We start from the raw sequence: 54,759 nt of genomic DNA, 5'->3' as shown, positions 1-54,759 counted from the left end.
GCCGATGACGATGGCCGCCAGCACCTGTACGTACAGGATTTTGTAGAACGGTTTTTTCATGTCTTCCTCGAGTGTCACAGACCGGCCGTGCGCTCAGCTGCTCGCCCGGTCCGACCCGCCCTGGTGTGGTCTCTCTCCTGCCTCGATACGCTGATGTGTCCGGCATCTCCCGCAGCAGGTCGCTCTTAATTGCAAGGGCTATGCCAACCTCAATTTCAGACACTGACGGCCCGCCAGCCCTTGTACCAGCTTGGTGTGACTACGATGGCACCCGCCCCAACCGTCGTCAATCCCGGAATCCGCGCACAGCGGGTGTCCGGACATCCGGATAACGTGTTGCAACGCAGCATCGCGCGGTTGCCTCGCGCCCGCCTGCTGGGGGAGAGGAGACATCGGGGCCGTATAATGCCGGCTCGTTACGCAAATCCACATGTGTGCGCGACGCCAGGAAGCTATTCACGTCCTGCCGTGCGCGCTGTCACGCAGCCCTCCCAGCCTTCTCGGTCCGCCCATGAGCAGCCACTATCAGCACCACGTTTTCTTCTGCCTGAACGAACGCGAGGACGGCTCGCGCTGCTGCGCCGACTTTGGCGCCAAGGCGATGCAGGAATACGCCAAGAAGCGCTGCAAGGAACTCGGCATCAACGGCGAAGGCCGCGTGCGCATCAACAAGGCGGGCTGCCTGGACCGCTGCGAACTCGGTCCGGTCATGGTGGTCTACCCCGAGGCCGTCTGGTACACCTTTGTCGACAAGGAAGACATCGACGAGATCATCCAGAGCCATCTGATCGAAGGCAAACCGGTCGAACGGCTGATGGTCGACCGCCCTGCCAGCGCGTGAGCCCGCGCTTTACTGCATCTGCTTTCCCCTTCTCCATGAACGTTCATACCGAAGAACGCCTAATTCCCGGCCCGGTCGGACAGATCGACCTGTCGATCGACCGGCCAGACACCGCGCCGCGCGGCTTGGCCCTCATCGGCCATCCTCATCCGCTGTTCGGCGGCACCAAGGACAACAAAGTCGCGCAGACGCTGGCACGCACCTTCGTCGGCCTCGGCTATGTGACGGTGCGCCTGAACTTCCGCGGCGTAGGCAAGACCGAGGGCACGCATGACAACGGCATCGGCGAGCAGGACGACATGCTGGCCGTGCTCGACTGGATGCGTACACAGACCGAATGGTCCGCCGATGTGGCCACACTGCCGCTGGCACTGGGCGGCTTCTCCTTCGGCAGCTTTGTCGTGTCTCAGGTGGCACGCCGCCTGGCCGAGGCCGGCACGCCTGCCGAACGCCTGGCGCTGGTCGGCACCGCCACCTCGCGCTGGGATGTCGCCCCGGTGCCGGCCGACACCATCATCATCCACGGCGAACAGGATGACACCGTGCCGCTGATCGACGTGCTCAACTGGGCGCGGCCGCAGGAGCTGCCCGTGATCGTCATCCCGGGCGCCGATCATTTCTTCCACCGCAAGCTGCATCTGATCCGGCAGCTCATTACAGGCGCCTGGGCGCCAAAACCGTAACACCCACCCGTTGATTTTCCGGACGCCGCGCCTCCCCCCCTTTTTTCTGGCAGGCGGCGCCATTGAATTCCAAGCAGACCGCAGGACCCGACATGCAGACCCGCTTCGCCCATTTCACGCCCTTCGCCTTCCATTCCGCCGCCGCAACCGCCGTGGCGGCCGCCGTGCTGGTCACTGCGCTACCCGCTATGGCGCAGCCGGTGCCCGCACCGCAGGTCGCGGCCCGCTCATGGATGCTGACCGACGTGACCAGCGGCCAGGTGCTCGGCGGCACCAACATGGACGAACGCATCGAGCCCGCCTCGCTCACCAAGCTGATGACGGCCTATCTGGTCTTCGAAGCCGTGCGCGACGGCAAGCTCAAGTACGACCAGATGATCACGCCCACCGAGACCGTGCGCTCCGTCAAGACCGACGAATCGCGCATGTTCCTGGAAGCCGGCAAACCGGCCTCGGTGCGGGAGATGACGCAAGGCCTGATCATCCAGTCTGGCAACGATGCAGCCCTCGTGCTGGCAGAGGCCGTAGGCGGCACCGAGACGAACTTCGTGATGCTGATGAACCGCGAAGCCGAGCGTCTGGGCATGAAGAACACGCATTTCGCGAACGCCGCGGGCCTGCCTGATCCGAACCACTACTCCACGGCACGTGATCTTTCGATCCTGACCGCGGCGCTGATCAAGGATTTCCCGCAGGACTACAAGTTCTACTCGCAGAAGGAATTCACCTATAACAACATCAAGCAGTCCAACCGCAACCGCCTGCTGTGGCTCGACCCGACCGTCGACGGCGGCAAGACGGGCCACACCAAGTCGGCCGGCTACTGCCTCGTCACCTCTGCCAACCGTCCGCTGCCGGACGTGCCCGGCGCGAACCGTCGCTTGCTGTCGGTCATCATCGGCACCAAGAGCGACGCTATCCGCACACAGGAGAGCCTGAAAGTTCTGAACTACGGCTATCAGTTCTTCGATACCGTACGCCTGTACAAGGCCAAGGAAGCGCTGCAGACGCCCGACGTGTACAAGGGCCAGGCCAAGAGCGTGAAGCTGGGCGTGCCGGAGGACAAGTGGATCACCGTGCCCAAGGGCGCAGGTGCGCGCCTGAAGCCTGTGCTCGAGCGCAAGGACCCGCTGATCGCCCCGATCGCACAAGGCCAGCAGCTGGGCACTGTGAAGGTGATGGACGGTTCGACCGTGGTGTCGGAATTCCCGGTGGTGGCGCTCGAAGCGGTGCCGGAAGCCGGCTTCGTCGGCCGCACGATCGACGCGGTCAAGCTGTGGTTTAAAAAGAAGTAGTCGTCCCCACTTACTTCGACATGACCTCCTCTCACACGCCCCCGCCGGGCCATATTCCGCCCGAACAGTCGCTCATCGAGTACCCGAGCGATTTCCCCATCAAGGTGATGGGGCCGATGCATGACGACTTTGCCGCGACCATTGTCGAGGTCGTCCGCCTGCACGATCCGGAGTTCCACGAAGGGCGCCTGGAAAAGCGTCCGTCCTCCAGTGGCAACTACCTGGGCCTGACGGTGATCGTGCGTGCGACGAGCCGCGAACAGCTCGACGCGCTTTACCAGGCGCTGACGAGCCATCCGATGGTAAAAATCGTGCTGTAACGCACCTCCGCAGCACTCAGCAGAACGCAAAACGCCCCGGTCATGCCGGGGCGTTTTGCTTTGTCGAGGATTTTTTCCGATGCCCGGGCTCAGCCCTTGGACACGTGCCCCAGGCACACCGCGTTGTCGTTCATCAGCCCCGCCAGCTTGAGCTTGAACGCCGCAATCTCCGGCAGCAGCCACGTGCGGAACGCCTGCATCTTGGGCGTCTGCAGCGCGCTGTGTGGACAGACGAAGTAGTAGTTCCACGGACAGGGGATCGTCGTCTCGAACAGGCGCACCACGCGGCCGGCCAGCAATTCGTTGAACGCCAGCGTCGGGCGGATCAGCGCAATGCCCTGCCCCGCTGCCGCGGCCTGCAACAGCAATGACGAATCCTGGAACATCAGCCCCCCGCGCGGCTCCACAAACCCCTCAAGGCCGGCCGCATCGAACCACGGTTTCCATGCCTCGCCCTCGCTGCGCAGCAGGGTCATGCTTGCCATCTCGGCCAGCGTGCGCGGCAGGCGTCCGCCGTTGAACGACGGGCTGCAGATCGGGAAGAACACATCGTCGAGCAGCTTTTCCACGTACAGGCCCGGATAGTTGCCCGAACCCATGCGCAGCGCCACGTCCACCTCTTCGCGCGCAAAATCGACCAGCGCGGGGCTGGAGAACAGTTCCACTTCCAACTCGGGATGGCGCTCGATGAAGGTGCCGATATGCGGCGTCAGCCAGCGCGCCGCAAACGACGGCATCGTGCTGATGGCCAGGCGGTTGTCGCGGTTACCGGCGCGCAGTTGGTGCGTAGCCTGGGCGATCTGGTCGAGCGCCTCGCGCACGCGATCGGCATAGGCGCGGCCCGCGTGCGTGAGCATGACGCGCTTGCCCCGCCGCTCGAACAACGGCACGCCCAGCTCGTCTTCCAGAGTGCGCATCTGATGGCTGACGGCGCCGTGCGTAACGAACAGCTCCGTCGCTGCACGCGAAAAACTCTCATAGCGGGCTGCCGCCTCGAACACCCTCAGCGCGCCAAGTGACGGCAAGCGCATCGGTTCGCGGATTTCGGTCATCTTTCCCTCCCGATTTTCGTAGCGCCGGGTGATTTTTATGTGAGCTGCACTATCAAGAAACGCAATATATATCGTTTGGTACTAGGCAACCAAGCGCCTAGACTTCCTTCAACGGCAAGGCCCCATCCCGATGCCGTGAAGGAGCCGATCATGAAAGCTGTACTAACAAAAATTGTATTCACTCTGCAGCCCGGCGAAGTGGTGGCATTGCGCATGCCGGCCAACCAGAATCTGCGCGTCGAAGAAGCCTGCGGTCGCGACGTATGGGTCACGCACGAGAACAAAGCCGGCGACGAATGGCTGCGCGCGGGCGGCAGCGTTGCCGTGAAGCGCGGCGAAGAAATCGTCGTCTCGGTAGACCCGAAAGCCCTTGGCCCAGTGGCATTGGCAGTAGAAGCCACCGACGGCCATATGCCGCGCAAGCCGTGGCACGTCACGAACGGCTGGCGCCACACGCTCGCGGCGCTCGGCTGGAACGAGCACGCCGACACGCCCATCGTGGCGGCCTGAGCGCGAAATCTGTTTCAAGCCTCCTTTTGCGGCATCTGCCGCAAAAGCCGATGCCGGCGCCGATGCCTCCCATCGCGCCGGCATTTTTTTGCCCGACCCTGCGACCGAAGCGGGCAAAGGCGCACGGCGACATCGACGGCCCTGCGCTACACTCGCGGACATGATTCCGATTGACATCGTCGAACGCGGCCTGCAGGACTACGCCGCTTGCTTCGACGAAATGCAGACATTTACCGCGCGGCGCGGGCCCGATACTCCTGACACGATCTGGCTGGTCGAACACCCGCCGGTGTTCACGCTCGGCCTGGCCGGTGATCCCGCGCATCTGTTGGCCCCCGGCAACATTCCGCTGGTGAAAGTCGACCGTGGCGGTCAGATCACTTATCACGGCCCCGGCCAAGTTGTCGCTTACCTTTTGCTGGATTTGCGCCGACGCGGGCTGTTCGTGAAGGCGCTGGTCGATGCCATCGAGGCGGCCGTCATCCAGACGCTCGCCACGTATAATGTCGCCTCCGAACGCAAGGCTGGCGCCCCCGGCATCTACCTGTCGAGCGGGCCGCATGCCGGCGCCAAGATCGCCGCGCTGGGGCTGAAGATCCGCAACGGCTGCAGCTACCACGGCGTGAGCCTGAACCTGGCGATGGACCTGTCGCCCTTCACGCAGATCAACCCGTGTGGCTATGCCGGCCTGGAAACCGTCGATATGGTGACCGCCGGCGCCCGTGATGCGTCCGGACGCGCCGTCGATGCGAACGACTGGCAAACCGTTTCCCGCGACCTGGCCAATGCGCTGGTCGCTCAATTGCAGCAACGCGCGCAAGCGCACCCCGCCGAGGCCGCTACCGCATAGCGCCCGGATATGCACGAGCCGCAAGCCCGTGCGGAGAACACGATGACCGATTCCGCCGCCGGCGCCACTGAAGTCGCCACCCCTGCCACCCCGTCGAACAAACCGTACGACGCGACGGCCAAGCAGAAGTCGCTCGACAAAACCGCACGCATCCCCATCAAGATCGTGCCGGCCGAGAAGCTCAAGAAGCCGGATTGGATTCGCGTGCGCGCCGCCACCGGCAACTCGCGCTTCTACGAAATCAAAGACATCCTGCGCGCCAACAACCTCGTGACGGTGTGCGAAGAGGCCAGTTGCCCGAATATCGGCGAGTGTTTCGGCAAGGGCACGGCCACGTTCATGATCATGGGCGACAAGTGCACGCGCCGCTGCCCCTTCTGCGATGTCGGGCACGGCCGCCCGGACCCGCTCGACGTGAACGAGCCGGAAAACCTGGCCAAGACGATCGCTGAACTCAAGCTCAACTACGTCGTCATCACCAGCGTCGACCGCGACGACCTGCGTGACGGCGGCGCCCAGCATTACGTCGATTGCATCTCGCGCACGCGCGCCCTGTCGCCGGCCACGCGCATCGAAGTGCTGGTGCCGGACTTCCGCGGCCGCTTGGAGAAGGCGCTGGACATCCTGCAGGAATGCCCGCCCGACGTGATGAACCACAACCTCGAAACGGTGCCGCGCCTGTACAAGCAGGCGCGCCCGGGTGCGGATTACGCGCACTCGCTGAAACTGCTGAAGGACTTCAAGGCCCGCAACCCGAACGTGCCGACCAAGTCCGGCCTGATGGTCGGCCTGGGCGAGACGGATGAGGAAATCCTGGAAGTCATGCGCGACATGCGCGAGCACGACATCGACATGCTGACCATCGGCCAGTATCTGGCGCCGTCGGGCCACCATCTGCCGGTGCTGCGCTATGTGCACCCGGACACCTTCAAGATGTTCGAAGAGAAGGCGTACGAGATGGGCTTCACGCACGCGGCCGTGGGCGCCATGGTGCGCAGTTCGTACCACGCGGATCAGCAGGCACACGAAGCCGGAGTGGTCTGATTACCGCCGGAACGCTGCAGAAACAAAAAGGGCCTTGGGGTAGAACCCAAGGCCCTTTTGCTTTGGTACGGCTCGATCAGGCTTGCGAAGCGGCGGCCTTCGGATACGAGGCATCGCCGTTCCACGACAGATAGCCGTAGGTATCAGCTTGACGGTCCGCACCCTGGGTATAGACGTCGTACTTGGCGGCAGCACCCTGCGTGTAGGGGTCAGCCTTGGCAACGGCGCCTTGCGTGTACGGATCGGCGCTGCTTTGGACCGCTGCAGCTGCCGGCTGGGCCGATAGCAGAGCGGCGGAAGCGGACACTGTGGCCACCAGGGCCACCAGGGTGTGACGGGAGAAAGCGATTGCGAGGCGGGTGTTCATGATGGGCTCCTGATCTGTCTGGATATTCGGTTGCGCTCAGTTCGTTGCGCTTGTGATCAGAATAGATCGTTGCCCTTGATGGATAAATACAAGATTGAAGAAAATACTGTTCTCCATAAATCAACAATCGTTTGGCACACTTGCCGGGAAGAAGAGGCACTTGAGCCGAGATGGTGTCGGAGAGCGCGGAAAACCTGGAGGTCATCCGCGGCGGTGTCCCTCCTGAGGCCACGGAGACGCCACCGAGTTCGGCCGTCAACGTATGGCCGATACCGGCCTGCTTGACCCCGAACCGAGGGAGACCACGCAATGACGCACTATTGGGGCTATCCGTTTGCCGATGTCTTGGCGATCGTGGTGATCGTCGGGCTGAGCGCGCTGGCGCTGTATCAGGCACGCACGTACACGAAGCAACTCTGACGCTGAGCGTCGCAAGAAAAAAAAGTGGCCCGCTGGCAAATCAAGCCAGCGGGCCGTTTTGCTTGGGTCTCGCTTATACGCTCAGCGCTGGATCGGACGCGCTGACGCGGCCGGTTTCAACGTGGCCGGCAAGGCGACGCGCGAAACCGGCATCGGTGCTGGCCGTGACGGTCAGGTCGTACCAGGCGTGGTGGCTGCGCAAGTCGAGGTACACCGACGCATCGTCACCGCCGCGCACTTCGCGTTGCACACTTTCGCCCGTGTAAGCGCTCTTGATGGTGAAGACGGTCGGCGCACGGCCGTGATTGATGAGGCGCAGTTGCAGGTTGCCGTTGGCCACGTCGTAGCCTTCCTTCACTTCCAGCGCGTGACCGTGCGGACTCAGCAGGCCCGACAGCGTGAGCTTGCCGACAAAGCGGCGCAGGAAGCCGTTCGGGCCGTGCACCGTGAAGTCGTAGGCACCGCCTGCGTTCACGGCCAGCTTGTCCGACAGCCGCTTGCCTGCCTCGACCGTGTAGGTGCGCGGCGCATCCGTGCTGCCGGCGGTGTAGACGAGGAAGGCAGCCCCCACGTCCCCGGTGTTCACGAATTCAAGCTGGAACTTGCCGGCGGCTTCGTCCTGGCGCCCGCGCACGAACAGTTCGTACGGCAGCGCACGCGACGCTCGCACGCCCGCTTCCTGCTTCGGCACGGCCTGCACCAGCGGGGGCAGCGGCACGTAGCTGGCGTGGCGCAGCTTGTCCTTCGGCACGTAGGCCGCGGTGCTAGGCAATGCAGGCACCACCTCGTTGGGCGTGGCGAAGTTGAACGCCGACGTCAGATCACCGCAAACGGCGCGACGCCACTTCGAGATGTTCGGCGAGCGCACGTTGTGCGTGCGCTTGAAGCGCTGCTCGATGAAACGAATGATCGACGTGTGGTCGAACGTTTCGGAGCACACGTAGCCGCCCTTTGACCACGGCGATACCACGAGCATCGGCACGCGCTGGCCCAGGCCGTAGCTGCCGGCGCCGTACGTGCTGTTGCCCGGAAAGTACTCGCCCGTGGTGTCGACCGTCGACAGGCCATTGCTGCCCGATGAGGCAAACGGCGGGACGAGGTGGTCGAAGAAACCGTCGTTCTCGTCGTAGGTAACGAACACCGCGGTCTTGCTCCACACCTCGGGGTTGGAAGTCAGGATCTGCAGGACTTGGTCGATGTACCACGCGCCGTAGTTGGCCGGCCAGTTCGGATGCTCGGAGAACGCTTCCGGCGCGGCAATCCACGACACCTGCGGCAGCGTGCCGTTCTGCACGTCGCGCTTGAGGATGTCGAAGTAGCCGTCGCCGGCCGCTGCGTTGGTGCCGGTGCGCGCCTTGTCGTACAGCGGATTGCCGGGCTGCGCGTTCTGATATTGCTTGAAGTACAGCAGCGAGTTGTCGCCGTAGTTGCCGATGTAGGCGTCGCTCGTCCAGCCCCATGAGCCTGCGGCGTCCAGGCCCGTACCGATGTCCTGGTAGATCTTCCACGAGATGCCGGCGGCTTCGAGCACTTCGGGATACGTCGACCAGCCGTAGCCGGCTTCTGCGTTGTCGATCACGGGGCCGCCGCCGACGTTGTCGTTACCGACATAGCCGGTCCACATGTAGTAGCGGTTCGGGTCGGTCGACGTGGGCGTGGCGCAGTGATAGGCGTCGCAGATGGTGAAGGCGTCGGCCAGCGCATAGTGGAACGGAATGTCCTGACGCGTCAGGTACGCCATCGTCGTGGTGCCCTTGTGTGGGACCCAGCCATCGTAACGCCCGCCGTTGACGGCAAGGTGCGTGTCATTCCAGCCGTGCGGCAGGTCTTGCAGGAACTGCAGGCCGAGATCAGGCGCGCTCGGGCGGAACGGCAGCACTTCGCCCACGCCACCGGCTACCGGCTGATGCCAGACGCTCTTGCCTGTCGGCAGCGTGACGGTACGCGTATCGCCATACCCGCGCACGCCACGGAGCGTGCCGAAGTAATGATCGAACGAGCGGTTTTCCTGCATGAGGATCACGATGTGCTGCACATCTTCGATATTGCGGTGCGCGTTGTGGGCGGGAATCGCTAGCGCCTGGCGAATGCCTTCGGGCACCGCGCCCATGGCTGCCGATGCAGCAGCCAGTTGGGCAGCGGAACGGAGAAAACCACGGCGACTGTTGGAGGTCATGTTCTCGTCCTGATGTCTGTGTATTTGGGAGGTTGGGGGGGGACAACACGGGGCAACGCCTGACTGAGCGCGAGCAACGAAGTCAGTCGACGGTATGGATCACAGGAGGCGCCAGGCCGTCTCGCGAAGCAACCGATTGAGGCGGCGACGCAGGCAACGCGGGGGCGCCCGCAGACACCACGAGCAATCGACGGGTAGCGTGGGCCTTTCGGGTCGCAGACACGGATGACCTCCTGATGACATCAGCGAGCCGGACCGAGCAGCGCGCGCCGTCAACTCACCACGCGCTAAGGTAGAAAGGATTCATGTCGGTTGCGTGAAGACGGCACGCGCCGGTGCTGTCACCCGATCGCCTTAAGTTGATGGAATAATTTTGCAAGTGGGAATCATTCTCATCTAAACTGCAGCACACCAAATGATGCCTTCATGCAGCCGACCAGGCTGCCTGCACTGCGCACATATCTAGAAGAGAACAAGCCTCCAGTGCAGCTTCGTCATGGGAGCGTTGCATTCCCGCCTGTCTCTGAAGCGGCCCCTACATCTGGACCCCCTGTGCTGCAGGGTCGAGCCCCGCTCGCCTGCACACGCTCATGTCCCGTAGGAGCCCTCGTGCAACGTCGATCTGATACCGCCGCCCACACCGAAACCGCATCCGCTGCCGCCGCGGCCGGCAACCTCCGTCTTGAATCCATTCCCGCGCTGCGCAAAGCCGGCGTGCAGACCGAACATTGGTCGGCGGCGCAGCAGTTGGCACGCCGCCGGGTGCTGTCGCGCCTGCTGCAGGCGCTGTTTCGTGAAGCGCTGCTCAGCGCAGATCGACTCATCGCCGATACGCGCGCCGATGTGACGTTGCTGCCGATCTGGCAGCAGCGCGTGCTGTTACGCTTCACTGGCTTGCGGCCGGGCGCACTCGGCAGCTGGACATTGACGGGCGACGTCGCTGTGCTGGCGCACGATCGCCCGCCGACGCCGATTGAACGTCCATCAGCCCTGCTCCACTGGCTCGCGCCCATGCTGGACATGGGCGATGCCGCCGAGGCCCATCGCCTCGCCGCCATCGGCCGGCTCGCGGCAGAACTCGACAACAGCCAGGACAACGACACGCTGTGCCAGGCCTATCGGCTCGCCTGGGGCGCACGTCTCGCTGCCGAGCACCGCACCGCCGCGTGGCAAGACGCGCTGGCCCTGCTCTGCGGCGACGGCACGCCCCACGCCTTGGCGCGCACCGAGCAGTGGGGCACCGGCGGCCACCCGTGGCATCCGGCCTACAAGACACGGCTGGGACTGGCTCCCGACCAGGTGATTGCGCTGTCGCCAGAGTTCGAGGCACAGGTGCCCATCGGCGTGGTGGCGGTGGCGGCGCATCGACTGCAGGTCACGACGATGGACGGTGTGCAGCCGTACGCTAATTGGTTCGCGGCGACGTTCCCGCAAACCATGGCGGCGTTTCGCAAAGCCCTGTTGGCGCGCCAGCTTGCGCCCGAAGCGTGGCTGCCGCTGCCGGTTCACCCATGGCAGCGCGACACGACACTCGGCGAGACTTTCGCCGCAGAATTTGCCGCAGGCGAATTGATCCGTTTGCCGGACATCAACATTGCCGCCCGGCCAACAATGTCATTCCGCACCGTGGCCGCGACCGACGCGCCGGGCGGTCCGATGCTCAAGCTGCCGGTCAGCATGCGGCTGACCAGCGTTGAGCGCACCGTATCGCCCAAGTCGGCGGTGATGGGCCCGCGCGTGAGCGCCCTGCTGGAACGCATCCTCGCGAACGACGCAGCATTGGCGCGCGTCTTGTCGATCGTGCCGGAGCGCCATGGCATCCACTTGGCCGGCACCGCCGACGATCGCGCCCGGCATCTCTCGATGATCGTGCGCGACAACCCGACCGCACGCATTGCCGGCAACGAACGGCTGCTGCCGGTCGGTGCCCTCTTCACGCCCGACTTCACCGCCGACATGACGCACGCAGCAGCACCGCTGCTGCTCGAGACCGTGCTGGCGCGCCAGGCCGACGGCACGCGCGCCGAGCGGGCTGCGCGCTTTTTCGATGCGTACCTGCACGTCGCCATTCCGGCCATCGTCGGCCTCTATTTGCGTTACGGCATCGCTTTGGAGGCGCATCAGCAGAACACCTTCGTCGTCATCGACGAGGCCGGTATGCCGGTGCGGCTGGTGGTGCGTGACTTTGGCGACGTGAAGATCGCCCTGCCGACGCTGCGGGGCCAAGGCTTCTCGATCGAGCCGTTCCGTGCCGGCCACACCACGTATCCCGATCGGGACATCCCGCGCAAGAAGCTGATCCACGCCTTCCTGCTGTGCCATATCGGTGAGCTGGCGCTGGCGCTGTTTCCCGAACACGGGAGCGCCGTCGGGCTACGCCAGTGGCATGACGCCATGCAGGCCGTGTTCGAGGCAAACCGCACGGCGCTCGATGCCGACACCTGGAAGCAGGAGCGCCACGCGCTGCTCGAAGCGCCATGGTCGTTCAAGACGTTCGTCCGCATGCGCCTGCGCGACCAGTCCGACGACATGCACGCCGCGCTGCCTAACCCGCTGGCCGACGCGGTTCGAACATGAGCTCCGCAACGCCCGTGGACGCGTGGCGCGGGGCCATTCGGTGGCTCCTCGTCATCCAGGCCCTTTCAATGGGCGCGATGGAAATGACGGGGCCGTTCTGGCCACTGTTCCTGCGCGAGTTGTCGCCGGTGCCGCATGTGCCGTTCGCATGGGTGGCGAGCGCAGCGTACTTCGCACCGATGGCCGCCACGCTCATCACCGCGCCCTGGTGGGGCCGCCTGGCTGATCGCGTCGGACCCAAGCCGATGATCCTGCGAGCGCTCATCGCACTGGCAGCGTCGCAGCTGTGGTCGGTCTATGCGGACTCGGCGGCCAGCGTGCTGCTGGCGCGCACCGTGCAAGGCGGGCTGGCCGGCTTTCTGGCAGCCGCACAGATCTACGCGATGCGCGTGGCACCTGCCGACATGCGCCGGCGCGTCTTCGCCGATCTGCAGACCGTCACGGCGTGCGGCAGCTTCATGGCGCCGCCCGTCGGTGCGTGGCTCGTGGGGTGGATGGGCTTCCGCATGGCGAACACGGCGGGCGCTGCGGTGATCCTGGCGTGCATTCCGCTGGCGATGTTCTGTCTGCCCGCCATCAAGCCCGCTCCAACGTCCGAGATCCACCAGGACGCCGACGCTCGCCGGGCAGGTCGCGCTCCGCTGGGTGGCCTGGTGATCGGGCTGCTGCTGGGCATGGTGGCAGTGCAGGCGGCGCGCGTCATGCCGCAAGGCTTTCTTGCACCCTACATCACCGAGACGCTGCATGGGTCGGTGATGCTGGCAGGCTTGGCCTACAGTGCCACGGCCGCGACACTGGCGCTGTCTGCGCGCTGGTGGGCAAAGCGTTTTGCGAGCCTGCCCGTGCATGTCACGCTGGGGCGCGTCTGTGCGTTGACCGCTGTCTGCGGCCTCACCGCGCTCTGGCAGGGCATTGCGCAAGGAGAAAACGCATTCATTGCTGCGCGCCTGGCGTGGGGCCTGTGCCTGGGCGGCCTGCTGCCGGTGCTCAATAGCCTGGTGGTGGAAACCAGCCCGGAACACCGCCAAGGCTTTGCGTTGGGGTTGTGCAGCAGCGCAGCCAAGGGCGGCGCGCTCATCGGCCTGGGCGTGGCAGCATTGTCGACGGGCTTGTTTGGGTGGCGCGAGGGTTTTGTCGCCATGGCGGCAATGTATCTTGCGGCGCTGGCAGCGCTGATCGCGGTGCGGCGCGCTGCCTCACCGCATCCCGCATCTGCTGCGGCGGGCACTCAACGCGCGTGACGTCCGGCGCGCCGCTGCAGCTGCGTCTGCTCGGCGCGCCAGGCGAGATAGCCGAGGCCCAGAAACGGCCACAGCCAGCCGATCCATTGCGACAGGCTGTTGAAATGGACGAAGCGCCCGAGCCGCCAGCTTTGCGCCGACACCCACGAATACGGGCTCGGCGGCAGCACATTGGACAGGATGATCAGCGCAATCAGCAGCGTCATGGCCAGCGCGCCGCGCAACCAGCGCGGCAGCCGCACCAGCAGCACGAGCACCAGCGAGCCGACGATCAGCCCGAAACGCGCGCCGGACGAAAGCCAGTCCCACGCGCCGCCCAGCGGAAACTGCAGCACCGTCGCCCCCGCCTTGACCAGCAGCGCGCCGGCCAGCAGCGCAGCCAGCAGGCGCAGCATGGGCGCACCGCTGCGCATGGCCACGCTGGCCAGCAGCCCCGTGCCGATCCAGCTGCAGGCGGTGATGAGCGCTTCCAGCAGTTCCTGGCGCTGCAGTGCTTCCGGGTGCGCCGTCAGCTTGTCCTGCCAGTCGAACAGCTCCGGAAACCAGCCGTTGACGAGGTTGACCACAAACGCATCCGGCGATGGATCGAGCAGGATGCTGCGGATCACTCCGCCCATGCTGAAGAGGAATTCCTGCGGAAAAATCTGTGCGAACGGCCACACCAGCATCAGCAGGATGGCAAAGGTCGCATGTGGCTCGAACCACCGGCGGCGCAGGCGGCGCAGCCCGCCGCGGTCGATCAGCCGCGCCGCAAAAGGCAACATGACGAGGCCGCCCAGCAAGGCGCCCAGCGTGTTCGTCGCCAGATCGACATTGGAGGACACGCGCGTGGGCAGATAGGTCTGGATCGCCTCCATCGCGCCGGAGAGCAGCAACCCCGCCAGCAGCGCCAGCAAGACCGCGCGCCAGCCGGTGATGCGCGGGTGCAGCGCCAGCACCGTCAGCATGCCCAGCGGCATGTAGCCCCACACGTTGGTGAGCATGTCGAAGGCGGTGTTGTAGCGCGGCAGCGGTGCGCTCAGGAAGGCGAACGGCGACACGCCGGTGTCTGTCCAGCCGGCAAACGGATACAGGCTTGCGTAGACGACCAGCAGCACGAACCACCCCAGCCCGGCGCGCGCAAGCGGCGAGTGGCGATGCTGGGTGGGTGCAGCGGGTTGCGCGTGGAGGTCCGTCACCGGAAGAAGCGAGCTAGAAAGAGGAGCGGACGTGGCCGGAAAAAGCCGTCCATCATAGCGTCCGATGCCGCGCATCACGGATGGTTCCTCCATCCGGTTCAGAGGTGGCGGTATTAGCGCCGGCGCGAGCCAAGTGCAGCGCCGGGCGTTGCCGGTGTCGAAGAGGCGGAGGCCGCGAGCGGCAGGCCCGCCACCCAGTCGAGCACCTCGCCGATGGCCTTGTCCGATGCCTGCGTGAGGGCGGCCACGCCGCCTGCAGCGTCCGGGCTCGGGGCCGGCGCGTCCGCCTGTACCACGCGCTGGTCGATCACACCACGCGCCAGTGACACGGTTGCACGCAGGCGCACCACGCCGCGGCTGGCATCGGGCCTGTCGAATACCTGTGAAAAATCGACCAGCTCGACACGCAGGCTCGGCACATCGGGCGTGGGATAGCCGATCACCTGGCCGCGCCCTGCCGCCGCATTGCGCAAACGGGCATCGAACAGACTCACGGGCGATTCCACCCAGCGGCTGTTGGCGTAGGCGTCGGTACGCTGGCCTTGCGCATAGGCGAGGCGGTAAAAGATGGCGTTGCCGTCCATCCAGCCCGGGCCAGCCACGTCGGCCACGCGCAAGGCGGTGGGCAGGCGCGGGCAGGCGCTGGTGGCCGGCGCGAGCCCAAAGTCATAGAGGGCGGCGGGCGCCACCGGCGCGCTGGAGCAAGCTGCCAGGAGCGACAGCGCCATCAGGGCAGGCAGCGCGCACGCGCGGCGGAACACAGCGGACAACATCGGCATGGAATCTCCTCAGGGCTGAGCCGAAGCGCGGGCGGCGGGCGCGGTGAAGCCGGTTTCACCGGGGCCGGGCGCGCCGGGTGCGGGGCCAAACAGCACGCTTTGCGGCCGGGCGTTGAAGTCGGTCACGGCATGGTCGAAGCCGCGCACGGCCTGACGGGCCTCGCGTGCAAAGCCATTGAGCTGCGGCAGCGTTTCGTAGGTCAGCACATTGGCGGCGGATTGCATCGACTGCGTTGCCGCCGTCAGATCCGTCCCGGCGCCCGAGAGCGTCGACATCAACGGCCCCTTCGGGTCGGACAGCGACTGCGTGAGCTTGCGCGTGGCCACCAGCGTGGAATCAAGGTTGTCGGCAATCTGCGGCAGGCGGCGCATCGTCGGCTCGGCCTGCTGTGCGAGCGTGCTGTAGGCGTCCATCGTCTTCTGGAACGATTGCAGCGACGCCGTGACCTGCTGGCGGTGCTCGTCGTCAAACATGATCGACAGCGAGTTCAGCGTCTGATCGAGCTTGGAGAGCATCTGGTCGCCGCGCTTGTCCAGCTCGTCGAGGAAGCCGGCTTCCATGCGGATGCGGGCAGGGTCCTTGTCCGACGTGGCCAGGCGCACAGGACTGGGCGCGCGCTTGCTGTTGTCAAAGCCGCGGTCGTCGAGCTGCACATAGGCGAGGCCCGTCACGCCCTGATAGGCCAGCCGGCCGTACGTGGTCGTGGTGATGGGCGCATCCTTGTCGACCAGCACGCGCACCACGATCTGCCCTGGCACCTTGTCGTCAAAGCGGATGCTGTCGACCTTGCCGACGTCCAGGCCGCGGTATTTCACGGAAGCCTGCGGATTCAGCCCGTTGACGGTCGAACGCGTGACCACGTCGTACGGCAAGCGCACGGTCTGGTCTCGGTTGAACCACATGACGGCCAGGCCGATGAAGATGATCAGCCCGATCGTAAACAGCCCGGCCAGGAATGCGTGGGCTTTGTTTTCCATCAATCCTCCTGCGTCGAAAGCGAGGCTGCAGCCACCGCCTCCGTCATCTGCGAGCCCAGCGCCAACAGGGCCCGTTTGCCCCGCTCACCCAGGAAATACTCCTTGATGAACGGATGATCAATCTGAATGATCTGGTCCAGCGGCTTGGCCGCCACCACCTTGCGATCCGCCAGCACCGCAATGCGGTCGGACAGCGCCACCAGGGTGTCGAGATCGTGCGTCACCATCACCACGGTCAGGCCCAGTTCCTGGCGCAACTCGCGGATGAGCGCGACGTAATCGTCCGACGCGCGCGGGTCCAGCCCGGCGGTCGGCTCGTCCAGAAACACCAGCTCCGGCTCCAGCGACAATGCCCGCGCGAGCGCCACGCGCTTGATCATGCCGCCCGACAGGTCCGACGGCATCTTGTCGGCATCGGTGGATTTGAGCCCCACCATCTGCAGCTTGAGCATCGCCACGCGCTGGATGAACGCGTCGGGCAGTGTGCGCAATTCGCGCATCGGCAACGCCACGTTGTCGATCACGGACAGCGTCGAGAAAAGCGCACCGTGCTGGAACTGCATGCCCCAGCGGTTACGCATCGACTGCAGATCGTTGCCCACCTGGCAGGTCAGCTCTTCGCCAAAGATGTGGATCGTGCCCGAGGTGGGTTTCTCCAGCCCCACCACCTGGCGCAGCAATGTCGTCTTGCCGCTTCCCGAACCGCCCACGATGGAAAGCACCTCGCCGCGAAATACGTCCAGATCGATGTTGTCGAGCACGGTCACCTTGCCGTAGCGCTTGGTGACGTTGCGCATCTCGATCACGCGTTCGCGCGCGGGCGTAATTGCCGCCGGTTCCGCTGCGTGCTTGATGTGAGGATGGCGGGGCCGCGTCATATCCCGACGTCCTTGAAGAGGATGGCAAACACCGCGTCTGCCAGGATGACGATGGTGATCGACACCACGACGGACGTCGTCGTGCCCTCGCCCAGGCTCTGCGTGTTGGGCTGGATGCGCAGGCCGAAGTGGCAGGCCACCAGCGCGATCAGCATGCCAAACACCACGCCCTTGCCAATGCCGAGCCACAGGTTGGCCACCGGCACAGCATCGGGCAACGAGGTGATGAAATACGTCGGGCTGATGTCGAGCTGGAACTTGGCCGCGAGAATACCGCCCGCCAGCGCGAGTAGATCCGTCCACGCCACCAGCAGCGGCATGGCGATCGCCAGCGCAATCACCTTGGGCAGGATCAGGCGGAAACCGTGCGAGATGCCCATCACGCGCATCGCATCCAGCTCTTCGGTCACGCGCATCACGCCGATCTGCGCAGTGATGGCTGAACCCGAACGCCCAGCCACCAGAATCGCCGCCAGCACCGGCCCGAGCTCGCGGATGATGGCCATCCCCAAAATGTTGACGATGAAGATGCTGGCCCCGAATACGCGCAACTGGTTGGCCGACAGGTAGCTGAGCACGATGCCGATCAGGAAGCCCACCAGCGCGGTGATGCCCAGCGCCTTGTAGCCCGTGCTGTAGATGTTGGCGGAGATCTCGCGCCACGGCCCGCGATGCGGCGCGCGCACGAACCTGCCCAGGTCGAACACGAGCTGGCCGACCATGGCGATGCCATTGCCCGCGTGATCGAAAAAATCGAGCATGCCCTCGCCGAGGATCGCCACGGGGTTCATGCGGGGCGCCAGGCGCTGCTTCCAGCCGCCGGGGTCGAGCTTGGCAACACGATCGAGCATGCGGCGCTGGTCGGGCCGGGCATCCAGATGTTCGGGCCACTGATTGCCCCAGGCACGCCAGAGCAATTGCGCGCCAAAGTGGTCGATACGGCCGACTTCGGTCAGGCACCACGCGTTGGCGTTGTCCAGCCCGGCGCGGATCTGCTGGCGGGCGCTGCGCACGCCGGCGCGTTCGGCCAGGGCAAGCGTGGTCCAGTCGCCAGAGAGAAAGGCGACGGAGCGTCCATCGACAACGCGCACCTCAAGCTGCGGTGTACGGAAGGTGATCAAACGGGTCTCCGTAAGCGGTGATGCCGGCTATCGGTCGAATTGTAGCCAACGCGTCGCCAAACACTGTCACACTGGCTGCCACACTGTGAGGCCTTTGCGTCGCTTGAAGCAAGCACCAGACCCGTGTTTGCGGCACCGCTCGTACAATGCGCGCATTCTTAGCGCGAACCTGATCGCCCATCTTTATGTCTCTTGCCGAACCCTCCGCGGGGTGGCGCCTTGCGCGCGAGCGTATCCAGCCCAGCGGTCCGGCTGCCGGCTGGCCCGTCGATGTGGTCGAGGCCACCGGCTCCACCAACGCCGATCTGATGGCCGCCGTGCGCGATGCCACGTGGCCTGCCCACACGGCGACGCCCGCCCATGCCGGCAACGCGCCGCTCGTGGGCGCGTGTGTGCTGGCCGCGCAACGCCAGACCGCAGGACGCGGCCGACAGGGCCGCCCGTGGGATGGCGACCACGGTTTGACCTTCTCCATCGCCTGCGCCTTTGCGGGTGAGCCCGCGCAGCTCGGCGGACTGAGCCTGGCCGTGGGCGTGGCCGTGGTTGAGGCCGTGGCTGGGTACGCGGAAGCCCGCGGCGGCAGCGGACAGGCCCTCAGCCTCAAGTGGCCCAACGATGTGCAGATCGCCGGGCGCAAGCTGGCCGGCATCCTGGTCGAGACCGTGCGGACAGCGCCGGGCCGGACCTGGACCGTCATCGGCATCGGCCTGAACCTGGAACGGCCGCACGTGCTGGAAACCACGCTCGGCCGGGGCCTGTCGGGCGTGGAAGAACTGGTGGATGCGCCGGAGGCGAACGCCGTGTTTTCGGCGCTGCTCACATCGCTGGGTGAGCACCTGCAGCGCTTCGGCGCCCAGGGCCTGGCACCGTTCGTTGCGCCGTTTGCGGCCCGCGATGCCTTTGCCGGGGAGCGCGTGCGTCTGTGGCAGGACGGTAGCGTGGTGCTCGAAGGCGTGGCGCATGGCATCGACGCACAAGGCCGCCTGGCGATTGAATCGGGCGGACGTGTGCAGTGGATTCACAGCGGCGAGGTCTCCTTGCGCAGCGCAGATGCGGAGCAGCCATGACGCGCCTGAAGGTGTCCGCCGCGCACGCCGCCCCCGCCCGTCCGCTCTTGCTGATCGACGCAGGGAACACGCGCATCAAATGGGCGTGGATTGCCGGCGGTGCCGATGCCGAACCCGCGCTGCCCGAGGAACCCGGCGGCACGCCCTGGCAGCATGCCGGCGCCCGCGCGCATGATCGATTGGCCGAGCTGGTGGAAGACTGGCGCGATTGCCACGCCTCCGGCGTTGCGCCGCCCGAGGTATGGATCAGCGCGGTGGCTGGCCCCGCACTGCGCGATGCGCTCACCGCACGCATCGCCCGCGTGTTCGACGGAGCGCGCGTGTGCATTGCGGCATCGGAAGACGCCACCGCCGGCCTGCGCAATGGGTATCGCGACCCAACGCAACTCGGCACCGACCGGTGGATCGGTGCGGTCGGTGCACGCCATCTGTGGCCCGACACCGCCCTGCTGCTCGTGACGGCCGGCACGGCCACCACGCTCGACATCGTCACACCCGATGGCCTGTTTGCCGGCGGCCTGATCCTGCCCGGCCTCACATTGATGATGCGCGCGTTGTCACGCAACACGGCGCAGTTGCCCGAAGTGGACGTCGGCTACCTGAGCGCGGGCGACGTTGTGGCGCCGCCCTGGGCCGACAATACGCAGGACGCCATCGCGCTGGGCTGCGTCATCGCCCAGGCAGGTGCAATTGCACAGACGTGGCAGGCACTGCAGAAGCAATACCCCGGCCCGGCACGCTGCGTGCTGAGCGGCGGGGCGCGCGCCGCACTGGGGCCGCATCTGCGCATGCCGTTCCAGATGCACGATAATCTCGTGCTGCTCGGCCTGCAGGTGCTGGCGCGCGCGCGCCGGGAGGGCGCCGCGACGCTGGCCTAGCCTCAGTCGGCCGGGCTGCAGTTTCCCATCTGACGTCTTATCGTTGTTGCCGCTGTGTTCCTGCATTCCGAGCCCCCGTCCGAATCCACGTCCGTTCGCACCATGACGCTTCGCCTCGCCCTGCTGATCCTGCTGCTCGTCAACGGCGTTCTGCTCGCGGCCAATACCGGCGTGTTCGGACCGGAAGTGTCCAAGGCGTGGTTCGAAAGCGAGCGCGAGCCCGATCGCATGCGCCGCCAGATCCGCACCGAAGAGATCCGTATTCTCGAACCCGCACCCGCTGCTGCACCGGCCGCAGGCGTACCCAAATCGGCGCCGGGGTCGTCGCCCGCTGGTTCCGCACCAGCCGCATCGGGCTCGCAAGCCAACATCGAGCCTGCGGCTCTGACCACCGCTGCCATCGCTGAAAGCGGCGGCAGTTGCACCGAGTTGGGCGGCCTGACCGAAGCCCAAGCCACGCGCGGCATCGATCAGCTCAAGCAACTGGCGGGCGTGCAGGTCGAGCGCATCACGCGCCAGGAAGACAACCGCTGGTGGGTCCACATGCCGGCCCGCGACACACGCGACGACGCCGAGCGCAAGGTGGCCGAACTCAAGCGCCGCAACGTGGCGGATTCGGCCATCGTGCAGGAAGCCAATGCGTTTGTGGTGTCGCTGGGTCTGTTTCGCGACAAGGAGCGCGCGCAGCAGCGTCTGGACGAACTGCGAGCCAAGGATGTGCGCACCGCCGTGGTCACGCAAACGCGCCGGCTTGGCTCGCAGACCTCGCTTCGCGTGAGCGCTACCGCCGATGCGGCTTCGGGCGTCGCAGCCCAACTTGCCGCGCTCAAGAAAACCCTGGGCGCAGAAGACCTGCACGCATGCGCGGCAGTCACTGCATCGCGCTAAGCAGTCAGGACGTCGCGCGCACGCGCTTGAGCAGCGCCGTCGTCGAGCGGTCGTGCTCGAACGGAATCGCCAGCGCCGTGCCACCCCAGCTACGCACCACGCGCGTTTCTTCCAGCGCATCGATGTCGTAATCGCCGCCCTTCACGTAGATGTCGGGGCGCACGCGCTGGATGAGTTCGACCGGGGTTCGCTCGGCAAACAACACCACCAGACTCACCGCTTCCAGCGCGGCCAACACGGCCAGGCGATCGTCTTGCGTATTGAGCGGGCGGTCGTCGCCCTTGCCCAGCATCCGCACCGAGGCATCGGTGTTCACGCCCACCACGAGCGACGCGCCCAACGCACGCGCCTGCGCCAGATACGTGGCGTGACCGCGATGCAGGATGTCGAACACCCCGTTGGTGAAGACCAAGGGGCGCGGCAAGGCACGCACGCGGGCTTGCACATCGGCGGAGTCGCAGATCTTCTGCTCAAAGGCGGGCGCGGGCTGGCGAGCGGTCATGGTGGATCCGAAATCGGGGTGGAAAACAAAACGGCCCATCGAATCGATGGGCCGCTTGCTGCCAATGGCAAGGATCAGGCAGCTTGTTCGGCCGAGCCGAGCAGACGTGCGTTCAGTTCCTTGCGGTAGCGGTTCAGGTCTTGCACGGTTTCGAAGGTGCGCTCGAACAGCAGACCCATGTTGTGCAGGATGCGCTCGATGACCTTCTTTTCCCAGCCGGCGTCGAACTTGATCTGCTCGTCCAGCCAGTGCTCCAGCCAATCCGGGTTCGGCAGGCGCGACTGCACGGTGTCTTGCGGGAACAGCGCCTTGTTCACGTGCAGGTTGGTCGGGTGGAGCGGCTTTTCGGTGCGACGCGCCGAGGCCATCAGCACGCCGATCTTGGCGAATGCGCTGCGCGCGCTGTCGCCGAACTGGCCGAGGTATTTCTTCATGTAGCGCAGGTAGGCGCCGCCGTGGCGGGCTTCGTCCTGCGACAGATGCTTGTAGATCGCCTTGATGACCGGCTCCGTATGCCATTCGGAGGCACGGCGGTACCAGTGGTTCAGACGGATTTCACCGCAGAAGTGGAGCATCAGCGTTTCCAGTGGCGGGGCCGGATCGAATTCAAAGCGCACGTTGTGCAGCTCTTCTTCGGTCGGCACGAGGTCCGGGCGGAAGCGGCGCAGATACTCCATCAGCACCAGCGAATGCTTCTGCTCTTCAAAGAACCACACGCTCATGAACGCCGAAAAATCGGAGTCGTGACGATTGTCACGCAGGAACATCTCGGTGGCCGGTAGGGCTGACCACTCGGTGATGGCATTCATCTTGATGGTCTGCGCTTGCGCGTCGGTCAGCAGCGACGCATCGAACGTGTCCCACGGAATATCCTTTTCCATATTCCAGCGGACCGCTTCCAACGACTTGAACAATTCGGGATAGAGCATGGTAAGCCTTTGAATTTGCAGGCGGATTCTAGCAGACATGCTTGACCAGCCCCCGATTTTCGGGGTTGCCGGAGCAAAGTTCTCGGTCTGCCCGTTTCCTCGTCACAACAGGCCCGCCGCGGCCACGGTTGCAACATGGCCCGGCGACCCCCTCACGCGCGATACAGTCGCGCGTTGTCTCGCGGTACGCCGCGATGTGATCGGCAGCACGCAGGCTGCCGTCTTTTGTATCGGACCGGACTACCGCCCGGCGAGTTCTTCAGTATAGGAAGCGCTGCAAGCCGTGCGGCGAGGGATATGCAACGCATAACGCACATTTCACCCGGTGCGACCCCGGGGCGTTATACCCTAAACTGAAGACACACTCCGGTTCGCCGGCTGAGCGTCCGCTTTTGGAGATTCCCCATGTTGTTTCCCGCCACCGTTTCCATGCGTCGCCCGCGCCTGCAATTGCACGCGTCGGGTGTGCTGCGTCGGCACCATCTGCTGATGATCGCCATTGCGATTGCCATTGCCGTCATCGCGTTGCTGCTGCCGCGCACGGGGCATGCTGTTACGGCCGGCGTCGCACCGGCTGCACAAACCCCGACCACCACGGGCGCCTGCCCCGCCAGCCTGAATTTTCGCGTCAAGCGCCTGCAGGACGATGCGCCGCAAGACCTTTGCCAGTACGCCGGCCGCGTCGTGCTGGTGGTCAACACCGCCAGCTATTGCGGCTACACGCATCAGTACGAAGGGCTCGAAGCGCTGTACGCAAAGTATCGCGACAAGGGGCTGACGGTGCTGGGCTTTCCGTCCAATGACTTTCAGCAGGAACCCGGCAACAGCAAGCAGATCGCCGACTTTTGCTACAACACGTACGGCGTGAAATTCCCGATGTTCTCGAAGACGGCAGTGGTGGGTGCGGGCGCATCGCCGCTGTATGCGTGGCTCGCGACGCAGACGGGCCAGCCGCCCAAGTGGAACTTCCACAAATACCTGCTGGACCGCACCGGCCGCGTGGCGGCAGTGTTCCCCAGCAGTGTCGAGCCGAGCGACCCAGCGCTCATCAAACGCATCGACGCACTGCTGGCTGAACCATCGACCCGCTCGTCCCGCTGATCAGGCTGCGCGCATCGTGTCCGGAATCGCGCCGTACAGGAACGCGGCCAGTTCGTCGCGGCGGGCCTGCACATCGCGCTCGCCCAGGTCGATCAGTTCCTGCGTGAACTCGGGTTCGAAGAGCAGATAGCTCGCAAATGCCGCCCCGCGCGCCTCGGTGCCGCCCAGCGGCTTGAGCAGCGCGCGCACCGTGCCAGGCAGGCGCTGCACGTGGCGCGAGGCAATCAGTTCGATGCGCTCGGACGGCGCCATCACCAGCACTTCGATCTTGCGCCAGCCGTCGCGCGCGTCGGCAATCTCGGGGTTTCGGGCCACCATGGCGTTGACGTGCTGCAGCCGCTCGATATCGGCCGAAAGCCCGTCGAGGAAGATGCTTGCCAGCGCCTGCCCCGCAATCTGCGCAAGCGACGGATACCCGGACGCCGGCACCGTGTCGTACCAGCCCGGCTGCGAGCGGGACGCGGCGCCCACCACCAGAATGCGATTCGCGCCCAGATGAATGGCGGGGCTCAACGGCGACATCTGGCGCATCGTGCCGTCGCCGAACCATTCGTCGTTACCTTCGAGCGGCACCGGCTCTGCCGGGAAGACGAACGGGATGCTCGACGACGCCAGCATGTGCGACACGCCGATCTCGTCCGACACCGCAATCCGCTGCGACCGCCGCCACGGCAGCACGACATGCGGCGATTGATAGAACGTGACGTGGCGCCCGGTAGTGTATGACAGCGCAGTAATGGCCAGCGCGCGCAGCGCTCCAGCGTCGAAGGCGGCCTGCACCTGCTCGCCGTCGTGTTGCGATTCGAGCAGCTCGCGCAGCGGCGTGTTGTCGAACAGGGCGCGCGGCGTGTGGCCAGTCATCCAGCCGAACGCCAGCGCGGTCAGCCAGCGCGCGCCGCTGGAGCCCACGCGGCCGACGTCCGTGCGATAGACACGATCGGCATGCAGGGTGCCCCAGAGTTGGGTGAGCGCCTCGGTGGCAAGCGTGAAATCCTGCGCGCCGCGTGCGAGGCCCAGACTGTTGATCGCACCCGCCGATGTCCCGCAAATGACGTCGAACGGCGTACGTGCCACGCCCGGCGCATACTCGCGCGCCAACCCCGCGATGCCGCGCAGCACTCCGACCTGATAGGCGGCACGCGCACCGCCGCCCATCATCAAGAGTGCAGTGCAGTCTGTCGACATCGATCAGGGGGTGTCGTTGGTGGGCTTGCGCGGCGCAGATTTCGCCGGCGCTTTCTTGGCAGCAGTCTTCTTGGTGGCCGGCTTGGCTGTGCGCCCTGCAGACGCCTTGGCGGCCGGCTTCGGCGTGGCCTTGGCGGCAGCGCGCTTGGGCTTGGCTGGCGCTGTCGGCTCTTCGATGTCTTCCGGCGCCGCATCGAGCCCTTCCGCGCCCGGGGCGCCGCCAAACCCGGGGAAGCCGCCCGGGAAGCCCGGCATCAGGTTCTGCGGCATCGGCATGGCGGCGGCGGCAGAGCTGGCGATCTGGTTGAACTGCTGCTGCAGCATGTTCCACCACGGCGAGGGGTCCAGCGCAGCCGCGGCGGCGCGTGCGGCCGTTTGCGCCTGCGCAGCGGCCTGTGCCTGAGCGTGGGCAGCCTCGGCGCGGGCTTCGGCCTGATCGTCGTCCGTGTCTTCTTCCGCCTCGTCCTCGTCTTCGGGCGGCGGTTCGTCGTCCGGCTTGGCTGTGGCGGCGGTGTGGGGCCAGGCAGGTTTGGATTCCTCGCCGGAAGACGACGAAGACGAAGACGACGACGCGCTCGGCGTCAGGCCGTCGAACGCAGACTTCATGGCCTCGGGCGACAGTGCGGAGCCGAACGTCTGCAAGGCCACCAACGTGGCGCGCTGCACCTCCAGGCCCTGAATTGCCGTACGCAGCAGGCTGGCGTTCAGTTGCAGCCAACTCTCCACCGCGCGCAGGTCGTGGATACGCTTGTCGATTTCCTCAAGGTCCATCGGCGGCGCGGCAAAGCTCGCCATGTTGGGCATGCCGCCACCGGCCATCCCGGCAAAGCCGCCGCCCCACAGCTTGCGCAGGAAATCGAAACCGCCTTCGGCAAAATTGGGCATCTGGGTGAACATGGTGTCTCCTACAAATCGGTCGGGGGTCGGACGCGCATGCGTGTTTTCATCTTCAATCAGGCGCCATCAAACGTGGGCGGACGCTTCTGGCGCAGGCTCGCAATGCCCTCGCGCACGTCGGGGCCCGCAAAACCCATGAATTCAAGCGCCAGCGACGTATCAAAACTCGGGCCCGCCAGGCGCAACCAGTTGTTCAGCGCGTACTTGGTCCACCGGATGGCCGTCTGCGAACCCGCCGCCAAGCGCTCGGCGACCTCGAATGCGCGGTTGACGAGTTCCGATTCCGGCACGGCCAGCGAAATCAGCCCAATGCGCTCGGCCTCTTCGCCGGTCATGGACTCGCACAGCAGCAGGTAATACTTGGCCTTGGCCATACCGCACAACAACGGCCAGACAATGGCCGCATGATCGCCCGCCGCCACGCCCAAGCGCGTGTGGCCGTCGACGATGCGGGCGTCCTTCGCGGCGATCGAAATATCGGCCAGCAATCCGGCAACGAGCCCTGCCCCCACGGCCGGGCCGTGCATGGCGCTGACAATCGGCTTGTCGCAGTTGATGACGTTGTAGACAAGGTCGCGCGCCTCGTGCCAGACGCGCGTGCGCACGTCGAAGTCATCAGCCATCTGCTCAACGAGGTGCAGATCGCCGCCAGCCGAGAAGCCCTTGCCCTCGCCGCGGATGAGCGCGACGCGCACGGAGGGCTCGGCGGACACATCGCGCCAGATTTCCGCCAGTTCGCGGTGCAGGCCGGCATCGGCCGTGGACAGCTTGCGGTTGGCCGACTGCGCCGCGCCCATCACGATTTCGAGGATGGGGCCGTGCTGGATGAGCGTCAGCGCCTGGTAGCGGGCAAAGCGGGGGGCGAGCGAGGTCATGGCGTCCAAGGTAATGGTTCAAGCATAGCGGATGAGATCGCGCGTGCAATGCGGGATGCGCTCCGTCGTCATCGTCACTTTCACTTCGCGGCATCGGCCAGGTGCCATTGGCCGCGGCGGATCTGCGCCATCACGCGGGCACGCTGGTCCAGGCCAACGTGGTCCTGCGGGCTCATGTTGACCACCCCCGTGCTGGTGGGCAGATCGTGCACCTGCTCCAGTGCGTCGCGCAGCGCCTCGCGAAAGGCCGGCGTGCCAGGCTTGGCACGCTTGAGTGCCACCGGCACCGCGCGCTGCAGCAGCAAGCCGATGTCGCCCGTGTAGGCGGCGAAGATCGACACGCTGCCACGGCCAAAGGTGGCCTCATAACGGCGCGCAAAATCCAGCGCCTGCCGCTTCGCCGGATTGGTGTCGGGCAATTCGGCGGCGACCATCACGGGGCCGGTCGGCACGTAGGCGCCTTCGCAATCCTTGCCGCACAGCCTGACGAAATCGTTGTTGGATACGCCGTGATTGAAGTAGATCTTGCCGGTGTAGCCGCGCTCGGCCAGCGCGCGGGCCGGCAGGGCGGCGGGCGTTCCGGAGCCGCCGATCACCACCGCGTCGGGCTTGTTGGCCAGCAGATGCAGCACCTGCGCGGTCACGCTGTTGTCGGTGGGCGAAAAACGCTCGGTATCGGTGACGCGGATGTGCTTGAGATCGGCAAAGCGCTGCACCTCCGTCAGGAAGGCCTCGCCCAGTGCATTTGCAAAGCCGATGTAAGCAATGGTCTTCACGCCGTGCGCTGCGGCGTGCTCGGCAATCAGCGAGGCCATGTGCGAGTCCGAATGCGGCGTCTTGAAGATCCAGCGCCGCTTGGCATCCATCGGCTCGATCAACCGGGCGGATGAGGCCAGCGAAATCACGGGCGTCTTGCCCTCGGCCGCCGCGTCGATCATCGCCAGCGTATTCGGCGTCGTGGACGAGCCGACGATCACGTCGACGTTCGACTCGCTCATCAGCTTGCGCGTGTTGGTGACCGCGCGCGTGGTGTCCGACGCATCGTCAAGCACGATCACGTCGACCTTTTCGCCGCCAATCTCGCTAGGCCACAGCGTGGTGGCGTTCTTCTCGGGCTGCCCCAGCGAGGCCTGCGGCCCGGTGGCCGACACCGTGACCCCGACGCGGATGTCCGCCAGTGCGGCGGAAGACAGCAAAGCCAGACCAGCCAGTACGCCTGCGTGCCGCCACTTCGGTCGCTGCATTGGGGGTCTCCTCCCGTGGTTTGGCAAAGAGCGTAGCGGTTTTGCGGCGGTTTGGCGATGCGGAGTCGCCCAGGCTGGACAGGTTCAGGCAGCGAGCGCCGTGATGCGGGCGCGCGGCAGCGCATCCTCCACGAACGCGCGCATCGATTCGAGCACAGCCGATTGCGGCATCAACCCGAAGTTGTGCAGCGCCATCACGTGATCGACGCCCATGTCGGACAGCTGCGCGAGCTTCTCGGCCACCGCGTCGGGCGTGCCGAACAACGACAGGCCGCTGGCGAGCACATCGTCGTACGTCTGGCGACGCGCGTAGAGCCGCGTGGCGACATACAGGTCGAATGCGTCGGCGGCCGTTGCACGCACGGCGGCTTCGGTCGGGCCCACATGCGTATGCAGCGCGACGGCCGCCATGCCACGCGTGTCGGCAATGCCTGCTTCGGCCAGGCCACGGCGGTATTCGTCCATCAACGTGCGGATGTCCTCAAAACTTTCAACCGAGGCATACGGCACGAACAGCATGCGCCGGCCCTGCCTGCCAATGTGATACGCCGCCTCGCGCCGCAGGATTGCCACGTGGATCGGCACGCGAGCCTGCACCGGCAGAACGTTGAGGCGCACGTCGCGCAGCGTGTGGAACTGGCCCGCGTGGTGCACACGCTCACCGGAAAGCAATCGCTCGACGAGCATCAGCGCTTCGTCAAAGCGCTCGCGCTTGATGGCGGGATCGACGTCGTAGCCTTCGAACTCGTGCTTGAGGTAGCCGGAGCCCACGCCCAGCGACAGCCGCCCGCCGGAAAGCGCGTCGACCATCGCGTAGTTCTCGGCCACCGTGGCCGGGTGGTGGAAGGTCAGGATCGAGATGGCCGTGCCCAGTCGCAGCCGCTGTGTCTGCGCGGCCAGATGCGACAGAAAGACTGCCGGGTTGGGGACAGCGCCGTACTCGTGAAAGTGATGCTCGGCCACCCAGAAGGTGTCGTAGCCAAGCGCTTCGGCGTGGCGCGCCTGGGCGATGACGTCTGCGTAGAGTTGCGGCAGACTGCGGGGCCGGTCGGGGTAGTGGTCCTGCACGGAAAAGATCGACAGCTTCATGGCGTCTCCGGGTTCGAGGTCTTTTCCAGCGCGCAGGGCCGCCGCGCCGGTTGTATCTTTTTACGTAACGCGTATCTTATAAAGCGACACTCGAGACTTCAAGATGCCCATCGACGCCCCCCTGCCCCCGGAAACATCGCCCCACGAACTGGCCACAGAAGACGCCACGCCTGAACGCACCAGCGCCGGCATCCAGTCCGCTGAGATCGCGTTGAGCGTGCTTTCGGCGATGGCGCATGCCGGTGGCGCACACGCCGTCTCCGAACTCGGGCGGCAGTTGGGCATGCCGCGCGCGAAGGTGCACCGTTACCTGGTGTCGCTGGAACGCATGGGTTTTGTCGAGCAGGACCCCGCTTCCGCCCGCTACCGGCTGGGGGCGCAGGCGTTGCAGGTGGGGCTGTCGGCGCTGTCCGACGTGGATTTCGTGCGCGAGGGCAGCAACCTGCTCCCCAAGCTGGCCGAGCGGCTGAACGAAAGCGTGTTTCTGTCGATCTGGACCGCGCGCGGCCCGGTCATCGTGCGCTGGGAAGACAGCGGCAGGCCGGTGGCGGTCAATGTGCGGGTGGGGTCTGTCATGCCGCTGCTGAACTCGGCCACGGGTCAGGCATGCGCGGCATGGATGCCCGAAATCCAGATCGTCTCGCTCATCGACCGTGAATTGCGCGGGCCGGGTGCCGGCAAGGCGGGCCTGACCGACTGGCTGAACTGCCGCGCGCGCTGGCAGGCGGTGCGGCAAGAAGGCGTGGCGCGCATCGGCGGGACATTGGTGCACGGCATCGATTCGGTGGCCGTGCCGGTGCTCGATTCACAAGGCAAGCTGGCCGGGGCGATCACGGCGCTGGGCTTGTCCAGCGTGTTCGATTCGAGCCTGGAAGGGCCCGCCGCGCGGCTATTGCGCGAGGCCGGGCGGACGCTATCCCTTCGTCTGGGGTATCACGGGCAGGCGCTGATGGCCGGTGCCGCTGCGCCAAAGCGGGGGCGCCGTCCGCGGACGACGCCCGAATCCGCGTAGGGCAAGGCTTACGCCTGCGTGCCCGGCGCGACAACTTCCTGGTCGATCGCCCCGAAAATCGACACGCCGTTGGCGTCGAACATCTCGATCTTCACGGTGTCGCCGTAGCGCATGTATTCGGTGATGGGCGCACCGGATTCGATGGTTTCCAGCATGCGTTTCTCGGCAATGCACGCGTACCCCTTGCTGCGGTCCACGTTGGAAATCGTGCCCGAGCCGACGATGCTGCCCGCACGCACGTTGCGTGTTTTGCAGATGTGCGCCATCAGCTGACCGAAGTCGAACACCATGTCGGTGCCGCACTCGGGCTGGCCGACCTTCTTGTTGTTCCAGCGCACCGTCATCGGCAGATGTACCTTGCGTTCGCGCCAGGCGTCGCCCAATTCATCGGGCGTGACGGCGACGGGCGAGAACGACGTGGCCGGCTTGCTCTGGAAGAAGCCGAAACCCTTGCCCAGCTCCGCCGGAATCAGATTGCGCAGCGACACATCGTTGGCCAGCACGATCAGGCGGATGCCCTCGGCAGCGGCGGCCGGCTCGGTGCCCATCGGCACGTCGCCGGTGATGACAGCCACCTCGGCTTCGAAATCGATGCCGAACGCCTCGCTGCGGCAGACGATGGGATCGTGCGCGCCGGCCAGGTCGTCCGAGCCGCCCTGGTACATCAGCGGGTCGGTCCAGAACTCGGGGGGCATCTCGGCGCCGCGCGCCTTGCGCACCAGTTCAACGTGATTCACATACGCCGAGCCATCCGCCCACTGGTAAGCGCGCGGCAGCGGCGCCATGCAGTTGGCGGCATCGAACGCAAACGGGTGGCGTGCGCGGCCCGCGTTGAGCTGGTCGTACAGATCCTGCAGCTGCGGCGCGTGGAAGGCCCAGTCGTCCAGCGCGCGCTGCAGCGTGCCGGCGATGTGCGTGGCGAAGTGAGCGGTCTTGAGGTCGCGCGAGACCACGGCCAACTGGCCGTCGCGCGAGCCATCCTTGAGGGTGGCGAGTTTCATGTGCGTTGTGTGGAGAAAAGCTGCGCGGATGGTACACCTTGCATCGGCTAAACTGGCCCGAACCGATCCATCGCCCATGACCATGCCACCGCTGCCCGCCGACACCGATCTCGACCTGGAGCCCGATGCCGACGGTGAATTGGATGCGCCCGCGCGCTCGGGCATCCAGTCCATCGAAGTCGGCTTCCGGCTGCTGGAAGTGCTCACGCACACCACCGGCCCGATGATGCTGCGCGACCTCGCGCGTGCCGCGCCCATGAACCCCGCCAAGGCGCACCGTTATCTGGTGAGCTTTGCGCGCCTGGGGCTTGTCACGCAAACGCCCGAAGGCCGTTACGATCTGGGTCCGTTCGCGCTGGAAATGGGGCTGGTGAGCCTGAACCGACAAGACCCGATGCGCCGCGCCCGGCCCGCCGCCGCCGCGCTGCGCGACGAGATCGATCACACTGTCGGCCTGGCCGTCTGGGGCAACCAGGGCCCGGCCATCGTCCACTGGGAAGAAGCCAGCCATCCCGTGACGGTCAGCTTGCGCCTGGGGGATGTGATGCCGATGCTGAACTCGGCCACCGGCCGCGTGTTCGGCGCGTACTTGCCGCGCGCGCAGACGCGCTGGTTCATCCAGCGCGAACTCGATCGCATTGCGGCCCAGGGCGAGTCCGCCGACTCCGAGAACCCGGAGCTACCGCAAACGCTCGAAGCCTACGATGCGATCTGCGCCGACGTGCGCCTGCGTGGCGTCTCGCGCATCCACGGTGGCGTGCTGCCCGGCATCAACGCGATGTCGCTGCCGGTGTTCGACGCCAACGGCCAATTGTGTCTCGTGCTGATCGCGTTGGGCGCACAAAGCACCTTCGACACCACTTGGAGCAGCCCGCTGGAGCGGCGCTTGCGGCTGGCCGCACAACAACTTTCCGCCGATCTTGGATACGTTGCACCCAACGCCCCGCAATGCTGACGAACTGAATACCGACCGCGTGCAACCCCGCAGGCGTCGCTTCTATCGGCTTGGCCGGTTCGGGCTCGTGCTGCTGGCCGTGCTCGTGCTGCACGTCGTTGCGGTCGTGTGGATCGCGCGCAGCCGTCAGGTGACGTGGCCGCCGGCCCCCGAGCAGATCATCCCCGCGCTGTTGCTGCATCCCGAGCCCGTGCAGCCGCCCCCGCCCCCGGCTGCGCCCAAGCTGCGCCCGGCTCCGCCCCGTCCGCGTTCTCAGACCCCGCCTGCTCCGGCGCCGACACCCACGTCGCCGGCGCCCGATCTGGCAAGCATGGACCCGTCCGAGTTCACCAGCGCTGGCGCTCAAGCCTCGGGCGATACCGGCGTGGTCAAGGATCTGAGCGGCGAAGGCCCGGGCGGGCCGCCTGCACCGCCGGGCGACGCATTCTCGCTGCCACCATCGACCACGCTGCGGTACGCCACTTACGTCAACGGCGTGCGCAACGAAGATGGCGTGATCCGCTGGGCCACCGATGGCAAAAGTTACACGCTCGCCGTGGAAATTCCGTTGCCGCTCTTCTTCGGCAAACTCGCGTTTCGCAGCGCCGGCACCGTCGGCCCGTATGGTCTAACCCCCGCGCGCTACGAAGAAGAGCGCGGGCGCCGACAACCCGACGTGACGACGTTCCATTACGCGACCGACTCCATACCGGCATCCGGCGCACAGAGCGCGCCCACGGTCACTTTCACCCGCTCGCCGGCCGTGCTTCCGTTGCCCGAAGGCACGCAAGACCGCTTCAGCGTCTTCCTGCAACTGACCGGATTGGCCCGTGGCGGCCCCGCGCGCATCGCCAGCCCGGGCCTCACGCTGGAATTCCCGATCGCCGATACCGACAGCGTGGAAGTGGCCCGCGTCCAGCATGTCGGCGAGGAAACCATCGACACGCCGAACGGCACGATTCGTGCGCAACACTTCATACGACTGCCGCGCCGCGCGGATGACAAACGGCGTGTAGAGATCTGGCTGTCCCCCGATCGCGGCTGGCTGCCGGTACGCCTGCGCCAGACCGAGCCCAACGGCATGCAGTTCGATCTGGTCTACCAGTCCCAGGAAGGAGGCTGACATGGATACCAACGCCTTCTCCGATTCCGGCACGGTGCACGCCAACCACATCGACATCCACCACCGCACCGAGGGCGCCGATGGCCCGTGGGTCGTGCTTGCGCACGCCTTGGGCGTAGACCACCAATTGTGGGACAGCGCCGCCCGACGCCTGGCCAGCCGCTATCGCGTGCTGCGCTACGACGCACGTGGCCACGGCAAGACCAGCGCCCCGCACGGCCCCTACACGCTGTTCCAGATGGCGGACGATGTGGCCGGCCTGCTCGATGCGCTATCGATCGGACAGGTGCATTTCGTTGGCCTGTCGATGGGCGGCATGGTCGGGCAGGTCCTGGGCGTGCGGCACGCGCAGCGGCTGCTCTCGCTCACGCTGTGCGACACCGTGTGCTACACGCCGGCGTCGGCGCATGTCATGTGGGACGAGCGCATCGGTCAAGTCGAAGCGCACGGTATGAGCGGCATTGTCGAGCCCACGATGCAGCGCTGGCTGACCACGCCGTTTCGTGAAGCCCATCCCGAAGTCGTTGAACGCATCCGCGGCTTGCTGCGCGCCACACAACCGCACGGCTATGTCGGTACATGCCTCGCCATCAAGGCGCTCGACACACGCAGCGCGCTGGCGCGCATCGCCTGTCCCACGCTCGTCATGACAGGCGACCAAGACACCGGTGCCCCGGTGGAAGCGGCACGCGAGATCGCCACGCACATTCCCGACGCCCGTTTGAAAGTGATTCCGCACGCGGCGCACCTGGCCCCCATCGAACAGGAGGAGGGCTTCCTCGCCGATCTGGATGAGTTCCTCGGGCACGCTGGATGCGGGAGTCAATGCGACACGCCATAAGGCCTGCCTGCCTTGCCGATAGTTGCACGCGCCCCGCACACGGCCCGTCGTCTACTGGCCGAATGGCGGAAGGCCGCTTGCTTCTTTTGATGCAGAAACGGAAAGGTCTTGTTACGCGATCACAACGCACGTCACACATTTCGCCTCGCGTTCGCGAACTTTGTGACCGATCATGAAGCCCAAGGGGTAGATGGGGCAGAACGGTCATGAGGCGGGAATTGATCGGCCCTTGAAGTCATGATGGTGGGCCCCATCTACCCGGTGCAGCAGTAGAGCAGTCCCCACAACAGCAAGACGATTGACGCCTCGGAGGTGCACCATGCAGATGATCTACAACAGCGACAACTACTGTGTTGTCGAGTTCGGTGTAGACGGCCAACACGCCATGCTGTCAGCGGGCGGCTACGAGATCGTGGACAAGAACCTCAAACGTGAGATCTTCCTGGGCGGCGAGTTGGCCGAGCATTTCCGCGAGGACGTGAAAAAGCTCATCGCCAGCGAACCGACCGTTGAAGAAGTCGACGATTTCCTCGGCAAATTCGACACGGTGATGACGCAGCCGGTCACGATGCACTGAGGCAATTCGCGGGTCAGACTGCCCGCTGGAACAACCATGAAAAAACGCCCGGAGCTTGGTGCTGCCGGGCGTTTTTCATTTGCCGACCGACTATCGGGCCGATAGTTTCTCTCTAGCACTGCTCCCACGGGAGACCGGCATGACGCCAGCCATTGAGGGTGTTGCGATGGCGCGTGCCGTCCAAATCGCCTTCGAAGCCGTGGCGCACGACGTAGACATCGCGGAACCCGGCTTCTTCCAGCGCGTGCGCAGCGGCCGCGGAGCGATTGCCGCTCCGGCAGATCAGCACGATCGGCCGCTCGATGCCGTGGCCGGTCAATTTGCGTACGGTCGGCACGAACTCCGGGTTCACTTCCCAGTGCGGGCCGTCATTCCAGGAGACGTGGTGCGCGCCGGCCGGATGCCCCACGAAAAGGTGTTCCATCTCGCTGCGGCAGTCGATAAAGAGGGCGGCAGGCGTGCGCTGCAGGAACGCGTGGGCGTCTGTGGGGTCGAGCAGTTGCATGGCGGGCGTCAGAGCAGAGCAATTGGCGTGATGTCGATTATAGAAGCGCGATTGCCCGCAACGGCGGCAAGTCATTGATGCGACTGGTAAAATTCCACTTTGGCCGCAAATTCTGAATATTCGACCGGCCGCTGCACCTCGGAGTCCCTTCCATGACCGCGCCCCTGCCCTACACCCGTGCCGCCAACCTGCCCGCGCTGCTGCGCGAGCGCATCCTGATCCTGGACGGCGCGATGGGCACCATGATCCAGCGCTACAAGCTGAATGAGGCGCAATACCGCGGCGAGCGCTTTGCCAACCACCCGATCGATGTGAAGGGCAACAACGAGCTGCTGCTGCTCACCCGCCCCGACGTCATCCGTGAAATCCATGAGCAGTACCTGGCTGCCGGCGCGGACCTGATCGAAACCAACACCTTCGGTGCGACGACCATCGCTCAGGAAGACTACAAGATGGCGGAGCTGGCCTACGAGATGAACGTCGTGGCCGCCCGCCTGGCACGCGAAGCCTGCGACAAATACAGCACGCCCGACAAACCGCGCTTTGTTGCCGGCGCCTTTGGGCCGACGCCCAAGACCGCCAGCATTTCGCCCGACGTGAACGACCCGGGCGCTCGCAACGTCAGCTTCGACCAACTGCGCGACGCCTACTACGAGCAGGGCAAGGCGCTGCTCGAAGGCGGCGCGGACGTGTTTCTGGTCGAGACCATCTTCGACACGCTCAACGCCAAGGCAGCGCTGTTCGCCATCGATCAGCTGTTTGAAGACACCGGCGAGCGCGTGCCCGTGATGATCTCCGGCACCGTCACCGACGCCTCGGGCCGCATTCTCTCGGGCCAAACCGTCGAGGCGTTCTGGAACAGCCTGCGCCACGCCAAGCCGATCACCTTTGGCCTGAACTGCGCGCTGGGCGCCGCGTTGATGCGTCCGTACATCGCCGAGCTGGCGAAGATTTGCGATACGGCCGTCTCGTGCTACCCCAACGCCGGCCTGCCCAACCCAATGAGCGACACGGGCTTTGATGAAACGCCAGAGGTCACCTCCAGCCTGGTCGACGAGTTTGCTTCGGCCGGCCTGGTGAATCTGGTGGGCGGTTGCTGCGGCACCACGCCGGAGCACATCAAGGCGATTGCCGATCGCGTGGCGAATCGCAAACCGCGCGCATGGCCCGGCCAATACAAAGAAGCCGCCTGAGCACAGGCCCCACGCCCGTACACCGCCGTCCCCATTCGCATCAAACGATCATGACCGACCACCCCATGCGCCTCTCTGGCCTCGAACCATTCAACATCGGCGAGAGCACGCTGTTCGTCAACGTCGGCGAGCGCACCAACGTCACCGGGTCCAAGGCGTTCGCGCGCATGATCCTGAACAGCCAGTTCGACGAGGCGCTGGCCGTGGCGCGCCAGCAGGTCGAAAACGGCGCGCAGGTCATCGACATCAACATGGACGAAGCGATGCTCGATTCCAAGGCGGCGATGGTGCGCTTCCTGAATCTGATCGCCTCGGAGCCCGACATCGCGCGGGTGCCGATCATGATCGACTCGTCCAAGTGGGACGTGATCGAGGCAGGCCTGAAGTGCGTGCAGGGCAAGGCGATCGTGAACTCGATCTCGCTCAAGGAAGGCGAAGAACAGTTTGCGCACCATGCCAAGCTCATCAAGCGCTACGGCGCGGCCGCCGTGGTGATGGCGTTTGACGAGCAAGGCCAGGCCGACACGTTTGCCCGCAAGACCGAGATCTGCAAGCGCAGCTACGACTTCCTGGTGAACCAGGTCGGCTTTGCGCCGGAAGACATCATCTTCGACCCGAACATCTTCGCGGTGGCCACCGGCATCGAAGAACACAACAACTATGCAGTGGACTTCATCGAAGCCACGCGCTGGATCAAGCAGAACCTGCCGTACGCGAAAGTGAGCGGCGGCGTGTCGAACGTGTCGTTCTCGTTCCGCGGCAACGACGTGGTGCGCGAAGCCATCCACACCGTGTTCCTGTATTACGCGATTCAGGCGGGCATGGACATGGGCATCGTCAACGCGGGCCAGTTGGGCGTGTACGAGAACCTCGACCCCGAGCTGCGCGACCGCGTGGAAGATGTGGTGCTGAACCGCCGCCCGGATGCCACCGATCGCCTGCTGGAAATCGCCGACCGCTACAAGGGAGGCGGCACCAAGCGCGAAGAAAACCTCGCCTGGCGTCAGGAGCCGGTGGAAAAGCGCCTGGCCCACGCGCTCGTGCATGGCATCAACGATTACGTGGTCGAAGACACCGAAGAAGTCCGCGCGAAAATCTTTGCTGCGGGCGGTCGCCCGATCCAGGTAATCGAAGGCCCGCTGATGGACGGCATGAACATCGTTGGCGACCTGTTCGGCGCCGGGAAGATGTTCCTGCCGCAGGTGGTGAAGTCCGCCCGCGTGATGAAGCAGGCGGTGGCGCACCTGATTCCGTTCATCGAAGAAGAGAAGCGCCAGATTGCAGCGGCCGGCGGCGACGTGCGCTCGCGGGGCAAGATCGTCATCGCCACGGTCAAGGGCGATGTGCACGACATCGGCAAGAACATCGTCACCGTCGTGCTCCAGTGCAACAACTTCGAAGTCGTGAACATGGGCGTGATGGTCCCGTGCAACGACATCCTGGCCAAGGCGAAGGTGGAAGGCGCGGACATCATCGGCCTGTCGGGCCTGATTACGCCGTCGCTCGAAGAAATGGCCTACGTGGCGTCGGAAATGCAGCGCGACGAGTACTTCCGCGTGAAGAAAATCCCGCTGCTGATCGGTGGCGCGACGACGAGCCGTGTGCATACCGCCGTGAAGATCGCCCCGAATTACGAAGGGCCGGTGGTTTACGTGCCGGACGCCTCGCGCTCAGTGAGCGTGGCGTCGAGCCTGCTGTCCGACGAAGGCGCCGCGCGCTACGTCGAAGAACTGCACGCCGACTACGACCGCATCCGCACGCAGCACGCCAACAAGAAGGCCACGCCGATGGTGTCGCTGGCGGCCGCGCGCGCCAACAAGACGAAGATCGACTGGAGCAACTACACGCCGCCCAAGCCGAAGTTCATCGGCCGCCGCGTGTTCCGCAACTACGATCTGAACGAACTCGCCCAGTACATCGATTGGGGCCCGTTCTTCCAGACGTGGGACCTGGCCGGTAAATTCCCGGACATCCTCAACGACGAGATCGTCGGCGAATCGGCCCGCAAGGTATTTTCCGACGGCAAGAGCATGCTCGCGCGCCTGATCGCCGGGCGCTGGCTCACGGCCAACGGCGTGATCGCGCTGCTACCCGCCAACACCGTCAACGACGACGACATCGAGATCTACACCGACGAATCGCGCTCGGAAGTCGCGCTCACCTGGCGCAACATCCGCCAGCAGAGCGAGCGCCCGATCATCGACGGCGTGATGCGCCCGAACCGCTGCCTGGCCGATTTCATCGCGCCCAAGGACACCGGCATTGCCGACTACATCGGCCTGTTTGCCGTCACCGGCGGCATTGGGGTGGAAAAGCGCGAGAAGCAGTTCGAAGCCGACAACGACGACTACAGCGCGATCATGCTCAAGGCCCTGGCCGATCGCTTTGCCGAAGCCTTTGCCGAATGCCTGCACGCCCGGGTGCGGCGCGACCTGTGGGGCTACGCACCGGATGAGACGCTCGACAACGATGCGCTCATCCGCGAGGAATACAAGGGCATCCGCCCCGCGCCCGGCTACCCGGCCTGCCCGGAGCACACCGTCAAGCGCGACATGTTCCGCGTGCTCGACGCGCAGGAGATCGGCATGGACCTGACCGAGGCGCTGGCCATGACGCCGGCCGCTTCCGTCTCGGGCTTCTACCTTTCGCATCCGGACAGCACGTACTTCACGCTCGGCAAGATCGGCCAAGATCAGGTGGACGACATGATCGCCCGCAGCGGTGAAGACCGCGCCTTTGTGGAGCGCGCCCTCGCCCCGAATCTCTGATTCTGTGACAAGACGTTTAAGACATAGTGTGAATCACGCTGTGTCTTACGTCCGCAAACCCTCACCGGCATTGGCTTTGCCGGGGTTTCAAGAGGGGCGATCCTGACATTACAAAGGCTTACACCCCCTAACAGTCGTAACCGAAAGGGCTCCATAGACTGAACCCATTCACTCAACACACACAGAGTGATGCCGCGACGAATCCCTCGCGTGGCCGTTCAGAACGAAAGGAGTCTCTTCCATGAACAAGCTGCTGATCTCCCTGTCCGCCATCGCCATCGCTGCTGCTTCGGCTTACGCCAACGCGCAAACCCCGTCGGCCGGCGTATCGCTGCAATCCAATGGCACTGCGGCCGTGGCACCGGCGCAAGGCAATGCCGGCGTGGGCCTGAAGGCCGATACGGGCGCCAAGCTGGACACCGAGTCCGCCAAGAGCCAACTGAACACCAAGGCTGAGCACGGCGCCAAGGCCGCGCACGAGCACAAGGCGAAGACGGAAGCCGGCGTCGACAAGACCGCAGACAAGGTCGGCAAGTCGGTCAGCAAGACGGAAAAGTCGGCCGAGAAGTCGGGCAAGGCCGCAAAGGCTGACACCGGCGCCGGCCTGAGCGCCGACGCAGGCGCGAACGCCGCCGCCACGACCCAGACGAAGTAACACGTCACTGCGCGGAAAAACCGGGGCCGCCCGGCAATTCCGGCTACCCTCGGGGCGGAACTCTTCCGCCCCGTTTTCTTTGGCCGCACGCGCCCAGGCACGCCGATTGCTGATCGGGGAGGCATCGACATGTTGCGATTCATGCACATTCCCGAGGTCTCTTATGGAAACGCAGACAACGCCTTCTCAAACCGCCAGCACGAGGGGCCCCGTTTTGGCGCAACAGTCCGATACAATTGCTGTCGTATCGAACCAACAAGCGCAGCGCACGGAGTCGGGCAATCCGCCCAGCGCGCTCATAAGGAGCAGCATGATTCGCGTCCTGATTGCGGACGACCACGAGATCGTTCGCGCCGGCCTTCGACAGTTTCTGTCCGAAGAGCGGGACATCGAAGTCGCGGGGGAAGCGGCCAGCGGGGAAGAGGTGATGGAGCAACTCCGCACCGGGGCCTTTGACGTCGTGGTGCTCGACATTTCCATGCCCGATCGCAACGGCATCGACACCCTCAAGCTGGCTCGCCAACGCCATCCGGATCTGCCGGTGCTGATCCTGTCGACCTTCCCGGAAGACCAGTACGCCATCAACCTGATCCGCGCAGGGGCATCGGGCTATCTGACAAAGGAAAGCGCGCCGGACGAGCTGGTCAAGGCCATCCGTACCGTGTCGCAAGGCCGTCGCTATGTCAGCCCGACCGTGGCCGAGCTGCTGATTGGCGGCCTGGAAAAGCCGACCGACCAGCCGCTGCACCAGACGCTGTCCAAGCGTGAGTTTCAGATCTTCTGCAAGCTGGCGCGCGGGCAATCGGTATCGATCATCGCGGAAGAGCTGTTCCTGAGCGTCAAGACGGTCAGCACTTACCGCACGCGGATTCTGGAAAAGATGGGCATGAAATCCAATGCCGATCTGACGTATTACGCCATCAAGAACGGCCTGGTTGAGTAGCACCTGATGGGGCGCCAAAACCCCTTGGCGCACCGCAAACCCAACTGGCATGTAGGACAACGCCTGATACCACCTCGGCAACCCGCTGGCTAACATCAACCCATGCTGGATCAAGCCGTCACCCTCTCCGCCCGTGGCCTGCGCGTCCTCCTGATCGAGGATTCCCCGGTGCTTCGCGGCATGGTGCTGGAATACCTCAAGGCCTCCGCCTTCGTGGCGACGGTCGAATGGGCAGACACCGAAGATTTGGCGCTGGGCCTTCTGGGGCAGGGCCACTACGACGTCGTGATCGTCGACCTGCAATTGCGGCAGGGCAATGGCTTCAAAGTCCTCCAAACGCTGCGCGATCAAGCGTCGCCCAGCGTACGTATCGTCTACACCAACCACGCTCAGGTTCCGACCTACCGGCAGCGCTGCTTTGAAGCCGGCGCCAACTATTTCTTCGACAAATCGCTCGAACTCGACAAGGTGTTCGAGGTGATCGAAGAGCGCGCCGGTGTCGGCCGCCCCCGTCCTCAGCCCGCGCAGCATTTCCACCCCTGAGATTCTTAGCGCGCCGCATCTGCCGTCGCGCCACGCGCCCAACGCCATTTCTCACCTCAAGGAGCGTTCGATGAAGACCTTGTGTGCCGCACTTGCAGTGACGTGTATGTTCCTGGCCGGCTGCAACACCATGGCCGGCGCCGGCAAGGACATCCAGACCGGTGGTCAGAAGCTGGAGAACTCGGCCGACAACGCCAAGCAGAAGATGTAACGTCAGCGCCAGCGACGCCGGCATCAAAAACAAAAAGCCCCGCGATGGGGCTTTTTGTTTGGGCGATGCGTTACGGCGAGCGACTTACACCGTCGCGCCGCCGCGGCCCGGGGCAGGCGCAATACCGCCAGTCAGCGCCTGCATGCCCGACGGTTCGTTAGCCGCGCCTCGGTCGAATACGGCATCGCTGGGGGGCAGCTCGACGATGATCGTCACACCGCCGCCTGGCATTGAGTCGATGACGAGCGTGCCGCCCAGCGCAATGGCGCGCTGCTCCATCCCCAGCAGGCCGTGGTGGCCGACCATGCGGCGCCGCTCGATATCGGCGGGGAACCCACAGCCGTTGTCGCGCACGCGCAAGCGCACGCCCTCTTCACCTACATCGAGCGCCACCGACACCGTGGTCGCATGCGCGTATTTCGATGCGTTGGTCAGCGATTCCTGCACGATCCGATACAGCGCGATGGCCGCATCGTCGGTGAGCTTGGGCATATCGTCGGGCAGGCTCACTTCCGTATGCCAGCCATTGCGCGTGCCCACGTCCTCCGTCAATTGCGAGAGCGCTTCCACCAAACCCAGGTTGAGCAGGATCGTCGGGCGCAGGTCTTCGATCAGGCGGCGCTTGATCTGGATGCCCTGATCCACGTGGGCCATCACGCGCGTGATCTTTTCGCTTACCGCAGGCTCATTGGCATGAATGCGTGAACGCAGCCAGTGGAGGTCCATCTTGGTGGCGGTGAGGATGGCGCCCAGCTCGTCGTGCAGCTCGCGCGCGAGGCGCGTCTTCTCATCTTCGGTCACGCGCTGCAGGTGCGCAGCCAAGTCGGACAACTGACGCGTGCGCTCACGCACCATACGGTCGAGCTTCTGGCTTTCCTCCTCCGCCATGTCGCGCTCACGCTCCGTCACGGCAAGGCGCTTGGCGTGCTGCATGCCCAGTACCACCAGCAGGATGATGTTGACCGCCGTGATGAGCGCAATGCCGTAGCGCGAGAGCGCCAGGTCGCGCTCGGCGTGTTCAAGACTGCGCGCCACGGTGGCGATCTCACGCTGACGCAGGCGGTCCAGCCCCTGCCGCACCGCTTCCATCGATGCCTTGCCAAAATCGGTGCGCACGAGATCGAGCGCCACTTCCAGATCACGCTTGCCGTAGATGAGGGTGAGTTCCATCTCGGTGAGCTTGCGGCTGACCTGGAGCGCCGTCTCCGAGAACAGCTTCAGCGCGTCAGGATCGTTGGCGTAGTGATCGCGAATTTCTGCCATCAACGCGTGGATGTGCGGGATGGCCTTGTTGTATGGATCGAGGTATTCGTCCTTGCCCGTGAGCAGGAACCCGCGTTGCCCGGCCTCGGCGTTCACCAGCTCGGCAAGCAGTTCGTTGATGGCGGTTTCGGCCTGCTGCGACTGAATCACCTGCCGATAGCCCTGGCTCAGGCGGATGTTGCCCGTCTCCGAGGCAATCAGCACCCCGAGCGTCAGCAGAATGCCGCCGGCGAGCAGCAGAGTGGAGCGCAAGGATGACCGCATGGCATGCAGACCCATAGGAAACGCGTCAAACCGCCCGACGCGGCGCGCGTTGCGTTTGTGTTTTTTTGGCAATTCGGATGATACCGCGTGGGCGCCCCGGGCGACACTTGGGGCGCACCCCGGTCAGGCACGCGATGTGCGTAGGGATACGCGACAGGGCGTCGGCCTCATCCAATGCTCCGCTGCCCTGCATTCCCATCCCATCCGAACCGGAGACGACAACATGCTGAAATGGGCACTCATCTTCGCCATCATCTCCCTGGTGGCCGGCGTCCTGGGCTTTACCGGCATTGCCGCAGGCGCGGCGAGTATCGCCAAGGTCCTGTTCTTCATCTTCGTAGTGCTGTTCGTGCTGTTTCTGGTGTTGGGCGTCACGGTCTTCAAGGCCGTCGATTAGCGCAGCCAACCCAGTCGGAAGCGCGGCCCGTGTCTTGCTAAGGGGTTTGGCATGCGGCCCGCTTTCGCAAAAACTGAAACCGCGCCCGAACCAACCGCGCCGCCGGAGTATGCCTTCCGGGGCGTCACGATGAGGAACTTCACCATGTCACTCTTTGCCAGCCACCGCGTCCGAAGCCGAATTGATGACGTCAATGATCGCGCGCACCGCGCCATGAACAGTGCCAGCGACGCCGTCGACCACGCCCGCTATGCCGCTCGCCCTGCCGTGGAAGACGTGCAGAGCCTGCTGCGCTCGCTTGAAAACGCCATCCATACATTGACCGACGAGGGCAGCGCAGAAGCCGACCGCGCCAGTCGCACGCTGCACGCGCGCGCCGACCAGCTGCGCCGCGCCGCCAATGAGCGTGCCCATCAGGCCCGCGAACGCATGGACTGGGCGCTCGATCGCACCGAAGAAACCATCACGGCGGCACCGTTCAAGTCGGTGGGTGTCGCTGTGGCGATTGGGGCAGCGATCGGGCTGGTGGTGGCGCTGGCCGGCGGAAGCAGCCGACGCGACGCCAGCGAATAAAACCAACCCGCAATCACCCGCAGGAGCAACCACATGAGCCGGACCAACGTCGCCGCCCCCTCGGAAAGCAGCTTCCTCACCGACATCAAAACCTTGCGCGAACGTGCCCGCAAGCACATTGAGGAAGGTGCGGTGACCGAAGATTACAAAGCCGATCGGGAGACCGTGCTGCGGCTGCTGAATGAGGCGCTGGCGACCGAGTTGATCTGCGTGCTGCGCTACCGGCGCCACCATTTCATGGCCAAGGGCATCAACGCAGAACCGATCGCCGCAGAATTCCTGGTGCACGCCAACGAGGAACAGGCACACGCCGACAGCATCGCCACGCGCATCGTGCAACTGGGCGGCGAGCCCAACTTCAACCCGGAAGGACTATCCACGCGCAGCCATTCCGAATACGTGGAAGCCGACGGCCTGGTCGACATGATCAAGGAGAACCTGGTGGCCGAGCGGATCGCGATCGACAGCTACCTGGAGATGATCCGTTACATCGGGGATCGAGACCCCACCACGCGGCGCGTCCTGGAACAGATTCTGGCCGTTGAGGAGGAACACGCGGACGAGTTGTCCGACATGCTCCACGACCAATAAAGCGAAAGCAGTCGGACGAGATACCGGCCAGCGCGCCAGCCCCCCTCCCCCGCTCCCGGCCCGCTGTGGCCGGATGCCCGGACCGCCCCGTTTGGCGGCCGGGCATTTTTTTGGCCCGCTCCGTCCTCAGACGCCCCAGAGCACGCTGGATTGTTCGACCAGCGATTCTTCCAGCATGTGCAGCAGCGGATAGGCGCGCTGCCCGAGGTGCGGCGGCTCTTCTTCGCCGTTTTCGTCCAGCTCGGCCGCCGACAGTTCGGCCACCTTGATATGTGCCTGGTGCGTGTCATCCTTGATGGCCCGCTTGAGGCGGTCGATGGCGTGGGGCATTTCTTCGGGCGTGATGACACCGCGCTCGCCCAGCGTCTTGCCGATCACGCCCAGCAGCACCATGGCGAGATCCTTCTGCATCGAGAATTTCTGCGAAGCGTGCGAAGTAAAGGTGATCATGATTTCTTGTTTCCCTTGGTTGGGTGGGGGCCGCGGATTGCCGTCACTGGGGCGGATACCTCTGAGACCGCGGCTCACCTGATAAAATTTCGTACTTTTCCCCGAACAACGCAACTGGCGGCGCCAGAACTGGATTTCAATCCAATTCAGCACTGCCGGCGTCATGGTTTCTTTATGCTGCCCTCCCACAAACAGACGATCGCCCAACTGTTGTCCGACGCCGTCGGCTCCCTGCTGCCCGAGGGCCAAGCCCGACCGGAGATCGTCCTGGAGCGCCCCAAGCAGGCCACGCACGGCGACATCGCCTGCAACGTCGCGCTGCAGCTCGCTAAGCCGCTGGGCACCAACCCGCGCGAGCTGGCCAGCAAGATCGCCGATGCCATCCGCGCCGATGCCCGCGGCCAGCGCCTGGTGGCCGCCGTGGAGATCGCTGGCCCCGGTTTCATCAACCTGCGCCTGTCTGCCGCCGCGCGTGCCGACGTGATCGCCGCCGTGTTTGCAGAAGGCGACCGCTATGGCGCCGCAAACACGCATGACGGCGCGCCGGTGCTGGTGGAGTTTGTCTCGGCCAACCCGACCGGTCCGCTGCACGTCGGTCACGGCCGCCAGGCCGCGCTGGGCGATGCGCTGGCGAGCCTGCTCGACTGGCAGGGCCACAAGGTCCACCGCGAGTTCTACTACAACGACGCCGGCGTCCAGATCCACAACCTCGCCGTCTCCGTCCAGGCCCGCGCACGCGGCTACAAGCCGGGCGACGCCAACTGGCCCGAAGCCGCTTACAACGGCGACTACATTGCCGACATCGCCGCCGATTACCTCGCCGGCAAGACCGTGCGCGCCTCCGATGGCGAACCCGTAACGGGCGAGCGCGATGTCGAGAACATTGAAGCCATCCGCCGCTTTGCCGTCACGTATCTGCGCAATGAGCAGGACATCGATCTGCAGGCCTTCGGCGTGAAGTTCGACCGCTACTACCTGGAGTCTTCGCTCTACACCGAAGGCAAGGTGCAGCAGACGGTGGACGCGCTCGTTGCTGCAGGCAAGACCTACGAGCAGGAAGGCGCGCTGTGGCTGCGCACCACCGACGACGGTGACGACAAGGACCGCGTCATGCGCAAATCCGACGGCGCCTACACCTACTTCGTGCCCGACGTTGCGTACCACACGACCAAATGGGGACGCGGCTTCACGCAGGTCATCAATGTGCAGGGCAGCGACCACCACGGCACCATCGCCCGCGTGCGCGCCGGCCTGCAGGGCCTGAACATCGGCATCCCGAAGGGCTACCCCGATTACGTCCTGCACAAGATGGTCACGGTGATGAAGGACGGCGCCGAGGTGAAGATCTCCAAGCGTGCCGGCTCGTACGTGACGGTGCGCGACCTGATCGAATGGTCCAACGGCGACGCCGACAGCGAAGCCGGCGTCGACACCATCCGCGCCTGCGTGGAAGCCGGCGAGCCGAACTGGCCGGCGCGCTTCACGCGTGGCCGCGACGCCGTGCGCTTCTTCCTGCTGTCGCGCAAGGCCGATACCGAATTCGTCTTCGACGTGGATCTGGCGCTCAAGCAGAGCGACGAGAACCCCGTGTATTACGTGCAGTACGCGCACGCGCGCATCTGCTCGGTGTTCGAGCGTGCAGGCGTTGACGCCGCCTCGCTCACCTGCGCTGATCTGGCTGCGGTGACGGGCCCGGATGTCAGCCCGCAGGCGACCGCCCTGGTGCAACGCCTGGCCGCATTCCCCGACATGCTGGCCGACGCCGCACGCGAACTGGCCCCGCACGCCGTGGCTTTCTACCTGCGCGACCTGGCAGGCGATTTCCACGCGTTCTACAACGCCGATCGCGTGCTGGTCGACGACGAGGCCGTCAAGCGTGCCCGCCTGGCGCTGCTGGCTGCCACGCGTCAGGTGCTGCGCAACGGGCTGGCGGTGATCGGCGTGTCCGCGCCGCAAAAGATGTAAACGCGCACGATTTGGCATCACACGGCGCTCTTATAATCGGGCGCTTCTAGAAGGATCGACATGGCACGCAATACGCAATCTTCCCGTGCCCGCTCGCAACGGGGCGGCACGTTTCTGGGTCTGGTGCTGGGCTTGATCGTCGGTTTGGCGATCGCCGTGGTGGTGGCGGTGTACATCACCAAGGCGCCGGTGCCCTTCGTGTCCCGTGGCGGCGCGCAACCCAAGCCGAGCGAAGCGGGCAACGTGGTCAACACGCTGCCGACGCCGGTGCAGCCCGCGCCGCAAGCCAGCGCGCCGCAGGCAGCAGACCCGAACGCGCCGTTGTGGAGCCGTGTGCCGGCCAAGCCGGTCGATCAGGCCGCCGAGCAGAACAATCCGCCGCCGGGCATCACCATCCATCCGGCCCAGCCGGGCTCGGCCCCGCAGGTGGCAAGCGCGCCCGCCGCCAAGCCGCCCAAGGCGCCGGTCACCGCCTCCAACGAAAAGCCGGTGACGGACCCGATTGCCGAGATCGCCCGCCAAGATGCCGCCAAGACGGGCTACTTCCTGCAAGTGGGCGCTTACAAATCATCCGAAGATGCCGAGCGTCAGAAGGGCAATCTCGCCATGCAAGGCTTTGAAGCCAAGGTGACGCAGCGCGAGGTGAACGGCACCACGATGTATCGCGTGCGCCTGGGGCCGTTCAATTCGCTGGATGAGATGACCGCCGTGCGCGGCCGCCTGCAGTCGACGGGCGTGGAATCGTCGGTCATTCGCTTCGCTCGCCAGTAACGTCAAGTCGTGCAGCCCGCTGTGAACCCGGCGGGCTGCGATCGGTCAGAAACCTCAGTCTCAGTTACGCTGACAGCGGCATCTGTCGGTTCTGCGCTGGATTTCGCTGGTTTTTCGGTTGCTTCGTCCAGTTCGTCGTCTAATTCGTCGTCCATTCACCATGAAAAAACTCGCTGCTTTCCTGATTGCCCTCGCCACCGGCGCCGGCTTCCTGATGACCGCGCCGGCCAACGCCGCGCCCACCGCCGGCAAGGAATACAAAGTGCTGCAAACGCCGCAGCCCGTGCCCGCAGGCAAGATCGAAGTGACCGAGTTCTTCTGGTACGGCTGCCCGCACTGCTATGACTTTGAAAACACCTGGACGGCGTGGGTCGCCAAGCAAGGCAAGGACGTGGTGATCAAGCGCGTGCCGGTGGCCTTCAATGCCAAGCTGGAGCCGCATACCCGCATCTATTACACGCTGGAAGCGCTCGGCAAGCTCGACGCCAAGGACGCCAGCGGCAAGACGCTGCATGACCGCGTGTTTGACCAACTGCACAAGAACTACCGTTCGATGTCCGAATTGGATGACATTGCGAAGTTCATGGCTGCCAACGGCGTCGACGAGAAGCAGTTCCGCGACACCTACAACTCGTTCAGTGTGAACGCCAATACCAAACGCGCCGCGCAGCTGGCCGATCAGTACAAGATCGAAGGCGTGCCGACCGTCGTTGTGCAGGGTAAATACACCACGTCGCCGGCAGATGCCGGCAGCAACGTGGGCGCTGCCCAGACGCTCGACTACCTCGTCGACCAGGTGCGCAACCGCAAGATGTGACGGATTGACGCGTTTCCGGGCATTCGCCCGGGCGTGACACCGCCATCGACGCCCGCCCCTGTGCGGGCGTTTTTTGTGCGTCGGCCTTTTTCACACCTACCAGGACATCGACATGAGCGAGATCGTCTTCATCACCGGCGCTTCCAGCGGCATCGGCCAAGCCTTGGCACGTCAGTACGCAGCGCAGGGCGCCATGATCGGGCTGGTCGCGCGGCGTGTCGACGTGCTCCACGAGTTTGTCCAGACGCTGCCTGCCGGCATCCAGAGCCGCTGCCATTGCTACGCCGCCGACGTGCGCAGCGCCGAATCGATGCGCGACGTGGCCAACGCCTTTATCGCCACGGTCGGGCTGCCCGATGTGGTGATCGCCAACGCCGGCATCTCGGTCGGCACGGACTTGCGCGAACCCGGCGACCTGAAAGCCTTTGCTGTCGTGATGGACACCAACTGGATGGGCGTGCTCAACACGTTCCAGCCGTTTGTCGGGCCGATGCTGGCACGCGCCAAGCCTGGGCAGCCCGGCGGCACGCTTGTCGGCATTGCCAGCGTGGCGGGCGTGCGCGGGCTGCCGGGTGCGGCAGCGTACAGCGCCTCCAAGTCGGCGGTGATCAAGCTGATGGAGAGCCTGCGCGTGGAATTCGGCCCGCTTGGGCTGCGCGTGGTGACGATCGCCCCCGGCTACATCCGCACGCCGATGACCGAACACAATCCTTATCCCATGCCCTTCCTGATGCCGGTGGACCGCTTCGCGCTGAAAGCCGTGAATGCGATCCATCGCGGCGTGCGCTTCACGGTGCTGCCATGGCCGATGGGCATGGTCGCCAAGCTGCTGCACGTGCTGCCGCGCGGGCTGTATGACTTTGCGTTTGCGCGCGCCGGGCGCAAACCCCGCAACCCCGAGATTTCGTCATGACTTACACCGATGCGGCTGGGCTCGCCCACGCCCCTGTCGACACCACACCGCGCATCGCCAGCCTGGTCCCTTCGATTACCGATCTGCTGTTCTCGCTCGACCTGGGCGATCAGCTTGTGGCCCGCACCGGCTTCTGCATCCACCCGCGCGAAGCGGTGCGCAACGTACCGAAGGTCGGTGGCACCAAGACCGTCAAACTGGACAAGTTGCGCGAGCTGGCGCCCACGCACGTCATCGTGAACATTGACGAGAACACGCGTCCGACCGTCGACAAGCTGCGCGAGTTCATCCCGCACATCATCGTCACGCATCCTTGCTCGCCGGAAGACAACCTCGCGCTATACGAACTGTTGGGCGGTATCTTTCGCCGCGAAGCGCAGGCGCAGAAGTTGTCGGATGCGCTGACGCAGGAGCTGGAGGCGCTGCGCGGTCGCCACTTCCTGCCGCACCGCGTGCTGTACGCCATCTGGCAAGACCCGTGGATGACCGTGTCGCGCGACACGTACATCTCGCGGATGCTCAAACTCGTCAACTGCCATACGTGGCCCGACGATCCGGCGCCCGTGGAATGCGGCACCAACAAGAGCGGCGATTGTGCCCGCCCCAACCGGCCCGACACGCGCTACCCGACGTTCCGCTGGAGCAATGATGTTGTGCGCAACATCGACTGCGTGCTGCTCTCCACCGAGCCTTACAGCTTTACCGAAGAGCACGTCGATGCGCTCGAAAAGCAGATCGGCAAGCCGGTCTACCTCGTTGATGGCGAGATGGTGTCGTGGTACGGCAGCCGCGCGATTGATGGCGTGCGGTATCTGGGGCAATTTGCGAAGACGCTGCGTTAGGGCCAAGTCTTCAGGCCGAAAAAAAACCCGCCGGTTGGCGGGTTTCTTGTTGGCCGCAGCGATACGTTATCGCTCGAACCCATAGTCGTACTCGACCTTGGCAATGCGCAGGTGGTACGACGCATACCACTGCTCACGCCCCAGCTTCTGGGCGGCAAGGTGGTCGCTCTGGTTCTTCCACTCGCGAATGGCCTCCAGCGACGACCAATACGACACGGTGATGCCCGGCCGCCCCTGGTCGCCAGCCAGCTCATCGCGTACGGATTCGATGCCGAGGAAACCCGGCATGCTGCGCGCCAGTTCCACCATGCGGTCGGCCATGGCGCCGTAGCCGTTGTCGCCGTCGGTTCGCGTGGAGGCGAAGATCACGGCGTAATACGGCGCAGTCGGCGTTTGCGCGGGAAACGGCAGGACAACGGCGCTGTCGTCGAGAACGTCATGCTGATCAGCCATGGGCGGCTCCGTTGAAAGGCACGGGTCGTGCGGTTTATGCAGCTGCGTGGAATCGAACGATACCGTCCGCGTCGGTTTCGCGCACCAGTTCGCCTTGATGCCACAGCGCATGCAGGTGAGCAAGCGCCTCGCCCATCGCGAAGGTCATCTGGTGCACATCGAACTGACGCTTGAAGATGACGTTGACGATGTCGCGTGCCGATTGCGGCGCGGCCTTGCACGCGGCCAACGTTTCGGCCAGGCGATCCGCATGGTGATCGCGCAGTTGCCGAATGCGCGTATGCAGCCCCCGGAACGGCCGCCCGTGCGACGGCAGAATCAGCACATCCGCGGGCAGCGGCTCGTACTTGCCCAGTGAATCCAGATACAGCGTGAGCGAATCCGCTTCAGGCTCCAGATCGAACACGCTCACGTTGGTGGAAATGCGCGGCAGAACCATGTCGCCGGAAATCAGCACGTTGGCCTCTTCACTGTAGAGCGCGACGTGCTCGGGCGCGTGGCCGAAACCGGTGATGACACGCCATGTGTGCGCGCCGATGGTGACGACATTGCCGTCCATCAGGCGGCGGTACTGGCTGGGCACGCCTGGCACGAGCGTGCTGTAGTAATCCTTGCGGTTACGGATGCCTTCGATGGAAGTCGGGTCGGTCAAGCCGTGGCGCTCGAAATGGCGCGCGGCAAATTCGCCGCCGGCATTCGACGCACCCGTGCCGCCCACCAGCATGCGCGCGAAGGCGTAGTCGCCCAGGCTCATCCACAGGCGCACGTTCCAGCGTTTTTGGTCGCCGCCTTCGCACAGCCAGTTCGACAGGCCGACGTGGTCCGGATGACAGTGCGTGACCAGCACGCGCAGCACCGGCAGGCCGTCGAGGTGGTTCGCGAAGATCGTTTCCCAGTACCCGCGAATCGCTTCGTGGTTGATGCCGCAATCGATGATCGTCCAGCCGTCCTGCCCGTCCTGCCGATCGCGCAGCAGCCAGAGGTTGATGTGATCGAGCGCAAACGGCAGCGGCATGCGCAGCCAGTAGACGCCAGGGGCGACTTCAAACCGCGTGCCGCCTTCGGGAAGCGTGTCGCCAAAGGGATAGTCGAGTTGGTGTTCGAGCGCGTTCATGTGGGTGGGGTCTCGGTCGCCGCCTTGAGCTGCTGTGCGGCGGTCTCTGCGATTGCGGTTTGGCGCCATTGACGCTAACGTAAACGTCAATTCGCCGCCGGTCATCCATCTTAAGCGAAAACTTAATGTCGCTGCCCGGCGTGCATGTGTCATCACTCCTCTGCCGTTAGCCCGTTCCCGCCGTATGTCCGCCTCCACTCCGTCTGCCGCCGCCGCGCTTGCCGCCGATCTTGAATCGGGCGATGCCGCCGCGCTTGCCGACGCAAGCTTCACCATCACCGATCTTGCACGCGAGTTCGACATCACGCCGCGCGCCATCCGCTTCTACGAAGACCAGGGTCTGCTGGCGCCGGATCGCCAAGGCCCGGGCGGACGTCGGCGGGTGTACTCGGCCGGCGAGCGCACGCGCCTGAAGCTCACCTTGCGAGGCAAGCGGCTCGGCCTGTCGCTGGGCGAGATCAAGGAGATCCTGGACCTGTATGAGTCGCCGCGCGATACGGTGCCGCAGCTGGAGCGCTTCCTGGCATCGCTGGCGCAACACCGTGCGGTGCTGACGCAGCAGTTGGAAGATTTGAACGCCCAACTGGCCGAGATCGACCAGCACGAACGCCAGTGCCGGCGCCTGCTGGAAGACGCGCAGGCCGGCACGGTCAAGCCGACCAAGCGTCGCAAGGCCGCCTGATTCCGCAAATCTACGTAATGGACAGTCATTGACGTTTACGTAAACGTCAATACAATACGCAACACCCTGCAGCACCCTCCCGGCACCGCGGCGCCCGCCATAAGCGAGGCGCACCGCACAGCGCCAGACCACTGACTAGAGACACCCGCGGCTCGAACCGCGCCCAAGGAGACCACCATGATTGATCTGCCCGGCCTGAAATTCGACTTGGGCGAAGACATCGAGATGCTGCGTTCGGCCGTGCGCGATTGGGCGCAGGGCGAGCTGGCACCGCGTGCCGGCGAAATCGACCGCACCGACCAGTTCCCGATGGACGCGTGGCGCAAGATGGGCGAGCTGGGCGTGCTCGGCATCACGGTGGCCGAGGAGTACGGCGGCGCCAACATGGGCTACCTGGCGCACATGATCGCCATGGAAGAAATCAGCCGTGCGTCGGCGTCAGTGGGCCTGTCGTATGGCGCGCACTCGAATCTGTGCGTGAACCAGATCCATCGCAACGGCACGGCGGCCCAGAAGGCCAAGTACCTGCCCAAGCTGGTTTCGGGCGAATGGGTGGGCGCGCTGGCAATGAGCGAGCCGAATGCCGGGTCGGACGTCGTCAGCATGAAGCTGCGCGCGGAACTGAAAGGCGACCGCTACGTGCTCAACGGCACCAAGATGTGGATCACCAACGGCCCCGACTGCGACGTGCTGGTCGTCTACGCCAAGACCGAGCCCGAACTGGGCGCGCGCGGCATGACGGCGTTCATCGTCGAAAAAGGCATGAAGGGTTTCTCGGTGGCGCAGAAGCTGGACAAGCTCGGCATGCGCGGCTCGCACACGGGCGAACTGGTGTTCGAGAATGTAGAAGTGCCGGTGGAAAACATCCTCGGTCAGGAAAACGGCGGCACCAAGGTGCTGATGAGCGGCCTGGATTACGAGCGCGCGGTGCTCTCCGGCGGCCCGATCGGCATCATGCAGGCCTGCATGGACGTGGTCACGCCGTACATCCACGACCGCAAGCAGTTCGGCCAGAGCATTGGCGAATTCCAGCTCATCCAGGGCAAGATGGCTGACATGTACACCACGCTGCAGGCTTGCCGCGCGTACCTGTACACGGTCGGCAAGAACCTCGACTCACTGGGCCGCGACCACGTGCGCCAGGTGCGCAAGGACTGCGCCGGCGTGATCCTCTACACCGCCGAGAAGGCCACCTGGATGGCCGGCGAAGCCATCCAGATCCTGGGCGGCAATGGCTACATCAACGAATTCCCGGTCGGCCGCCTGTGGCGCGACGCCAAGCTGTACGAGATTGGCGCCGGCACGTCGGAAATCCGCCGCATGCTGATCGGCCGCGAGCTGTACGCAGAGACGATGTAACTGGCGAGAGCAGGCGGGGCTGGGGCACGGGGCCATCAGCCAAACGGATAAGGAGGCGCAACGGTTTCAGGACGCGAACACGGTACCGAAGACCCTACAATCTAGGTCTGCCTGGTTTGCTGGTTTTGCCGCTTCCCTGCCCCCGCGCACACGCCATGTCCCATTTCCCCAAGCTCCTCTCGTCGCAGATCGCCTTCGACGTTGCCCGCACGATGCTCGACGGCTTCGACAAGCACTATCGCTTGTTCCGCGAGGTCAGCGTACAGGCCAAGACGGCGTTCGAGACCGGAGACTGGGCCGGCCTGCAGCAGTTGCAGCGCGACCGCATTGCTTATTACGACGAGCGCGTGCGTGAAGCCTCGGTCATCCTCGAAGACGAATACGACGCCGAGAACATCGACGACGAGATCTGGCGCCAGATCAAGCTGCACTTCATCGGCCTGCTGACCAACCATCATCAGCCCGAGTGCGCCGAGACCTTCTTCAACTCGGTGTGCACGCGTATCCTGCATCGTTCGTACTTCAACAACGATTTCATCTTCGTGCGCCCGGCCATCTCGACGGAGTACATCGAGAATGAAGAGTCGCCCACCAAGCCGACGTACCGCGCGTATTACCCCGGCACACGCGATGGCCTGGGCGCCTGTTTCGAGCGCATCGTCCACAACTTCCAGCTCAACGCGCCGTTTGAAGACCTGGAGCGTGATATCGGCTACGTGGTGCGCGCGGTGGGCGAGCACTTCGGCGATTTCCGCATCGCGCCGAATTTCCAGATCCACGTGCTGTCGTCGCTGTTCTTCCGCAACAAGGCGGCGTACATCATCGGGCGCGTGATCAACGGCGACAAGACGTTCCCGCTGGCCGTGCCGATCCTACGCAATGCCGCCGGCCAGCTCTCGCTCGACACGGTGCTGCTGCGGCAGGAACAACTGCTGATCCTGTTCTCGTTCACGCACTCGTATTTCATGGTGGACATGGAGATTCCGTCTGCCTACGTGACCTTCCTGCGTGACCTGATGCCGCGCAAGCCGCGC

57 protein-coding genes (1 of these 57 only partly in view) are annotated in these 54,759 nt (G+C 65.0%); 35 read left to right on the top strand and 22 right to left on the bottom strand.

Annotated features, from left to right (window positions below):
- Positions 1-60, bottom strand: partial view of a dicarboxylate/amino acid:cation symporter gene (locus CFE42_RS23170; protein ID WP_004633821.1) — the 5' portion only. 1,230 nt of this gene lie to the left of the window's left edge; the window shows 60 of its 1,290 coding nt (coding positions 1-60); its start codon is at positions 58-60; its stop codon lies off the left edge, out of view.
- A 451-nt stretch (positions 61-511) separates the two neighbouring features.
- Between CFE42_RS23170 and CFE42_RS23165 the strand changes: the two genes are divergently transcribed.
- The 4 genes from CFE42_RS23165 (at position 512) to CFE42_RS23150 (ending at position 3,139) form a co-directional block, all read left to right on the top strand.
- Positions 512-841 (top strand): ferredoxin, encoded by a 330-nt coding sequence (locus CFE42_RS23165; protein ID WP_004633818.1) that lies wholly within the window; start codon positions 512-514, stop codon positions 839-841.
- Positions 842-876: 35 nt separating this feature from the next.
- Positions 877-1,524 (top strand): alpha/beta hydrolase, encoded by a 648-nt coding sequence (locus CFE42_RS23160; RefSeq protein WP_004633816.1) that lies wholly within the window; start codon positions 877-879, stop codon positions 1,522-1,524.
- A 92-nt stretch (positions 1,525-1,616) separates the two neighbouring features.
- Entirely contained in the window at positions 1,617-2,819 is a 1,203-nt protein-coding gene (locus CFE42_RS23155; protein ID WP_004633814.1) for a D-alanyl-D-alanine carboxypeptidase family protein, read from the top strand.
- Between the two features lie 20 nt (positions 2,820-2,839).
- Entirely contained in the window at positions 2,840-3,139 is a 300-nt protein-coding gene (locus CFE42_RS23150) for a YbeD family protein (protein WP_004633811.1), read from the top strand.
- An 89-nt stretch (positions 3,140-3,228) separates the two neighbouring features.
- Here the strand turns inward: CFE42_RS23150 and CFE42_RS23145 are convergent, their stop codons facing one another.
- Entirely contained in the window at positions 3,229-4,191 is a 963-nt protein-coding gene (locus CFE42_RS23145; RefSeq protein ID WP_004633806.1) for a transcriptional regulator GcvA, read from the bottom strand.
- Between the two features lie 150 nt (positions 4,192-4,341).
- Between CFE42_RS23145 and CFE42_RS23140 the strand changes: the two genes are divergently transcribed.
- From CFE42_RS23140 to lipA, 3 genes are all read left to right on the top strand, one after another.
- Entirely contained in the window at positions 4,342-4,701 is a 360-nt protein-coding gene (locus CFE42_RS23140) for a DUF2917 domain-containing protein (RefSeq protein WP_004633805.1), read from the top strand.
- 160 nt (positions 4,702-4,861) lie between these two features.
- Complete coding sequence (gene lipB, locus CFE42_RS23135; RefSeq protein ID WP_004633803.1) at positions 4,862-5,551, top strand: lipoyl(octanoyl) transferase LipB; 690 nt, start codon at positions 4,862-4,864, stop codon at positions 5,549-5,551.
- A 42-nt stretch (positions 5,552-5,593) separates the two neighbouring features.
- Positions 5,594-6,595: a lipoyl synthase gene (gene lipA / locus CFE42_RS23130; protein ID WP_004633801.1), complete on the top strand. Its 1,002-nt coding sequence runs from the start codon at positions 5,594-5,596 to the stop codon at positions 6,593-6,595.
- Between the two features lie 76 nt (positions 6,596-6,671).
- On the opposite strand, the gene CFE42_RS23125 is transcribed toward lipA, so the two are convergent.
- Together CFE42_RS23125 and CFE42_RS23120 are read right to left on the bottom strand one after the other, a co-directional pair.
- A complete protein-coding gene (locus tag CFE42_RS23125) occupies positions 6,672-6,962 on the bottom strand; it encodes a hypothetical protein (RefSeq protein WP_004633798.1) in 291 nt (96 codons plus the stop codon).
- A 493-nt stretch (positions 6,963-7,455) separates the two neighbouring features.
- The gene (locus CFE42_RS23120) at positions 7,456-9,558 is read right to left on the bottom strand and encodes a phosphocholine-specific phospholipase C (RefSeq protein WP_004633794.1); all 2,103 of its coding nucleotides are present in this window, start codon (positions 9,556-9,558) and stop codon (positions 7,456-7,458) included.
- 609 nt (positions 9,559-10,167) lie between these two features.
- Here CFE42_RS23120 and CFE42_RS23115 point away from each other — a divergent pair.
- Together CFE42_RS23115 and CFE42_RS23110 are read left to right on the top strand one after the other, a co-directional pair.
- On the top strand, positions 10,168-12,135 hold the full coding sequence (locus CFE42_RS23115) for an NRPS-independent rhizoferrin synthetase (protein ID WP_004633791.1): 1,968 nt from the start codon (positions 10,168-10,170) through the stop codon (positions 12,133-12,135).
- Entirely contained in the window at positions 12,132-13,376 is a 1,245-nt protein-coding gene (locus CFE42_RS23110; protein WP_004633789.1) for a rhizoferrin export MFS transporter, read from the top strand. The genes CFE42_RS23115 and CFE42_RS23110 overlap by 4 nt, the downstream gene beginning before the upstream one ends.
- Here CFE42_RS23110 and CFE42_RS23105 read toward each other — a convergent pair.
- Genes CFE42_RS23105 through CFE42_RS23085 form a run of 5 tightly spaced genes read right to left on the bottom strand, consistent with a single transcriptional unit; the run spans position 13,364 to position 18,310 of the window.
- Positions 13,364-14,629 carry a VanZ family protein gene (locus CFE42_RS23105; protein ID WP_004633787.1) on the bottom strand — a complete coding sequence of 422 codons (1,266 nt, stop codon included), beginning with the start codon at positions 14,627-14,629 and terminating at the stop codon, positions 13,364-13,366. The two genes, CFE42_RS23110 and CFE42_RS23105, sit on opposite strands and share 13 nt — an antisense overlap.
- Before the next feature lie 38 nt (positions 14,630-14,667).
- Positions 14,668-15,333 carry an ABC-type transport auxiliary lipoprotein family protein gene (locus CFE42_RS23100; RefSeq protein WP_004633786.1) on the bottom strand — a complete coding sequence of 222 codons (666 nt, stop codon included), beginning with the start codon at positions 15,331-15,333 and terminating at the stop codon, positions 14,668-14,670.
- 9 nt (positions 15,334-15,342) lie between these two features.
- Positions 15,343-16,311 (bottom strand): MlaD family protein, encoded by a 969-nt coding sequence (locus tag CFE42_RS23095; protein ID WP_004633784.1) that lies wholly within the window; start codon positions 16,309-16,311, stop codon positions 15,343-15,345.
- The gene (locus CFE42_RS23090; RefSeq protein ID WP_004633782.1) at positions 16,311-17,189 is read right to left on the bottom strand and encodes an ABC transporter ATP-binding protein; all 879 of its coding nucleotides are present in this window, start codon (positions 17,187-17,189) and stop codon (positions 16,311-16,313) included. The genes CFE42_RS23095 and CFE42_RS23090 overlap by 1 nt, the downstream gene beginning before the upstream one ends.
- A complete protein-coding gene (locus CFE42_RS23085) occupies positions 17,186-18,310 on the bottom strand; it encodes an ABC transporter permease (protein WP_004633779.1) in 1,125 nt (374 codons plus the stop codon). Before CFE42_RS23085 ends, CFE42_RS23090 begins: the two co-directional genes overlap by 4 nt.
- A 185-nt stretch (positions 18,311-18,495) precedes the next feature.
- On the opposite strand from CFE42_RS23085, the gene CFE42_RS23080 reads away from it, so the two are divergent.
- The 3 genes from CFE42_RS23080 (at position 18,496) to CFE42_RS23070 (ending at position 21,143) form a co-directional block, all read left to right on the top strand.
- Positions 18,496-19,377 carry a biotin--[acetyl-CoA-carboxylase] ligase gene (locus CFE42_RS23080; protein ID WP_004633778.1) on the top strand — a complete coding sequence of 294 codons (882 nt, stop codon included), beginning with the start codon at positions 18,496-18,498 and terminating at the stop codon, positions 19,375-19,377.
- Positions 19,374-20,255, top strand: a complete 882-nt coding sequence (locus tag CFE42_RS23075) for a type III pantothenate kinase (RefSeq protein WP_004633776.1) — start codon at positions 19,374-19,376, stop codon at positions 20,253-20,255. The genes CFE42_RS23080 and CFE42_RS23075 overlap by 4 nt, the downstream gene beginning before the upstream one ends.
- 102 nt (positions 20,256-20,357) lie before the next feature.
- Positions 20,358-21,143 (top strand): SPOR domain-containing protein, encoded by a 786-nt coding sequence (locus tag CFE42_RS23070; protein ID WP_004633774.1) that lies wholly within the window; start codon positions 20,358-20,360, stop codon positions 21,141-21,143.
- A gap of 4 nt (positions 21,144-21,147) precedes the next feature.
- Here the strand turns inward: CFE42_RS23070 and rfaE2 are convergent, their stop codons facing one another.
- Positions 21,148-21,645 (bottom strand): D-glycero-beta-D-manno-heptose 1-phosphate adenylyltransferase, encoded by a 498-nt coding sequence (gene rfaE2, locus CFE42_RS23065; protein ID WP_009239233.1) that lies wholly within the window; start codon positions 21,643-21,645, stop codon positions 21,148-21,150.
- A gap of 74 nt (positions 21,646-21,719) precedes the next feature.
- Positions 21,720-22,574: a ferritin gene (locus tag CFE42_RS23060; RefSeq protein WP_004633768.1), complete on the bottom strand. Its 855-nt coding sequence runs from the start codon at positions 22,572-22,574 to the stop codon at positions 21,720-21,722.
- A 405-nt stretch (positions 22,575-22,979) separates the two neighbouring features.
- On the opposite strand from CFE42_RS23060, the gene CFE42_RS23055 reads away from it, so the two are divergent.
- Positions 22,980-23,675 carry a glutathione peroxidase gene (locus tag CFE42_RS23055; protein ID WP_004633766.1) on the top strand — a complete coding sequence of 232 codons (696 nt, stop codon included), beginning with the start codon at positions 22,980-22,982 and terminating at the stop codon, positions 23,673-23,675.
- On the opposite strand, the gene CFE42_RS23050 is transcribed toward CFE42_RS23055, so the two are convergent.
- The 5 genes from CFE42_RS23050 to CFE42_RS23030 all read right to left on the bottom strand — a co-directional run bounded on the left by CFE42_RS23050 (position 23,676) and on the right by CFE42_RS23030 (position 28,965).
- Positions 23,676-24,860 carry a patatin-like phospholipase family protein gene (locus CFE42_RS23050; protein ID WP_009277188.1) on the bottom strand — a complete coding sequence of 395 codons (1,185 nt, stop codon included), beginning with the start codon at positions 24,858-24,860 and terminating at the stop codon, positions 23,676-23,678.
- Between the two features lie 3 nt (positions 24,861-24,863).
- A complete protein-coding gene (locus CFE42_RS23045) occupies positions 24,864-25,757 on the bottom strand; it encodes a PhaM family polyhydroxyalkanoate granule multifunctional regulatory protein (RefSeq protein ID WP_004633762.1) in 894 nt (297 codons plus the stop codon).
- Between the two features lie 56 nt (positions 25,758-25,813).
- On the bottom strand, positions 25,814-26,632 hold the full coding sequence (locus CFE42_RS23040; protein ID WP_004633761.1) for an enoyl-CoA hydratase/isomerase family protein: 819 nt from the start codon (positions 26,630-26,632) through the stop codon (positions 25,814-25,816).
- 80 nt (positions 26,633-26,712) lie between these two features.
- Positions 26,713-27,876 (bottom strand): ABC transporter substrate-binding protein, encoded by a 1,164-nt coding sequence (locus tag CFE42_RS23035; protein WP_004633759.1) that lies wholly within the window; start codon positions 27,874-27,876, stop codon positions 26,713-26,715.
- An 84-nt stretch (positions 27,877-27,960) separates the two neighbouring features.
- Positions 27,961-28,965 (bottom strand): LLM class flavin-dependent oxidoreductase, encoded by a 1,005-nt coding sequence (locus tag CFE42_RS23030; protein WP_004633757.1) that lies wholly within the window; start codon positions 28,963-28,965, stop codon positions 27,961-27,963.
- A gap of 103 nt (positions 28,966-29,068) precedes the next feature.
- Here CFE42_RS23030 and CFE42_RS23025 point away from each other — a divergent pair, with 103 nt between their 5' ends.
- Positions 29,069-29,977, top strand: a complete 909-nt coding sequence (locus CFE42_RS23025; protein ID WP_004633755.1) for an IclR family transcriptional regulator — start codon at positions 29,069-29,071, stop codon at positions 29,975-29,977.
- An 8-nt stretch (positions 29,978-29,985) separates the two neighbouring features.
- Here the strand turns inward: CFE42_RS23025 and CFE42_RS23020 are convergent, their stop codons facing one another.
- The gene (locus tag CFE42_RS23020; protein WP_004633754.1) at positions 29,986-30,978 is read right to left on the bottom strand and encodes a fumarylacetoacetate hydrolase family protein; all 993 of its coding nucleotides are present in this window, start codon (positions 30,976-30,978) and stop codon (positions 29,986-29,988) included.
- A gap of 76 nt (positions 30,979-31,054) precedes the next feature.
- Here CFE42_RS23020 and CFE42_RS23015 point away from each other — a divergent pair, with 76 nt between their 5' ends.
- The 4 genes from CFE42_RS23015 to CFE42_RS23000 all read left to right on the top strand — a co-directional run bounded on the left by CFE42_RS23015 (position 31,055) and on the right by CFE42_RS23000 (position 34,453).
- On the top strand, positions 31,055-31,933 hold the full coding sequence (locus tag CFE42_RS23015; RefSeq protein WP_004633752.1) for an IclR family transcriptional regulator: 879 nt from the start codon (positions 31,055-31,057) through the stop codon (positions 31,931-31,933).
- Between the two features lie 19 nt (positions 31,934-31,952).
- Entirely contained in the window at positions 31,953-33,035 is a 1,083-nt protein-coding gene (locus CFE42_RS23010) for a DUF3108 domain-containing protein (RefSeq protein WP_009277189.1), read from the top strand.
- A 1-nt stretch (position 33,036) separates the two neighbouring features.
- The gene (gene pcaD / locus CFE42_RS23005; RefSeq protein ID WP_004633747.1) at positions 33,037-33,876 is read left to right on the top strand and encodes a 3-oxoadipate enol-lactonase; all 840 of its coding nucleotides are present in this window, start codon (positions 33,037-33,039) and stop codon (positions 33,874-33,876) included.
- Positions 33,877-34,195: 319 nt separating this feature from the next.
- Positions 34,196-34,453 carry a DUF3567 domain-containing protein gene (locus CFE42_RS23000; RefSeq protein ID WP_004633745.1) on the top strand — a complete coding sequence of 86 codons (258 nt, stop codon included), beginning with the start codon at positions 34,196-34,198 and terminating at the stop codon, positions 34,451-34,453.
- Positions 34,454-34,565: 112 nt separating this feature from the next.
- Here CFE42_RS23000 and CFE42_RS22995 read toward each other — a convergent pair whose 3' ends face one another.
- The gene (locus tag CFE42_RS22995; RefSeq protein ID WP_004633744.1) at positions 34,566-34,958 is read right to left on the bottom strand and encodes a rhodanese-like domain-containing protein; all 393 of its coding nucleotides are present in this window, start codon (positions 34,956-34,958) and stop codon (positions 34,566-34,568) included.
- A gap of 152 nt (positions 34,959-35,110) precedes the next feature.
- Here CFE42_RS22995 and CFE42_RS22990 point away from each other — a divergent pair, with 152 nt between their 5' ends.
- The 6 genes from CFE42_RS22990 to CFE42_RS22965 all read left to right on the top strand — a co-directional run bounded on the left by CFE42_RS22990 (position 35,111) and on the right by CFE42_RS22965 (position 41,271).
- On the top strand, positions 35,111-36,151 hold the full coding sequence (locus CFE42_RS22990) for a homocysteine S-methyltransferase family protein (RefSeq protein WP_004633742.1): 1,041 nt from the start codon (positions 35,111-35,113) through the stop codon (positions 36,149-36,151).
- A gap of 50 nt (positions 36,152-36,201) precedes the next feature.
- Positions 36,202-38,919 carry a methionine synthase gene (gene metH, locus CFE42_RS22985; RefSeq protein WP_004633738.1) on the top strand — a complete coding sequence of 906 codons (2,718 nt, stop codon included), beginning with the start codon at positions 36,202-36,204 and terminating at the stop codon, positions 38,917-38,919.
- 241 nt (positions 38,920-39,160) lie between these two features.
- Positions 39,161-39,574: a hypothetical protein gene (locus tag CFE42_RS22980; RefSeq protein ID WP_004633737.1), complete on the top strand. Its 414-nt coding sequence runs from the start codon at positions 39,161-39,163 to the stop codon at positions 39,572-39,574.
- A gap of 310 nt (positions 39,575-39,884) precedes the next feature.
- The gene (locus CFE42_RS22975; protein WP_009277190.1) at positions 39,885-40,517 is read left to right on the top strand and encodes a response regulator transcription factor; all 633 of its coding nucleotides are present in this window, start codon (positions 39,885-39,887) and stop codon (positions 40,515-40,517) included.
- A gap of 102 nt (positions 40,518-40,619) precedes the next feature.
- Positions 40,620-41,060 carry a response regulator gene (locus tag CFE42_RS22970; RefSeq protein WP_004633733.1) on the top strand — a complete coding sequence of 147 codons (441 nt, stop codon included), beginning with the start codon at positions 40,620-40,622 and terminating at the stop codon, positions 41,058-41,060.
- A gap of 70 nt (positions 41,061-41,130) precedes the next feature.
- On the top strand, positions 41,131-41,271 hold the full coding sequence (locus CFE42_RS22965; RefSeq protein ID WP_004633731.1) for an entericidin A/B family lipoprotein: 141 nt from the start codon (positions 41,131-41,133) through the stop codon (positions 41,269-41,271).
- 84 nt (positions 41,272-41,355) lie between these two features.
- Here CFE42_RS22965 and CFE42_RS22960 read toward each other — a convergent pair whose 3' ends face one another.
- Positions 41,356-42,798, bottom strand: a complete 1,443-nt coding sequence (locus CFE42_RS22960) for a CHASE3 domain-containing protein (protein WP_004633729.1) — start codon at positions 42,796-42,798, stop codon at positions 41,356-41,358.
- A gap of 223 nt (positions 42,799-43,021) precedes the next feature.
- On the opposite strand from CFE42_RS22960, the gene CFE42_RS22955 reads away from it, so the two are divergent.
- The 3 genes from CFE42_RS22955 to CFE42_RS22945 all read left to right on the top strand — a co-directional run bounded on the left by CFE42_RS22955 (position 43,022) and on the right by CFE42_RS22945 (position 44,359).
- On the top strand, positions 43,022-43,195 hold the full coding sequence (locus CFE42_RS22955) for a DUF1328 family protein (protein ID WP_004633727.1): 174 nt from the start codon (positions 43,022-43,024) through the stop codon (positions 43,193-43,195).
- Between the two features lie 213 nt (positions 43,196-43,408).
- Positions 43,409-43,768 carry a DUF883 family protein gene (locus tag CFE42_RS22950; RefSeq protein WP_009277192.1) on the top strand — a complete coding sequence of 120 codons (360 nt, stop codon included), beginning with the start codon at positions 43,409-43,411 and terminating at the stop codon, positions 43,766-43,768.
- A gap of 33 nt (positions 43,769-43,801) precedes the next feature.
- Positions 43,802-44,359, top strand: a complete 558-nt coding sequence (locus CFE42_RS22945) for a ferritin-like domain-containing protein (protein WP_004633723.1) — start codon at positions 43,802-43,804, stop codon at positions 44,357-44,359.
- A 126-nt stretch (positions 44,360-44,485) separates the two neighbouring features.
- Here the strand turns inward: CFE42_RS22945 and CFE42_RS22940 are convergent, their stop codons facing one another.
- A complete protein-coding gene (locus tag CFE42_RS22940) occupies positions 44,486-44,809 on the bottom strand; it encodes a DUF1840 domain-containing protein (protein WP_004633720.1) in 324 nt (107 codons plus the stop codon).
- 174 nt (positions 44,810-44,983) lie between these two features.
- On the opposite strand from CFE42_RS22940, the gene argS reads away from it, so the two are divergent.
- The 5 genes from argS to CFE42_RS22915 all read left to right on the top strand — a co-directional run bounded on the left by argS (position 44,984) and on the right by CFE42_RS22915 (position 50,117).
- A complete protein-coding gene (argS, locus tag CFE42_RS22935; RefSeq protein ID WP_004633718.1) occupies positions 44,984-46,774 on the top strand; it encodes an arginine--tRNA ligase in 1,791 nt (596 codons plus the stop codon).
- Positions 46,775-46,834: 60 nt separating this feature from the next.
- The gene (locus CFE42_RS22930; protein WP_004633716.1) at positions 46,835-47,545 is read left to right on the top strand and encodes an SPOR domain-containing protein; all 711 of its coding nucleotides are present in this window, start codon (positions 46,835-46,837) and stop codon (positions 47,543-47,545) included.
- Between the two features lie 160 nt (positions 47,546-47,705).
- Positions 47,706-48,362 carry a thiol:disulfide interchange protein DsbA/DsbL gene (locus CFE42_RS22925; RefSeq protein WP_004633713.1) on the top strand — a complete coding sequence of 219 codons (657 nt, stop codon included), beginning with the start codon at positions 47,706-47,708 and terminating at the stop codon, positions 48,360-48,362.
- A 112-nt stretch (positions 48,363-48,474) separates the two neighbouring features.
- On the top strand, positions 48,475-49,275 hold the full coding sequence (locus CFE42_RS22920) for an SDR family oxidoreductase (RefSeq protein ID WP_004633711.1): 801 nt from the start codon (positions 48,475-48,477) through the stop codon (positions 49,273-49,275).
- Entirely contained in the window at positions 49,272-50,117 is an 846-nt protein-coding gene (locus CFE42_RS22915) for a helical backbone metal receptor (protein WP_004633709.1), read from the top strand. Before CFE42_RS22920 ends, CFE42_RS22915 begins: the two co-directional genes overlap by 4 nt.
- Positions 50,118-50,183: 66 nt before the next feature.
- Here the strand turns inward: CFE42_RS22915 and CFE42_RS22910 are convergent, their stop codons facing one another.
- The gene (locus tag CFE42_RS22910; RefSeq protein WP_004633708.1) at positions 50,184-50,570 is read right to left on the bottom strand and encodes an antibiotic biosynthesis monooxygenase; all 387 of its coding nucleotides are present in this window, start codon (positions 50,568-50,570) and stop codon (positions 50,184-50,186) included.
- Between the two features lie 34 nt (positions 50,571-50,604).
- On the bottom strand, positions 50,605-51,684 hold the full coding sequence (locus tag CFE42_RS22905) for an MBL fold metallo-hydrolase (protein WP_004633706.1): 1,080 nt from the start codon (positions 51,682-51,684) through the stop codon (positions 50,605-50,607).
- 184 nt (positions 51,685-51,868) lie between these two features.
- On the opposite strand from CFE42_RS22905, the gene CFE42_RS22900 reads away from it, so the two are divergent.
- The 3 genes from CFE42_RS22900 to CFE42_RS22890 all read left to right on the top strand — a co-directional run.
- A complete protein-coding gene (locus CFE42_RS22900; RefSeq protein WP_004633705.1) occupies positions 51,869-52,366 on the top strand; it encodes a MerR family DNA-binding transcriptional regulator in 498 nt (165 codons plus the stop codon).
- Between the two features lie 177 nt (positions 52,367-52,543).
- Positions 52,544-53,725: an isovaleryl-CoA dehydrogenase gene (locus CFE42_RS22895; protein ID WP_004633702.1), complete on the top strand. Its 1,182-nt coding sequence runs from the start codon at positions 52,544-52,546 to the stop codon at positions 53,723-53,725.
- Between the two features lie 155 nt (positions 53,726-53,880).
- Positions 53,881-54,759 (top strand): isocitrate dehydrogenase kinase/phosphatase AceK regulatory subunit (locus CFE42_RS22890; protein WP_296159690.1); only part of this gene is annotated, 879 nt, incomplete at its 3' end.

The organism is Ralstonia sp. PBBBR1 (assembly GCF_002256165.1).
Classification (GTDB): Bacteria; Pseudomonadota; Gammaproteobacteria; order Burkholderiales; family Burkholderiaceae; genus Ralstonia; species Ralstonia thomasii.
The sequence above is the reverse complement of the archived record's forward strand: the minus strand, read 5'-3'. Positions and strand labels throughout refer to the sequence as shown.

Excerpts from the sequence above, each read along its gene's own strand:
- CFE42_RS23165 (WP_004633818.1), top strand. The coding sequence starts at position 512 with ATGAGCAGCCACTATCAGCACCACGTTTTCTTCTGCCTGAACGAACGC.
- CFE42_RS23160 (WP_004633816.1), top strand. The coding sequence starts at position 877 with ATGAACGTTCATACCGAAGAACGCCTAATTCCCGGCCCGGTCGGACAG.
- CFE42_RS23155 (WP_004633814.1), top strand. The coding sequence starts at position 1,617 with ATGCAGACCCGCTTCGCCCATTTCACGCCCTTCGCCTTCCATTCCGCC.
- CFE42_RS23150 (WP_004633811.1), top strand. The coding sequence starts at position 2,840 with ATGACCTCCTCTCACACGCCCCCGCCGGGCCATATTCCGCCCGAACAG.
- CFE42_RS23145 (WP_004633806.1), bottom strand. The coding sequence starts at position 4,191 with ATGACCGAAATCCGCGAACCGATGCGCTTGCCGTCACTTGGCGCGCTG.
- CFE42_RS23140 (WP_004633805.1), top strand. The coding sequence starts at position 4,342 with ATGAAAGCTGTACTAACAAAAATTGTATTCACTCTGCAGCCCGGCGAA.
- lipB (WP_004633803.1), top strand. The coding sequence starts at position 4,862 with ATGATTCCGATTGACATCGTCGAACGCGGCCTGCAGGACTACGCCGCT.
- lipA (WP_004633801.1), top strand. The coding sequence starts at position 5,594 with ATGACCGATTCCGCCGCCGGCGCCACTGAAGTCGCCACCCCTGCCACC.
- CFE42_RS23125 (WP_004633798.1), bottom strand. The coding sequence starts at position 6,962 with ATGAACACCCGCCTCGCAATCGCTTTCTCCCGTCACACCCTGGTGGCC.
- CFE42_RS23120 (WP_004633794.1), bottom strand. The coding sequence starts at position 9,558 with ATGACCTCCAACAGTCGCCGTGGTTTTCTCCGTTCCGCTGCCCAACTG.
- CFE42_RS23110 (WP_004633789.1), top strand. The coding sequence starts at position 12,132 with ATGAGCTCCGCAACGCCCGTGGACGCGTGGCGCGGGGCCATTCGGTGG.
- CFE42_RS23105 (WP_004633787.1), bottom strand. The coding sequence starts at position 14,629 with ATGCGCGGCATCGGACGCTATGATGGACGGCTTTTTCCGGCCACGTCC.
- CFE42_RS23100 (WP_004633786.1), bottom strand. The coding sequence starts at position 15,333 with ATGCCGATGTTGTCCGCTGTGTTCCGCCGCGCGTGCGCGCTGCCTGCC.
- CFE42_RS23095 (WP_004633784.1), bottom strand. The coding sequence starts at position 16,311 with ATGGAAAACAAAGCCCACGCATTCCTGGCCGGGCTGTTTACGATCGGG.
- CFE42_RS23090 (WP_004633782.1), bottom strand. The coding sequence starts at position 17,189 with ATGACGCGGCCCCGCCATCCTCACATCAAGCACGCAGCGGAACCGGCG.
- CFE42_RS23080 (WP_004633778.1), top strand. The coding sequence starts at position 18,496 with ATGTCTCTTGCCGAACCCTCCGCGGGGTGGCGCCTTGCGCGCGAGCGT.
- CFE42_RS23075 (WP_004633776.1), top strand. The coding sequence starts at position 19,374 with ATGACGCGCCTGAAGGTGTCCGCCGCGCACGCCGCCCCCGCCCGTCCG.
- CFE42_RS23070 (WP_004633774.1), top strand. The coding sequence starts at position 20,358 with ATGACGCTTCGCCTCGCCCTGCTGATCCTGCTGCTCGTCAACGGCGTT.
- rfaE2 (WP_009239233.1), bottom strand. The coding sequence starts at position 21,645 with ATGACCGCTCGCCAGCCCGCGCCCGCCTTTGAGCAGAAGATCTGCGAC.
- CFE42_RS23060 (WP_004633768.1), bottom strand. The coding sequence starts at position 22,574 with ATGCTCTATCCCGAATTGTTCAAGTCGTTGGAAGCGGTCCGCTGGAAT.
- CFE42_RS23055 (WP_004633766.1), top strand. The coding sequence starts at position 22,980 with ATGTTGTTTCCCGCCACCGTTTCCATGCGTCGCCCGCGCCTGCAATTG.
- CFE42_RS23050 (WP_009277188.1), bottom strand. The coding sequence starts at position 24,860 with ATGTCGACAGACTGCACTGCACTCTTGATGATGGGCGGCGGTGCGCGT.
- CFE42_RS23045 (WP_004633762.1), bottom strand. The coding sequence starts at position 25,757 with ATGTTCACCCAGATGCCCAATTTTGCCGAAGGCGGTTTCGATTTCCTG.
- CFE42_RS23040 (WP_004633761.1), bottom strand. The coding sequence starts at position 26,632 with ATGACCTCGCTCGCCCCCCGCTTTGCCCGCTACCAGGCGCTGACGCTC.
- CFE42_RS23035 (WP_004633759.1), bottom strand. The coding sequence starts at position 27,876 with ATGCAGCGACCGAAGTGGCGGCACGCAGGCGTACTGGCTGGTCTGGCT.
- CFE42_RS23030 (WP_004633757.1), bottom strand. The coding sequence starts at position 28,965 with ATGAAGCTGTCGATCTTTTCCGTGCAGGACCACTACCCCGACCGGCCC.
- CFE42_RS23025 (WP_004633755.1), top strand. The coding sequence starts at position 29,069 with ATGCCCATCGACGCCCCCCTGCCCCCGGAAACATCGCCCCACGAACTG.
- CFE42_RS23020 (WP_004633754.1), bottom strand. The coding sequence starts at position 30,978 with ATGAAACTCGCCACCCTCAAGGATGGCTCGCGCGACGGCCAGTTGGCC.
- CFE42_RS23015 (WP_004633752.1), top strand. The coding sequence starts at position 31,055 with ATGACCATGCCACCGCTGCCCGCCGACACCGATCTCGACCTGGAGCCC.
- pcaD (WP_004633747.1), top strand. The coding sequence starts at position 33,037 with ATGGATACCAACGCCTTCTCCGATTCCGGCACGGTGCACGCCAACCAC.
- CFE42_RS23000 (WP_004633745.1), top strand. The coding sequence starts at position 34,196 with ATGCAGATGATCTACAACAGCGACAACTACTGTGTTGTCGAGTTCGGT.
- CFE42_RS22995 (WP_004633744.1), bottom strand. The coding sequence starts at position 34,958 with ATGCAACTGCTCGACCCCACAGACGCCCACGCGTTCCTGCAGCGCACG.
- CFE42_RS22990 (WP_004633742.1), top strand. The coding sequence starts at position 35,111 with ATGACCGCGCCCCTGCCCTACACCCGTGCCGCCAACCTGCCCGCGCTG.
- metH (WP_004633738.1), top strand. The coding sequence starts at position 36,202 with ATGACCGACCACCCCATGCGCCTCTCTGGCCTCGAACCATTCAACATC.
- CFE42_RS22980 (WP_004633737.1), top strand. The coding sequence starts at position 39,161 with ATGAACAAGCTGCTGATCTCCCTGTCCGCCATCGCCATCGCTGCTGCT.
- CFE42_RS22975 (WP_009277190.1), top strand. The coding sequence starts at position 39,885 with ATGATTCGCGTCCTGATTGCGGACGACCACGAGATCGTTCGCGCCGGC.
- CFE42_RS22970 (WP_004633733.1), top strand. The coding sequence starts at position 40,620 with ATGCTGGATCAAGCCGTCACCCTCTCCGCCCGTGGCCTGCGCGTCCTC.
- CFE42_RS22965 (WP_004633731.1), top strand. The coding sequence starts at position 41,131 with ATGAAGACCTTGTGTGCCGCACTTGCAGTGACGTGTATGTTCCTGGCC.
- CFE42_RS22960 (WP_004633729.1), bottom strand. The coding sequence starts at position 42,798 with ATGCGGTCATCCTTGCGCTCCACTCTGCTGCTCGCCGGCGGCATTCTG.
- CFE42_RS22955 (WP_004633727.1), top strand. The coding sequence starts at position 43,022 with ATGCTGAAATGGGCACTCATCTTCGCCATCATCTCCCTGGTGGCCGGC.
- CFE42_RS22950 (WP_009277192.1), top strand. The coding sequence starts at position 43,409 with ATGAACAGTGCCAGCGACGCCGTCGACCACGCCCGCTATGCCGCTCGC.
- CFE42_RS22945 (WP_004633723.1), top strand. The coding sequence starts at position 43,802 with ATGAGCCGGACCAACGTCGCCGCCCCCTCGGAAAGCAGCTTCCTCACC.
- CFE42_RS22940 (WP_004633720.1), bottom strand. The coding sequence starts at position 44,809 with ATGATCACCTTTACTTCGCACGCTTCGCAGAAATTCTCGATGCAGAAG.
- argS (WP_004633718.1), top strand. The coding sequence starts at position 44,984 with ATGCTGCCCTCCCACAAACAGACGATCGCCCAACTGTTGTCCGACGCC.
- CFE42_RS22930 (WP_004633716.1), top strand. The coding sequence starts at position 46,835 with ATGGCACGCAATACGCAATCTTCCCGTGCCCGCTCGCAACGGGGCGGC.
- CFE42_RS22925 (WP_004633713.1), top strand. The coding sequence starts at position 47,706 with ATGAAAAAACTCGCTGCTTTCCTGATTGCCCTCGCCACCGGCGCCGGC.
- CFE42_RS22920 (WP_004633711.1), top strand. The coding sequence starts at position 48,475 with ATGAGCGAGATCGTCTTCATCACCGGCGCTTCCAGCGGCATCGGCCAA.
- CFE42_RS22915 (WP_004633709.1), top strand. The coding sequence starts at position 49,272 with ATGACTTACACCGATGCGGCTGGGCTCGCCCACGCCCCTGTCGACACC.
- CFE42_RS22910 (WP_004633708.1), bottom strand. The coding sequence starts at position 50,570 with ATGGCTGATCAGCATGACGTTCTCGACGACAGCGCCGTTGTCCTGCCG.
- CFE42_RS22905 (WP_004633706.1), bottom strand. The coding sequence starts at position 51,684 with ATGAACGCGCTCGAACACCAACTCGACTATCCCTTTGGCGACACGCTT.
- CFE42_RS22900 (WP_004633705.1), top strand. The coding sequence starts at position 51,869 with ATGTCCGCCTCCACTCCGTCTGCCGCCGCCGCGCTTGCCGCCGATCTT.
- CFE42_RS22895 (WP_004633702.1), top strand. The coding sequence starts at position 52,544 with ATGATTGATCTGCCCGGCCTGAAATTCGACTTGGGCGAAGACATCGAG.